Annotated in this window: 58 protein-coding genes (2 of these 58 only partly in view); 54 read left to right on the top strand and 4 right to left on the bottom strand. The window is 67.8% G+C overall.

Translation table 11 applies throughout. The features are described from left to right. The 4 genes from K5L94_RS11200 to flgA all read right to left on the bottom strand — a co-directional run. Positions 1–1050, bottom strand: the 5' portion of a protein-coding gene (locus K5L94_RS11200; RefSeq protein WP_006444180.1) for an ATP-binding protein. 171 nt of this gene lie to the left of the window's left edge; 1050 of the gene's 1221 nt are visible here — the first part of the coding sequence; it begins with the start codon at positions 1048–1050; its stop codon lies off the left edge, out of view. 91 nt (positions 1051–1141) lie between these two features. After that, on the bottom strand, positions 1142–1480 hold the full coding sequence (locus K5L94_RS11195) for a flagellar protein FlgN (RefSeq protein WP_006366325.1): 339 nt from the start codon (positions 1478–1480) through the stop codon (positions 1142–1144). After that, positions 1477–1782 carry a flagellar biosynthesis anti-sigma factor FlgM gene (gene flgM, locus K5L94_RS11190; RefSeq protein WP_053449686.1) on the bottom strand — a complete coding sequence of 102 codons (306 nt, stop codon included), beginning with the start codon at positions 1780–1782 and terminating at the stop codon, positions 1477–1479. Before flgM ends, K5L94_RS11195 begins: the two co-directional genes overlap by 4 nt. A 75-nt stretch (positions 1783–1857) precedes the next feature. Further along, the gene (gene flgA / locus K5L94_RS11185; protein ID WP_053449685.1) at positions 1858–2514 is read right to left on the bottom strand and encodes a flagellar basal body P-ring formation chaperone FlgA; all 657 of its coding nucleotides are present in this window, start codon (positions 2512–2514) and stop codon (positions 1858–1860) included. A gap of 210 nt (positions 2515–2724) precedes the next feature. Between flgA and K5L94_RS11180 the strand changes: the two genes are divergently transcribed. The 54 genes from K5L94_RS11180 to K5L94_RS10915 form a co-directional block, all read left to right on the top strand. Further along, the gene (locus K5L94_RS11180) at positions 2725–3669 is read left to right on the top strand and encodes a chemotaxis protein (RefSeq protein WP_053449684.1); all 945 of its coding nucleotides are present in this window, start codon (positions 2725–2727) and stop codon (positions 3667–3669) included. Positions 3670–3808: 139 nt separating this feature from the next. After that, complete coding sequence (gene flgB / locus K5L94_RS11175) at positions 3809–4204, top strand: flagellar basal body rod protein FlgB (RefSeq protein WP_005409576.1); 396 nt, start codon at positions 3809–3811, stop codon at positions 4202–4204. 3 nt (positions 4205–4207) lie between these two features. Beyond that, on the top strand, positions 4208–4615 hold the full coding sequence (gene flgC / locus K5L94_RS11170) for a flagellar basal body rod protein FlgC (protein WP_005416461.1): 408 nt from the start codon (positions 4208–4210) through the stop codon (positions 4613–4615). A 23-nt stretch (positions 4616–4638) separates the two neighbouring features. After that, positions 4639–5322, top strand: coding sequence for a flagellar hook assembly protein FlgD (locus K5L94_RS11165; protein ID WP_274512600.1), 684 nt, complete (start codon positions 4639–4641; stop codon positions 5320–5322). A 32-nt stretch (positions 5323–5354) separates the two neighbouring features. Beyond that, on the top strand, positions 5355–6578 hold the full coding sequence (gene flgE, locus K5L94_RS11160; RefSeq protein ID WP_053449682.1) for a flagellar hook protein FlgE: 1224 nt from the start codon (positions 5355–5357) through the stop codon (positions 6576–6578). A 32-nt stretch (positions 6579–6610) separates the two neighbouring features. Beyond that, positions 6611–7360, top strand: a complete 750-nt coding sequence (locus K5L94_RS11155; protein ID WP_006443951.1) for a flagellar basal body rod protein FlgF — start codon at positions 6611–6613, stop codon at positions 7358–7360. A gap of 102 nt (positions 7361–7462) precedes the next feature. Further along, the gene (gene flgG, locus K5L94_RS11150; RefSeq protein WP_005409571.1) at positions 7463–8248 is read left to right on the top strand and encodes a flagellar basal-body rod protein FlgG; all 786 of its coding nucleotides are present in this window, start codon (positions 7463–7465) and stop codon (positions 8246–8248) included. Between the two features lie 22 nt (positions 8249–8270). Continuing rightward, positions 8271–8963: a flagellar basal body L-ring protein FlgH gene (gene flgH, locus K5L94_RS11145; RefSeq protein ID WP_008266280.1), complete on the top strand. Its 693-nt coding sequence runs from the start codon at positions 8271–8273 to the stop codon at positions 8961–8963. Positions 8964–8965: 2 nt separating this feature from the next. Next, positions 8966–10108 carry a flagellar basal body P-ring protein FlgI gene (locus tag K5L94_RS11140; RefSeq protein ID WP_006443848.1) on the top strand — a complete coding sequence of 381 codons (1143 nt, stop codon included), beginning with the start codon at positions 8966–8968 and terminating at the stop codon, positions 10106–10108. A 1-nt stretch (position 10109) separates the two neighbouring features. Continuing rightward, positions 10110–11309, top strand: coding sequence for a flagellar assembly peptidoglycan hydrolase FlgJ (gene flgJ, locus K5L94_RS11135; RefSeq protein WP_053449681.1), 1200 nt, complete (start codon positions 10110–10112; stop codon positions 11307–11309). An 8-nt stretch (positions 11310–11317) separates the two neighbouring features. After that, positions 11318–13198, top strand: coding sequence for a flagellar hook-associated protein FlgK (gene flgK / locus K5L94_RS11130; RefSeq protein ID WP_053449680.1), 1881 nt, complete (start codon positions 11318–11320; stop codon positions 13196–13198). Beyond that, positions 13195–14397, top strand: coding sequence for a flagellar hook-associated protein FlgL (gene flgL, locus K5L94_RS11125; RefSeq protein WP_008266080.1), 1203 nt, complete (start codon positions 13195–13197; stop codon positions 14395–14397). Before flgK ends, flgL begins: the two co-directional genes overlap by 4 nt. Before the next feature lie 385 nt (positions 14398–14782). After that, positions 14783–16000, top strand: a complete 1218-nt coding sequence (locus K5L94_RS11120) for a flagellin (protein WP_053449679.1) — start codon at positions 14783–14785, stop codon at positions 15998–16000. 72 nt (positions 16001–16072) lie between these two features. After that, entirely contained in the window at positions 16073–17248 is a 1176-nt protein-coding gene (locus tag K5L94_RS11115; RefSeq protein ID WP_053449678.1) for a flagellin, read from the top strand. Positions 17249–17333: 85 nt separating this feature from the next. Next, on the top strand, positions 17334–18512 hold the full coding sequence (locus K5L94_RS11110) for a flagellin (RefSeq protein ID WP_274512599.1): 1179 nt from the start codon (positions 17334–17336) through the stop codon (positions 18510–18512). Positions 18513–18953: 441 nt separating this feature from the next. Then, a complete protein-coding gene (fliD, locus tag K5L94_RS11105; protein WP_006443677.1) occupies positions 18954–20372 on the top strand; it encodes a flagellar filament capping protein FliD in 1419 nt (472 codons plus the stop codon). A gap of 128 nt (positions 20373–20500) precedes the next feature. Continuing rightward, positions 20501–20917 carry a flagellar export chaperone FliS gene (gene fliS, locus K5L94_RS11100; RefSeq protein ID WP_053449676.1) on the top strand — a complete coding sequence of 139 codons (417 nt, stop codon included), beginning with the start codon at positions 20501–20503 and terminating at the stop codon, positions 20915–20917. Further along, positions 20914–21207 (top strand): hypothetical protein, encoded by a 294-nt coding sequence (locus K5L94_RS11095; protein ID WP_006443673.1) that lies wholly within the window; start codon positions 20914–20916, stop codon positions 21205–21207. The genes fliS and K5L94_RS11095 overlap by 4 nt, the downstream gene beginning before the upstream one ends. Then, complete coding sequence (locus tag K5L94_RS11090) at positions 21204–21782, top strand: PilZ domain-containing protein (RefSeq protein WP_053449675.1); 579 nt, start codon at positions 21204–21206, stop codon at positions 21780–21782. The genes K5L94_RS11095 and K5L94_RS11090 overlap by 4 nt, the downstream gene beginning before the upstream one ends. A 92-nt stretch (positions 21783–21874) precedes the next feature. Further along, the gene (locus K5L94_RS11085; RefSeq protein ID WP_005413261.1) at positions 21875–22507 is read left to right on the top strand and encodes a response regulator; all 633 of its coding nucleotides are present in this window, start codon (positions 21875–21877) and stop codon (positions 22505–22507) included. Positions 22508–22924: 417 nt separating this feature from the next. Then, positions 22925–24334 (top strand): RNA polymerase factor sigma-54, encoded by a 1410-nt coding sequence (rpoN, locus tag K5L94_RS11080; protein ID WP_133934595.1) that lies wholly within the window; start codon positions 22925–22927, stop codon positions 24332–24334. Between the two features lie 14 nt (positions 24335–24348). Beyond that, positions 24349–24726, top strand: a complete 378-nt coding sequence (locus K5L94_RS11075; protein WP_010485922.1) for a response regulator — start codon at positions 24349–24351, stop codon at positions 24724–24726. Further along, positions 24723–26228 (top strand): sigma-54 dependent transcriptional regulator, encoded by a 1506-nt coding sequence (locus K5L94_RS11070; protein WP_053449673.1) that lies wholly within the window; start codon positions 24723–24725, stop codon positions 26226–26228. Before K5L94_RS11075 ends, K5L94_RS11070 begins: the two co-directional genes overlap by 4 nt. Positions 26229–26853: 625 nt before the next feature. Then, entirely contained in the window at positions 26854–27222 is a 369-nt protein-coding gene (fliE, locus tag K5L94_RS11065; RefSeq protein WP_006443488.1) for a flagellar hook-basal body complex protein FliE, read from the top strand. Between the two features lie 13 nt (positions 27223–27235). Further along, positions 27236–28879: a flagellar basal-body MS-ring/collar protein FliF gene (gene fliF / locus K5L94_RS11060; protein ID WP_008266228.1), complete on the top strand. Its 1644-nt coding sequence runs from the start codon at positions 27236–27238 to the stop codon at positions 28877–28879. Positions 28880–28886: 7 nt separating this feature from the next. After that, complete coding sequence (gene fliG / locus K5L94_RS11055; RefSeq protein ID WP_024958226.1) at positions 28887–29873, top strand: flagellar motor switch protein FliG; 987 nt, start codon at positions 28887–28889, stop codon at positions 29871–29873. Continuing rightward, on the top strand, positions 29870–30511 hold the full coding sequence (locus K5L94_RS11050; protein WP_274512598.1) for a FliH/SctL family protein: 642 nt from the start codon (positions 29870–29872) through the stop codon (positions 30509–30511). Before fliG ends, K5L94_RS11050 begins: the two co-directional genes overlap by 4 nt. Beyond that, complete coding sequence (locus K5L94_RS11045; RefSeq protein WP_049456083.1) at positions 30508–31905, top strand: FliI/YscN family ATPase; 1398 nt, start codon at positions 30508–30510, stop codon at positions 31903–31905. Before K5L94_RS11050 ends, K5L94_RS11045 begins: the two co-directional genes overlap by 4 nt. A gap of 3 nt (positions 31906–31908) precedes the next feature. Continuing rightward, positions 31909–32376, top strand: a complete 468-nt coding sequence (gene fliJ / locus K5L94_RS11040) for a flagellar export protein FliJ (protein WP_006443420.1) — start codon at positions 31909–31911, stop codon at positions 32374–32376. Further along, positions 32376–33533 carry a flagellar hook-length control protein FliK gene (locus tag K5L94_RS11035; protein WP_274512597.1) on the top strand — a complete coding sequence of 386 codons (1158 nt, stop codon included), beginning with the start codon at positions 32376–32378 and terminating at the stop codon, positions 33531–33533. The genes fliJ and K5L94_RS11035 overlap by 1 nt, the downstream gene beginning before the upstream one ends. Positions 33534–33661: 128 nt before the next feature. Then, positions 33662–34177, top strand: a complete 516-nt coding sequence (locus tag K5L94_RS11030) for a flagellar basal body-associated FliL family protein (RefSeq protein ID WP_133934588.1) — start codon at positions 33662–33664, stop codon at positions 34175–34177. Positions 34178–34187: 10 nt separating this feature from the next. Further along, positions 34188–35192: a flagellar motor switch protein FliM gene (fliM, locus tag K5L94_RS11025; protein ID WP_008267348.1), complete on the top strand. Its 1005-nt coding sequence runs from the start codon at positions 34188–34190 to the stop codon at positions 35190–35192. Next, positions 35189–35524, top strand: a complete 336-nt coding sequence (gene fliN, locus K5L94_RS11020) for a flagellar motor switch protein FliN (protein ID WP_005409543.1) — start codon at positions 35189–35191, stop codon at positions 35522–35524. Before fliM ends, fliN begins: the two co-directional genes overlap by 4 nt. Next, a complete protein-coding gene (gene fliO, locus K5L94_RS11015; protein WP_008266130.1) occupies positions 35521–35940 on the top strand; it encodes a flagellar biosynthetic protein FliO in 420 nt (139 codons plus the stop codon). The genes fliN and fliO overlap by 4 nt, the downstream gene beginning before the upstream one ends. 1 nt (position 35941) lies before the next feature. Beyond that, positions 35942–36721, top strand: coding sequence for a flagellar type III secretion system pore protein FliP (gene fliP / locus K5L94_RS11010; RefSeq protein ID WP_049456087.1), 780 nt, complete (start codon positions 35942–35944; stop codon positions 36719–36721). Between the two features lie 59 nt (positions 36722–36780). Beyond that, a complete protein-coding gene (locus tag K5L94_RS11005) occupies positions 36781–37050 on the top strand; it encodes a flagellar biosynthetic protein FliQ (protein WP_005413254.1) in 270 nt (89 codons plus the stop codon). 13 nt (positions 37051–37063) lie between these two features. Beyond that, a complete protein-coding gene (gene fliR, locus K5L94_RS11000; RefSeq protein ID WP_008267295.1) occupies positions 37064–37855 on the top strand; it encodes a flagellar biosynthetic protein FliR in 792 nt (263 codons plus the stop codon). Between the two features lie 165 nt (positions 37856–38020). Continuing rightward, a complete protein-coding gene (locus K5L94_RS10995) occupies positions 38021–40153 on the top strand; it encodes a putative bifunctional diguanylate cyclase/phosphodiesterase (protein WP_008268399.1) in 2133 nt (710 codons plus the stop codon). A 138-nt stretch (positions 40154–40291) separates the two neighbouring features. Further along, positions 40292–41422 (top strand): flagellar biosynthesis protein FlhB, encoded by a 1131-nt coding sequence (gene flhB, locus K5L94_RS10990; protein ID WP_006443036.1) that lies wholly within the window; start codon positions 40292–40294, stop codon positions 41420–41422. A 44-nt stretch (positions 41423–41466) separates the two neighbouring features. Beyond that, positions 41467–43527: a flagellar biosynthesis protein FlhA gene (gene flhA / locus K5L94_RS10985; RefSeq protein ID WP_274512628.1), complete on the top strand. Its 2061-nt coding sequence runs from the start codon at positions 41467–41469 to the stop codon at positions 43525–43527. Positions 43528–43672: 145 nt separating this feature from the next. Beyond that, positions 43673–45274 (top strand): flagellar biosynthesis GTPase FlhF, encoded by a 1602-nt coding sequence (gene flhF / locus K5L94_RS10980; RefSeq protein WP_274512596.1) that lies wholly within the window; start codon positions 43673–43675, stop codon positions 45272–45274. Beyond that, positions 45261–46148: a MinD/ParA family ATP-binding protein gene (locus K5L94_RS10975; RefSeq protein ID WP_008267550.1), complete on the top strand. Its 888-nt coding sequence runs from the start codon at positions 45261–45263 to the stop codon at positions 46146–46148. The genes flhF and K5L94_RS10975 overlap by 14 nt, the downstream gene beginning before the upstream one ends. Continuing rightward, entirely contained in the window at positions 46145–46888 is a 744-nt protein-coding gene (locus K5L94_RS10970; protein WP_005413248.1) for an RNA polymerase sigma factor FliA, read from the top strand. The genes K5L94_RS10975 and K5L94_RS10970 overlap by 4 nt, the downstream gene beginning before the upstream one ends. Positions 46889–46945: 57 nt before the next feature. Continuing rightward, the gene (gene cheY / locus K5L94_RS10965; protein ID WP_006365466.1) at positions 46946–47338 is read left to right on the top strand and encodes a chemotaxis response regulator CheY; all 393 of its coding nucleotides are present in this window, start codon (positions 46946–46948) and stop codon (positions 47336–47338) included. Then, positions 47338–47943 carry a protein phosphatase CheZ gene (locus tag K5L94_RS10960; RefSeq protein ID WP_006442968.1) on the top strand — a complete coding sequence of 202 codons (606 nt, stop codon included), beginning with the start codon at positions 47338–47340 and terminating at the stop codon, positions 47941–47943. The genes cheY and K5L94_RS10960 overlap by 1 nt, the downstream gene beginning before the upstream one ends. A gap of 2 nt (positions 47944–47945) precedes the next feature. Continuing rightward, positions 47946–49772, top strand: coding sequence for a chemotaxis protein CheA (locus tag K5L94_RS10955; protein ID WP_274512595.1), 1827 nt, complete (start codon positions 47946–47948; stop codon positions 49770–49772). Positions 49773–49873: 101 nt separating this feature from the next. Further along, entirely contained in the window at positions 49874–50614 is a 741-nt protein-coding gene (locus K5L94_RS10950) for a flagellar motor protein (protein ID WP_006442919.1), read from the top strand. Position 50615: 1 nt separating this feature from the next. Next, the gene (gene motD, locus K5L94_RS10945; RefSeq protein WP_053449667.1) at positions 50616–51632 is read left to right on the top strand and encodes a flagellar motor protein MotD; all 1017 of its coding nucleotides are present in this window, start codon (positions 50616–50618) and stop codon (positions 51630–51632) included. Positions 51633–51636: 4 nt separating this feature from the next. Beyond that, the gene (locus tag K5L94_RS10940; RefSeq protein ID WP_053449666.1) at positions 51637–52419 is read left to right on the top strand and encodes a ParA family protein; all 783 of its coding nucleotides are present in this window, start codon (positions 51637–51639) and stop codon (positions 52417–52419) included. Further along, positions 52416–53633: a chemotaxis protein CheW gene (locus K5L94_RS10935; protein ID WP_274512594.1), complete on the top strand. Its 1218-nt coding sequence runs from the start codon at positions 52416–52418 to the stop codon at positions 53631–53633. Before K5L94_RS10940 ends, K5L94_RS10935 begins: the two co-directional genes overlap by 4 nt. Positions 53634–53714: 81 nt before the next feature. Beyond that, a complete protein-coding gene (locus K5L94_RS10930) occupies positions 53715–54023 on the top strand; it encodes an STAS domain-containing protein (RefSeq protein WP_040007804.1) in 309 nt (102 codons plus the stop codon). Continuing rightward, entirely contained in the window at positions 54020–54385 is a 366-nt protein-coding gene (locus tag K5L94_RS10925; RefSeq protein ID WP_005409521.1) for a response regulator, read from the top strand. Before K5L94_RS10930 ends, K5L94_RS10925 begins: the two co-directional genes overlap by 4 nt. 45 nt (positions 54386–54430) lie before the next feature. After that, positions 54431–56419 carry a chemotaxis protein CheA gene (locus tag K5L94_RS10920; RefSeq protein ID WP_180878085.1) on the top strand — a complete coding sequence of 663 codons (1989 nt, stop codon included), beginning with the start codon at positions 54431–54433 and terminating at the stop codon, positions 56417–56419. A 339-nt stretch (positions 56420–56758) separates the two neighbouring features. After that, positions 56759–57054, top strand: partial view of a methyl-accepting chemotaxis protein gene (locus tag K5L94_RS10915; RefSeq protein WP_274512593.1) — the beginning only. It continues 1954 nt past the right edge of the window; only the first 296 of its 2250 coding nucleotides appear in the window; it begins with the start codon at positions 56759–56761; its stop codon lies beyond the right edge, outside the window.

Genomic DNA, 57054 nt, shown 5'->3' with positions numbered 1-57054 from the left:
CTGGCGCAGTTCCGGCGAGATACCGCCGCCGGTGTCTTCGAACTCGACCCACACATGATCGCCATCGACGCCGGTACGCACGGTGATGGTGCCGCGCTCGGCGATGGCATGGCCGGCGTTGAGCAGCAGGTTCATGTAGACCTGGTTCAGTTCCGACGGCAGGCACTCCACCAGCGGCAGCTGGCCGAACTCGCGCACCAGGGTGACCTTGTACTTGAGCTCGTTCCAGATGATGTTGATGGTCGATTCCAGGCCCGCGTGCAGGTCGACCAGCTTCCACGACTCATCGCGACCGGAGTACGAGAAGTCCTTCAGGTCGCGCACGATGCGGGTGACCCGCTCGATGCCCTCGCGTGATTCGGCCATCAGCTGCGGCAGGTCGCGGCTGATGAAGTCGATGTCGAGGCGGTCACGGATATCGTCGATCTCCGGAATCAACGCCTTCGGGTCCGGCGCACGCAGGGCGCGCTCGTAGGCCTCGATCACGGTGAACAGGCTGCGCAGGTATTCCTGCAGGCTGCCCAGGTTGGAGTGCACGTAACCGATCGGGTTGTTGATCTCGTGCGCCACACCGGCGGCGAGCTGGCCGATCGAGGCCATCTTCTCCGATTGCAGCAGCTTTTCCTGGGTGCCGTTGAGGCGCAGGTAGGCCTGGCGCAGTTCGGCGTGGCGCTGCTGCAGCTCGCGTTCGTAGTCTTCCTGCCCTTCGATGTGGCGGAACAGGGCCAGGAAGTGCCCTTCGCCGACCGGGCCGTGGTGGTACAGGTGGGCGATGACCACGCCCTCGCCCAGCGGCAGGCTGCCGTTCCAGTGACCATGCTGGCGCGCCTGCTCCAGCGCATCGGGCGGCAACAGTTCACGCAGGCGCTGCGGCGGCGGCAATGCGCCGTCTTCGCCGTTGGCCAGCAGGTTCTGCGCGGCCGGATTGGCCAGGGCCACCTGCCCGTCTTCGGTGAACAGCAGCAGGCCTTCGCGCAGGCGCTCAAGCAGCGCCTGCAGCACCGGCTGCGGCGGAAGGGGGGCGGTAACCAGGGCGTTGGCAGCGGACACGGCAACTCGGGGCGTTCGAACAGGCGCCCAATATACGCGGTCACGCGGCGGGCTTCAGCCCGCGGAGAGGGGGTGTGCGATCGCCGTCGCGTCAGGCGACGGCGAGGGGGCGGCGGGCGGTGACCGTGTGCGACTGGCCCTTGGCGTCGTAGGCCGAGGCGTCTTCGGTACGGCCCAGCTGGCGCAGCGCCCAGTTGACCTCACGGCGGCGGCGCGACAGCAGCACACCGTTGGCCCGGTTGCGTTCGGCCAGTTCCTGCAGCTGTTCGCCCTCGCCGACCGGCGGTGCGCCTTCCAGCGCACGCAGTGCTTCCAGCTTGGCGCCGGTGGCACGGATCAGGGCGTGCACGTCGTGCTCGACCAGGGCCTGGCGCTCAACGTCCAGGGCCTGGGCGAGACGCTGCAGCGGCTCGCTCATCGCTGCGGTCATCCCTGCAGCTGCTGGTCCAGATTGAGCATGCGCGAAGCGATCGCGTCCGGATTGATCTTGTAGGTGCCGTTCTGCAGCGACTCGCGCACGGCGGCCACGCGCTGGGCGTCGATCGCCGGGGCGGTGGTCAGCTCACGCTCGATGGCCTGCAGATTGGTGGCCTCGCCGGTCAGGCGCAGGCTGTCGGCGGCCTCGACCGGGCGCGCCGGCGAATCGCTGCTGACGCCGGGCTTGCTGGCCGGGGTCGTCACGCTGCGCAGTGCCTGGGGGACCTGCAGGTTGCCGTCGATTTTCTGGCTCATGGGGTGTCCTGGAGTTGCCGTTCACAAGGGATAACGGCCGCTGGGCCGTGATCTTTAGGGATATTCTGCGGTAATTCAACGCGCCACGATTACGTCACCTGCGGCATCGACCGTGCCCTGCACGATCCTCCGCGAGGACAGGTTCTCCACCGAGACCCGTTCATTCTCGCCCGCGTCACCCATCGCACGGCCGGCAATGCGCACCTCGACCGAGCCGCGACGCGACACCAGGGCCACATTGTCTCCTCGCTTGATGAGACGCTGCACCACCAGGTCGTTGTTCGACAGCAGGGCCCCGGCCTGCAGCGGACGGCGGGCGATGCGGCCGATCGCCGCGTTGGGATCGGCCAGCACCGCACCGGCAATCCGGGCAGCATCACGCTGGGCAGTGGTGATATCGGCGGCGGTAAGGGTTTCTCCAGTGCCGATTCCACGATTGAGTACCAGCACGGTCTGGTTGCGCCGTACCTTCACCGGCACGAACAGGCGCCAACCGCCCGCATCGGGACAGCTGACCTCCACCGTGGTGTTGGCAGTGGGCTGCACCTGCAACGGGCCACCACACTTCGGCAGGCGCAGCGCGTCGGCCACCTGGGCCTCGCCCTCGCTGCCGGCCGGCAGCGTCGTCAGCGCTGCTGCGCGGATGCTGGCCACGGGCTGCCAGTCAGCGGCGCCCGCCCAGGGCGTGGCCAGGGCCAGGGCGATGGCATACAGAAATGTGACCCGGCGCATGGCGCCTCCTGTCGAGGGGATCTGGCCGAGATGCGTGCAAGGGATGTGCCAGATCGACGGGGCCGCCTTCTGTAGAGTCGAGCCATGCTCGACTGCTTTTCTCCGAACAGCCAGTCGAGCATGGCTCGACTCTACAAGAGACTCGGCCGAGCATGGCTCGACGCTACGAAAGCGCTCAAGTTCGGTGCCGAGCGCGCCGATACAGCAGCCATGTCCCATGACCTGCTCAACCGGATCGACCAGCGGACCCGACTGGCCGGCCACAACCGCCTGGCGCTGCTGCTGTTCCGTCTCGGCGGACGTCAGCTTTTTGGCGTCAATGTCTTCAAGGTGCAGGAAGTCCTGCGCCGCCCGGAGCTGTTCCAGGTGCCCGGTCTGCCCAGCCAGTTCTCCGGCGTGGCCGACGTGCGCGGCCGCTCGGTGCCGGTGCTGGACCTGGGCCTGGCGATCGGCCACCCCGAGCGTGAACCCGATGCGGACACCTCGCCCGGCTACCTGGTCGTCACTGAATTCAACCGCTCGATCCAGGGCTTCCTGGTCAGTGGCGTGGAGCGCATCGTCAACATCGCGGTGGAAGACATCCACCCACCGCCGGAGCTGGGCGCTGAATCGAGCTACCTGACCGCCGTGACCCGCTTCCAGGGCGAGCTGATCCAGGTGATCGACGTCGAAAGCGTGCTGGCCGACATTGCCCAGGTCCGCGGTGAAGCCGTGCTCGACCCGGCGATGGCGATGCCCGCCGATGGCCCGCAGCTGCAGGTGCTGGTGGTGGACGACTCGCGCGTGGCCCGCCAGCAGATCCGCAGCGTGCTTGACCAGCTGGGCGTGGGGGCGACCCTGCTGTCCGATGGCAAGCAGGCGCTGGACCACCTGCTGCAGATCCACGCCTCGGGCGAGAACCCGGCCGAACGCTACGCGATGGTGATCTCGGACATCGAGATGCCGGCCATGGACGGCTATACGCTGACGACGGAAATCCGGCGGCACCCGGGCCTGGCCGGCCTGTACGTGCTGCTGCACACCTCGCTGTCGGGCGTATTCAACAATGCGATGGTCGAGCGCGTGGGCGCCAACGCCTTCGTCGCCAAGTACTCGCCGCACGAGCTGGCCGACTTCGTGCTGGACCGCCTGCGCAAGGTCGCACTGGCGGCCTGACGGCCCGCCGATCCGGTAGTGCCGGCCGCTGGCCGGCAACCGCAGCCACATCTCAGAGCCGGCCAGCGGCCGGCACTACCCTCCCCTATTTGGCACACCGCTTGCAGCTTCCCGGGCAACGTTCCCGTGGGAGTGCACCGTGCGCAACCTGATTACCGACTACCTGGGCGTCCATGCCCAGGCCATGCCGTTGCGCGAACAGCGGATGAAGCTGATCGCCAGCAACCTCGGCAATGCCGACACGCCCGGCTACAAGGCCCAGGACCTGGACTTCGACGCCGCCCTGCGCCACGCCCAGGGGCAGGATGCCAATGGCCTGATGGCCACCACCCACGAGCAGCACTACGAAATCAGTAGTGGCCTGAATCCGTTCCAGATCGCGCGCGAAGGCGTGCAGCCCAGCCTGGACGGCAACACCGTCGATCCCGATGCCGAGCGCGCTGCCTATGGCCGCGCTGCGCTCGAGTACCGCGCCTCGCTCAGCTTCGTCGAGAGCAAGGTGCGTTCCATGCTGACCGCGATCACGGGGCAATAAGCCATGAGCAACCTGCCGATCTTCGACATCGCCGGCTCCGCGCTGCAGGCGCAGTCGGTGCGCATGAGCACCATCGCCTCCAACCTCTCCAACGCCGACACCGTCGCCGGTTCCGCCGACGCCGTGTACAAGCCGCTGGAACCGATCTTCCAGGCCGTCACCAGCAAGAACGATCCGAACATCACGTCGGTGAAGGTGAAGGAGATCACCCAGAGCGAGGCCGCGCCGATCAAGCGCTACGAGCCCGGCCATCCGCTGGCCGATGCCGACGGCTACATCTACCAGCCTGATGTCGATCCGGTGGCGCAGATGGTCAACCTGATCTCGACCTCGCGCAATTACCAGGCCGGCGTGGAGATGTTGACCACGGCCAAGGAACTGGCGCTGGCCACCCTGACCATGGGCCGCTGAGGCCCGCAGTACCGGATACCGCCATGACCACCTCCGTCAACAACCAGACCAACCAGGACGTCTACGCCGCGCTCGGCCTGAACGCTCCGAACAGCAACGCCACGAAAAAGAAGAACACGCTGGACCAGGCCGATTTCCTGCGGCTGATGACCGAACAGCTGCAGCACCAGGATCCGCTGAAGCCGATGGACAACACGCAGATGGTCGCGCAGATGGCGCAGATGTCGACCGTGCAGGGCATCACCGATCTGAACAAGACGGTGAAGGGCTTCCAGGAGTCGATGACCAGCGACCAGGTGCTGCGTGGTGCGGCGCTGGTCGGCCACCAGGTGCTGGTGCCGTCGGAAAAGCTGGTGCTGGAGAAGGAAGGCAGTGTTGAAGGCACGGTCGCCGCACCCTCGGCCGGCATCATCACCGTGGACATCACCGATGCCAATGGCACCAACGTCACCTCGCTGAGCGTGGAGGCCAAGGCTGCCGGCGAAACCGCCTTCAAGTGGGACGGCAAGGACGCCAACGGCAAGCGCATGGAACCCGGCAAGTACAGCGTGGTGGCCAACCACGTCGACACCGCCGGCAAGAGCACCAAGCTGTCCACCTACGTGCAGGCCCCGGTGGAAAGCGTGACCGTCGGTTCCGACGGCCTGTACCTGAATCTCAAGGGCCTGGGCACGGCCCCGATCGACTACGTGCTCCGCGTCAGCTGAGCCGCACACCCCGCACTTACCAGGAGCATCCCATGGGCTTCAATGTCTCGCTGTCCGGCATCAATGCCGCCAACTCCGACCTGAGCGTCACTGCCAACAACGTCGCCAACGTCAACACCACCGGCTTCAAGGAGTCGCGCGCCGAATTCGCCGACCTGTTCTCGGCCACCGGCTACGGCCTGTCGAAGAACGCCGTGGGTTCGGGCGTGCGCGTCTCCAACGTTGCCCAGCAGTTCAAGCAGGGCCACAACGAACAGACCGGCCGCAGCCTGGACATGGCCATTTCCGGTGAGGGCTTCTTCACCATGAACATGAACGGCACCCGCGTGTATTCGCGTGCCGGCAACTTCCAGACCGATGCCTCCGGCTTCGTGGTCAATCCGCAGGGCGCGCGCCTGCAGGTGTTCGCACCGAATGCCGATGGCACCAACTTCGATTCCGGCCGCATCGTCGACCTGCAGCTGCTGACCACCGACAGCGCGCCGAAGCAGACCAGCGAAGTGAAGGTCGGCTTCACCCTGCCGGCCAACGCCAAGCCGCCGACCGTCACCACCTTCGACCCGACCGACTCCAACACCTACAACCACTCCAGTGGTGGCATCACCGTGTACGACTCGCTGGGCGTGAGCCACATCCAGGTCTCGTACTTCGTCAAGGGGGCCAACCCCAATGAGTGGACCGTGCGCAACTACGTGGACGGCCAGCCGGCCGGCACGCCGACCCCGGTCACCTTCGACAACAGCGGCAAGCTGACCGCACCGACGGACGGCAAGGTCAGCCTCGGCACCTTCACCCCCAACACCGGCGCCGGCCAGTTGAACATGACGCTGGATATCACCGGCTCGACCCAGTACGGCGAGAAGTTCGCCCTGCGCAACACCCAGCAGGACGGCTATGCCGCCGGCAAGCTCAACGAGATCACCGTGTCGGAGACCGGCGTGGTCTACGCCCGCTACTCCAACGGTGCCGACAAGCCGCTGGGCCAGGTCGCGCTGACCACCTTCAACAACCCGCAGGGGCTGGAGTCGAAGGGCAACAACCTGTGGGTGGATACCTTCAGCTCGGGCACGCCGCGTACCGGCATGCCGGACACCTCCAACCTCGGCAAGATCCAGGCCGGCTCGCTGGAAGCGTCCACCGTCGACCTCACCGAGCAGCTGGTCAACATGATCACCGCGCAGCGCAACTTCCAGGCCAACGCGCAGATGATCACCACCCAGGACCAGATCACCCAGACCGTCATCAACATCCGTTGATGAGCTGCTGACCCTGCTACGGAACTCCCCGCATGGATAAAGCCCTTTACGTGGCGATGACCGGTGCCCGCGCCTCCCTGCAGGCGCAGGGTACGCTCAGCCACAACCTCGCCAACTCGGACACCCCCGGCTTCAAGGAAGCGCTGGCCAACACCGAAGCCTTCCCGATCCGCGGCCCGGGCTTTGCCTCGCGGGTGGATGCGCTGCACGTCGACGCCGGCTTCAACCGCCGGCCCGGCGCGCAGCACATCACCGGCAAGCCGCTGGACCTTGCACTGCAGACCGGCACCTGGCTGGCCGTGCAGTCCAGCGATGGCAGCGAAGCCTATACGCGCGGCGCTGCACTGTCGGTCACCCCGAACGGCCAGCTGGTGACCTCCAGCGGCCGCCCGGTGCTGGATGACAACAACAATCCGATCGCCATTCCGCCCTACCAGGCGATGGAGATCGGCGCCGACGGCACGATCTCGATCATCCCGCAGGGCGAAGGCCCGCAGACCATGGCCCAGGTCGGCCGGATCAAGGTCGTGCAGGCCCCGGACGAGCGCCTCGAGCGCGGCCTCGATGGCCTGTTCCGCAACACCGATCCGCAGCAGCCGTTCGCACCCGCGCAGGGCACCGCCGTGCACAGCGGCCAGTTGGAAGGCAGCAACGTCGATGCCGCCGGTGCACTGGTGCAGATGATCCAGCTGCAGCGCCAGTACGAAATGCAGGTGCAGGTGATCAAGCACGGCGACGACAACGCGCGCAGCGCCAACAGCCTGCTGCGCCTGGGCAGCTGACGGAATTCCGGCGCCGCCCGAGCGCGGCGCTGGCACACCGCTTGCAGACCCGCTACCAAGGGCCGCATCGCGCGGCCGGTTCCACCAGACAGGACACCGAAGATGAACCAGGCATTGTGGATCGCGAAAACCGGACTGGATGCGCAGCAGATGCGCATGTCGGTGGTTTCCAACAACCTCGCCAACACCAACACCACCGGCTTCAAGCAGGACCGTGCCAGTTTCGAAGACCTGCTGTACCAGCAGGTGCGCCAGCCCGGCGGTTCCTCGTCGGCGCAGACGCAGCTGCCGACCGGCCTGCAGCTGGGTACCGGCGTGCGCGTGGTGGCCACCGCCAAGAACTTCGAACAGGGTGGCCAGCAGCAGACCGGCCGCGCCCTGGACGTGATGGTCAACGGCCGTGGTTTCTTCGAGGTGCAGATGCCCGACGGCAGCTCGGCCTACACCCGTGATGGCTCGTTCAAGATCAACCAGGACAGCGAGCTGGTCACCAACAGCGGCTATCCGGTGCAGCCGGGCATCCAGATTCCCGAAGGCGCGCAGTCGGTGACCATCGGTACCGACGGCACCATCAGCGTGAAGATGGCCGACGGCGCCGCCTCGGTGGAAGTGGGCGCGTTGACCCTGACCGACTTCGTCAATCCGGCCGGCCTGCAGGCCCGCGGCGAGAACCTGTTCCTGGAGACCACCGCCTCCGGCCCGGCACAGAACGGCAACCCCGGCCTCAACGGCCTGGGCACCGTGGTGCAGGGCGCGCTGGAAGGCAGCAACGTCAACGTGGTGGAAGAGCTGGTGTCGATGATCGAAACCCAGCGCGCCTACGAAATGAACGCCAAGGCGATCTCCACCACCGATTCGATGCTCGGCTATCTCAACAACAAGCTCTGACCGGCCCAACCGGGAAACCGCCATGTCGCCCATTTCCACCTTCGCCCGCACTGCCCTCGCCTGCGCCGTGGCCGCCCTGCTCGGTGGCTGCGTGATCGCCGGCGACGTGCGCCCCTACGCGGCGATGGCGCCGATCCAGCCGATCATGCCGCCGCAGGCCGCGCCGACCGCCGGTGCGATCTACGCTGCCGGCCCGACCCTGCAGCTGTATTCGGACCGTCGCGCACGCGACGTCGGCGACCTGTTGACCATCACCCTGCTGGAAAACACCACCGCGCAGACCAGTGCCAACACCGCCACCAACAAGGAGTCGAACCTCAACCTGGGGACGCCCTCGATCCTCGGTGCGCCGGTCACCCTGGGCGGCAAGGACATCCTCAGCGCGTCGGCCACCGGCAAGCGTGATTTCACCGGCAAGGGCAACAGCGCGCAGAGCAACCGGCTGCAGGGCAGCGTCACGGTCACCGTGGTGCAGCGCCTGCCCAACGGCAACCTGGTCGTGCAGGGGCAGAAGAACCTGCGGCTGAACCAGGGCGACGAACTGGTGCAGGTGCAGGGCATCGTGCGCCCCGGCGACATCAGCCAGGACAACACCATCCCCTCCAGCCGCGTGGCCGAAGCCCGCATTGTCTACGGCGGACGCGGCCCGGTCGCGCAGTCCAACGCGATGGGCTGGTTGAGCCGCTTCTTCAACTCCGGCCTGACGCCGTTCTGAGTATGGCCATGAAAGCTCTCTTCTCTTCTACGTGGCAGCGACGCATCGCGTCGCTCTACGGATCATTCTTCCTCCTGCTGGCAATGGCTGCGCCGGCCAGCGCCGAGCGCATCAAGGACCTGGCCCAGGTCGGTGGCGTGCGCGGCAATGCGCTGGTGGGCTACGGCCTGGTGGTGGGCCTGGATGGCAGCGGTGACCGCACCAGCCAGGCACCGTTCACCGTGCAGAGCCTGAAGAACCTGCTCGGCGAGCTGGGCGTCAATGTGCCGCCGAACGTCAACCCGCAGCTGAAGAACGTGGCGGCGGTGGCGATCCATGCCGAACTGCCGCCGTTCGCCAAGCCGGGCCAGCCGATCGACATCACCGTGTCCTCGATCGGCAATGCGGTGTCGCTGCGTGGCGGCTCGCTGCTGATGGCTCCGCTGCGCGGTGCCGATGGCCAGATCTACGCGATCGCCCAGGGCAACCTGATCGTCGGCGGCTTCGGTGCGCAGGGCAAGGACGGTTCCCGCGTCTCGGTGAACGTGCCCAGCGTCGGCCGCATTCCCAACGGCGCCACCGTTGAACGTGCCCTGCCCGATCCGCTCGCCAATGGCGGCGACATCACCCTGAACCTGCACAACAACGATTTCACCACCGTCTCGCGCATGGTCGCTGCACTCAACAACGCCTTCGGCGAGGGCGCGGCGCGTGCCGTCGATGGTGTAACCGTGGCGGTCACCGCACCCACCGATCCCGGCGCGCGCATCGGCCTGCTGGCACGCATCGAGAACCTGGAGCTGACCCCGGGCAGCGCGCCGGCCAAGGTGGTGGTCAATTCGCGCACCGGCACCGTGGTCATCGGCCAGCAGGTACGGGTCGGCCCGGCCGCGATCTCGCATGGTTCGCTGACCGTGACGATCCAGGAAAACACCAACGTCAGCCAGCCCAACGCCCTGTCCGGCGGCCGCACCGTGGCCAGCCCACAGTCGACCATCACCGCCACCAACGACGGCAGCCGCATGTTCAAGTTCAGCGGCGGCACCACCCTGGACGAAATCGTGCACGCGGTGAACGCCGTGGGCGCGGCGCCGGGCGATCTCATCGCGATCCTGGAAGCCCTGAAGCAGGCCGGCGCATTGAGTGCCGAACTCGAGGTGATCTGACATGCGCATCAACCCCGCATTCGATCTGCACCCGGCGCAACAGAACGATCCGGCCAAGATCGACAAGGTCGCGCGCCAGCTGGAAGGCCAGTTCGCGCAGATGCTGGTCAAGAGCATGCGTGACGCCAGCTTCGGCGACTCGCTGTTTCCCGGCGAGAACAAGATGTTCCGCGACATGTACGACCAGAAGATTGCCGAGGCGATGACACGCGGCAAGGGCCTGGGCCTGTCGGGCATGATCAGCCGCCAGCTGTCCGGCCAGGCCACCGATGGCCCGGCACTGGATACCCGCGTGGACCCGGCCAAGGCCAGCCGCGCGTACCAGCTGAACGCACCGGCCAGGCCGGCACCGTCGCTGCCATTGGAAGACGGCAGCCAGGCCGTGCGCCTGCTGCAGCAGATGGCGGCCGGCGCACAGTCGGGCGCACAGGCCGCGGTGGCACCGATGGAGCAGGCACTGGACCTGATTGCCGGCCGCGAGAGCAGCAGCATGCACCGCGCGCTCGGCACAGACGATCCCTACATCGGCAGCCTGCAGGGCGATGACTGGGCGGCTGGCAGCGACCAGTGGTCGGCCACTGCCAGCAATCGCGGTACCGCGATCAGCCCGGCCGATGCCCTGGCCACCCGCACTGCCGTGGCGCAACTGGGCGAGCACACCCCGGAGGGCTTCGTGGCCAGCATCTGGCAGCACGCGCAGAGCGCGGCCAAGGAGCTCGGCGTGGATGCCCGCGCCCTGGTCGCGCAGGCCGCGCTGGAAACCGGCTGGGGCAAGCGCCACATCAAGCATGCCGACGGCAGCACCTCGCACAACCTGTTCGGCATCAAGGCCAATGGCTGGAGCGGCCAGCGTGCCGTGGCCGGCACCCATGAGTATGTCGATGGCGTGCGCCGCAACGAGACCGCCAGCTTCCGTGCCTACAGTTCGCCGGCCGAAAGCTTCGCCGACTACGTGCGCCTGTTGAAGACCAGCCCGCGCTACCAGCAGGCGCTGCAGGCCGGCACCGACGTGCAGGGCTTCGCGCGCGGCCTGCAGCGTGCCGGTTATGCCACCGATCCACGCTACGCCGCCAAGATCGCCGCGATCGCCGGGGGGCCGACCATCGAGCGCGCCGTAAGCGCCGTGGCCGACGCCGGCACGCGCCTTGGCCAGACCTTCGCCAGCACCGCAACCGCGGCGCTGGGTATCACTCGTCGTTGAGGAACCCCATGTCCAGCGTACTTTCCACCGGTACCGGTGCCCTGCTCGCCTTCCAGCGTGCGTTGGCGACCACCAGCCACAACGTGGCCAACCTCAATACTCCCGGTTACAGCCGGCAGAAGGTCAACTTCGCCACCGCTGATCCGCAGAACTACGGCTATGGAACGGTCGGCAACGGCACCCGCATCACCGACATCCGCCGCACCGCCGACCAGCTGGCGATCTCGCGCCTGCTCGACAGCAGCGGCGAGCTGGCGCGCCTGAAGCAGCTTTCCGGCATGGCCGACCGGGTCAACTCGCTGTTCTCGGAAGGCGCGACCAACATTGCCGGCGTCTGGTCGAACTTCTTCGACTCGGTTAGCGGCCTGTCCTCCAACGCCTCCGGCACCGCCGACCGGCAGAACATGCTCGACGGCGGCAAGGCCCTGGCCAACCGCTTCGTGCAGCTCAACACGCACCTGAACAACCTCAACGGCGAGGTCAACAACGGCCTGCTGGCCGGTGCCACCGAGGTCAACCGCCTGGCGCAGGAGATCGCGCAGATCAACGGCGCCATCGGCACCAACATCGCCAATGCCGCGCCGGACCTGCTCGATCGCCGCGACCAGCTGATCACCCAGCTGATCGGCTATACCGGCGGCACGGCGGTGATCCAGGACGGCGGCATCATGAATGTCTACACCGCCGGCGGCAACGCATTGGTGGTGGGCACCACGGCGACCAAGGTCACCACGGTGGCCGACCCCTACCAGCCCGAGCGCCTGCAGCTGGCGCTGGAGACCCAGGGCAACACGATCCGGCTTGACGCAAAGGCCGTCGGTGGCCAGATCGGCGGCCTGCTGGAATTCCGCGACACGGTGCTGACCCCGGCCCAGGCCGAACTGGGCAAGCTGGCCGTCGGCCTGGCCGAGACCTTCAACCAGACCCATCACCAGGGTGTGGACATGTATGGCCAGCTGGGCGGTGATTTCTTCAACATCGGCAATCCGCGCGTCACCGCCAACAATGCCAACACCGGCACGGCCAGCCTCAGCGCCACCTATGGCGACCTGGGCAAGCTGGACGCACAGAACGTGGTGCTGCAGTTCGATGGCACCCAGTGGAAGGCCAGCCGCGCCGACACCGGCGCCAACGTGCCGCTGACCGGTACCGGCACCGCCGCCGATCCGCTGGTGATCAATGGCGTCAAGCTGGTGGTCGGCGGGACCCCGGCTGCCAATGATCGATTCCTGCTGCAGCCCACCGCAGGCGTGGCCGGCAGCATGGAAGTGGCGATTACCGATCCCTCGCGCATCGCCGCCGCTGCGGCGGTGAAGGGCGCTGCCGCCACGTCCAACACCGGCACCGGCAAGCTGAGCGGGGTCACCGTCAGCGATTCGACCAACGCCAACCTGCGCAATCCGGCTGCGATCGTGTTCACCTCGGCCACCACCTACACCATCGATGGTGGCCCGCCGCAGACCTACACCCCGGGCCAGACCATCAGCGCCAATGGCTGGAGCTTCGTGCTGGACGGTGCGCCGAAGGTCGGCGACACCTTCAACATCACCCCCACCCCGGCCGGCTCGTCGGACAACAGCAATGCCTCCCGGCTGGCCAAGGTGGAGAGCGCGAAGGCGTTCAACAGCGGCACGGTCACCCTCAACGGTGCGCTGGGCGGCCTGACCACCCAGGTCGGCGCTGCCGCACGTTCGGCCGAGTATTCGCTGGAAGCGCAGCTGGTGATCAACGACAAGGCGCAGGAAGCGCGCGACGAAGTGTCCGGCGTCAACCTGGACGAGGAAGCGGCCGACATGCTGCGCCTGCAACAGGCCTACCAGGCCGCCTCGCAGCTGATTTCCACCGCCGACAGCATGTTCCAGACCATCCTGGGAGCCGTCCGCCGATGAGCAGCCGCATCTCCACCAGCATGATGTTCAACCAGTCCGTGTCGCTGATGATGGCCAAGCAGGCCAAGCTCAGCCACCTGGAGCAGCAGATCGCCACCGGCAGCAAGATCGTCAGCGCCAAGGACGATCCGGTCGCCGCCGGTGCCGCAGTCGGTCTTGACCGCAGCCTGGCCGCGCTTGACCGCATGAAGCTCAATGCCGGCAACGTGCAGAACCGGCTGGGCGTGCAGGAAAACACCCTGGCCCAGGTCAACGACCTGATGGCGCGCGTCAATGATCTGACCATCCAGGCCAGCAACCCGGCGCTGAGTGCACCGGACAAGAAGACCCTGATCACCGAGCTGAACCAGATCCGCGATGGCCTGCTGTCACTGGCCAACGCCGACGATGGTACCGGCCGCTACGTGTTCGGCGGCACCAACGACGGCGACCCGCCGTTTGCCAAGATCAACGGCAAGGTGGTCTACCGGGGCGACCAGACCCAGCGCCAGATCGAAGTCGGCCCCGATACCTACGTGCGCGATGCGCTGCCCGGCAGCGAGATCTTCATGCGCATCCCCACCGGCGATGGCTTTGTCGATGGCGGCGCGGCGGCCGGCAACACCGGCAACGGCGTGCTGACCAACATCACGCGCGACGGCAGTGACAGCTGGAACGGACAGGCCTTCAGCATCCGCTTCACCGCTGCCGACCAGTACCAGGTGCTGGACGGCGCGGGCAACGTCACCGGTACCGGCACCTACAAGGCCGGTGACAACGTGGAAGTGAACGGGGTGCGCCTGCAGATCACCGGTGCACCCGCTGCGGGTGACAGCTTCAACGTCACGCCCGCGAGCAGCCGCGACATCTTCGACACCATGGACAAGCTGATCGCCGCGCTGGATGCCGACACCGGAACCACCGCGAAGATGTCCGCGCAGCAGAACGAGCTGCAGAGTGCCCTGCGCGACGTGGCACGCGCCTCCGAACGCATGATCGATTCACGTGCCGCAGGCGGCGCACAGCTGAAGGCATTGGATAACGCCGCGGACATGCGCGAGGCCAACGGCGTGACCCTGAAGACCACGCTGTCGCAGATGCGTGACCTGGACTATGCCGATGCATTGAGCCAGTACCAGCTGCAGAGCACCGCGCTGCAGGCGGCACAGACGATCTTCTCGCAGATGCAGTCGATGTCGTTGTTCAACAAGATCCGCTGACGCTTCCCTCGCGTCACCCCTGAAAGGCCGCGATGCCCTGCATCGCGGCCTTTTTCGTTTCCGTGCCCGGCGCCATGCCCGCTGCGGCGGAATACCCGTGATTGCCCATCAAGGCCGGCGCTGCCCCGCCGATACCTTCATCAGCGCTGGTCGGGCCTGCCCCGACCGCCCCTTTCCGGGATTGCCTTCACGCCCTTCCAGGGCTGAAAAGCCCGGTAAAAACAGCCTCCAGCAGCGAATTACGGCTCCAGCGGAATTCACGGCTAAAGGTTGTTGACAAAGCGCCGTTATTCATTTGGCAACAGCGAAGCACACAGCCACACAAAAAAACCGGCGGCGCTTCGTTTCATTCACCAACGGGTTCCATATAAGAGGAGACGACCCCATGGCACAGGTAATCAACACCAATACGATGTCGCTCAACGCTCAGCGCAACCTGAGCACCAGCGGCAGCTCGCTCGCTACCACCATCCAGCGCCTCTCGTCCGGCCTGCGCATCAACAGCGCGAAGGACGACGCGGCCGGCCTGGCCATCAGCGAGCGCTTCACCACCCAGATCCGTGGTCTGGACGTGGCCATCCGCAACGCCAACGACGGTATCTCGCTGGCCCAGGTCGCCGAGGGTTCGCTGAGCGAAGTCGGCAACAACCTGCAGCGCATCCGCGAACTGGCCGTCCAGTCCTCCAACGCCACCAACTCGGCCAGCGACCGCAAGGCGCTGCAGGCCGAAGTAACCCAGCTGGTCTCCGAAGTGGACCGCGTCGCCAAGCAGGCCGATTTCAACGGCACCAAGCTGCTGGACGGCTCTTTCACCAGCCAGCTGTTCCAGGTCGGTGCCAACGCCGGCCAGGCCATCGCCATCAACAGCGTGGTCAACGCCAAGGCCGATTCGCTGGGTGCCGCCTCCTTCGCCAACGGCTACACCGGCACCGCGCTGGCGACCGACAAGGCCACCGCCGACACCACCTACTCCGGCCTGCAGATCTCGGTCACCCCGCCGGGCGGCACCGCCACCACGATCACCGTCAACGACTTCACCGTGAAGGCGGGCGAGTCGATCACTTCGGCCACCTCCGCCGCGATCAACAACAAGCTGGGCGAAACCGGCGTCATGGCCTCGGTCAATGCCGGCGTGATCAGCCTGGCTTCGGTCAAGGACGGCCAGACCTTCACCCTGGGCGTCAGCGCCGCGACCCCGCCGACCGGCGCCACCGCCGCGACGATCGCCGGCCTCGGCCTGACCGAGACCAGCACCAATGGCGGCACGCTCACCGGCACCTCGGCCAGCTTCGTCAAGGACCTGAACGTCACCACGGCCGAAGGCGCGCAGAAGGCGCTGTCGATCGTCGACAAGGCCCTGGAATCGGTCAACAGCGTCCGCGCCGACCTCGGCGCGATCCAGAACCGCTTCACCTCGGTGGTGGCCAACCTGCAGACCTCCTCGGAGAACCTGTCGGCCTCGCGCAGCCGCATCCGCGATACCGACTTCGCCAAGGAAACCGCCGAGCTGACCCGCACCCAGATCCTGCAGCAGGCCGGTACGGCCATGCTGGCCCAGGCCAACCAGGTACCGCAGAACGTGCTCAGCCTGTTGCAGCGCTGACATGAGCCGCCCCCGGGGCACGTCGGGGGCGTCTAACCCAACTCACGTGCAACCGCTCAAGGACCTCTCCTCATGGCACAAGTCATCAACACCAATACGATGTCGTTGAATGCTCAGCGTAACCTGAGCACCAGCGGCAGCTCGCTGGCCACCACCATCCAGCGCCTGTCCTCCGGTTCGCGCATCAACAGCGCCAAGGACGACGCCGCCGGTCTGGCGATCTCCGAGCGCTTCGGCACTCAGATCCGCGGCACCGACGTCGCCATCCGCAATGCCAACGACGGCATCTCGCTGGCCCAGGTCGCCGAAGGTTCGCTGACCGAAATCGGCAACAACCTGCAGCGCGTCCGCGAGCTGTCGGTGCAGGCGTCCAACGCCACCAACTCGGCCAGCGACCGCAAGGCGCTGCAGGCTGAAGTGACCCAGCTGGTCTCGGAAATCGACCGCGTCGCCAAGCAGTCGGACTTCAACGGCACCAAGCTGCTGGACGGCACGTTCTCCAGCCAGCTGTTCCAGGTCGGCGCCAATGCCGGCCAGGCCATCGCCATCGACAAGACCATCGATGCCAAGGCCAACGCCCTGGGTGGTGCACAGTTCTCCAGCGGTACCGCAACCGCAATCGCCGGTACCGCTGACACTGACACCGCAGTGGGTGCGTTCACCATCACCGACAGCAAGGGCACCGTCTTCAACTTCGGCGCCATGACGGTCAAGAGCGTCGGTGACGCTGCCGCCAACACCGCTGCAAACGGCAAGGCCGTCGTTGCCGCCATCAATGCGAAGATCGGCGAAACCGGCGTGCTGGCCGAAACCGATGCCGCCGGCGCACTGACCCTGACCTCGGTCAAGGACAGCGTGAACAACGCGGGCGCTTTCACTGCCATCGGCAGCTCGCTGGCCGGCTTCGCCGCAGCAACCCCGGTCCCGGGCAAGCAGTTCGCCGACAAGATCGACGTGTCCACCGTGAAGGGTGCGCAGCAGGCGATGGAAGTGGTCGACAAGGCCCTGGGCGCGATCAACAGCACCCGTGCCGACCTCGGTGCGATCCAGAACCGCTTCACCTCGGTGGTGGCCAACCTGCAGACCTCGTCGGAAAACCTGTCGGCATCGCGCAGCCGCATCAAGGACACCGACTTCGCCAAGGAAACCGCCGAGCTGACCCGCACCCAGATCCTGCAGCAGGCCGGTACGGCCATGCTGGCCCAGGCCAACCAGGTGCCGCAGGGCGTGCTCAGCCTGCTGCGCTGATCCGCTCCCTGATCGACCGCCGGGCGGCATCTGAACCGCCGCCCGGCGCCTGAAACACGTTCCACCTTCGCCAAAGGAAAGCACCATGGCACAAGTCATCAACACCAACACCATGTCCCTGAATGCTCAGCGTAACCTGAGCACCAGCGGCAGCTCGCTGGCCACCACCATCCAGCGCCTGTCCTCCGGTTCGCGCATCAACAGCGCCAAGGACGACGCCGCCGGTCTGGCGATCTCCGAGCGCTTCGGCACTCAGATCCGCGGCACTGACGTCGCCATCCGCAATGCCAACGACGGCATCTCGCTGGCCCAGGTCGCCGAAGGTTCGCTGACCGAAATCGGCAACAACCTGCAGCGCGTCCGCGAGCTGTCGGTGCAGGCCTCCAACGCCACCAACTCGGCCAGCGACCGCAAGGCGCTGCAGGCTGAAGTGACCCAGCTGGTCTCGGAAATCGACCGCGTCGCCAAGCAGTCGGACTTCAACGGCACCAAGCTGCTGGACGGCACGTTCTCCAGCCAGCTGTTCCAGGTCGGCGCCAATGCCGGCCAGGCCATCGCCATCGACAAGACCATCGATGCGAAAGCGGGTTCGCTGGGCACCTCGACCTTCGCAAGCGGCGCAACTGACGTACTGGCCGCCAGTACCGACGGCTCGCGCATTACCGGCAAGGTAATGGGCGTGGACATCGGCACCGTCGAGATCAAGGCCGGCGCCTCCACTGCCGATGCGTCCAAGGCTGTCGCCACGGCGATCAATGCCAAGATCGGCGAAGCCGGCCTCTATGCCGAGGCGAATGCCGATGGCTCGATGAAACTGACCTCGGTGAAGGAAGGCAAGGCGGTCGTCGCTGCCGACATCGCGCTTGAGCGCAGCGACCTGAACGCCGGCACCGGCGTGTGGGGCACGAAGAATGCAGCCGCTGGTTACACCGCTGGCACCGCCACCGCTGCCAACGTGCAGAAGCTGGACGTGAGCACGGTGCTTGGTGCACAGCAGGCAATGGAAGTGGTCGACAAGGCCCTGGGCGCGATCAACAGCACCCGCGCCGACCTCGGTGCGATCCAGAACCGCTTCACCTCGGTCGTGGCCAACCTGCAGACCTCGTCGGAAAACCTGTCGGCGTCGCGCAGCCGCATCAAGGACACCGACTTCGCCAAGGAAACCGCCGAGCTGACCCGCACCCAGATCCTGCAGCAGGCCGGTACGGCCATGCTGGCCCAGGCCAACCAGGTGCCGCAGGGCGTGCTCAGCCTGCTGCGCTGATCCACGGCAAGAAGGCGCCGCTGCCGTCGGATTGAACCGACGGCAGCGGCAACCCGGAAGCCACGGTGCACGAAGGCGCGGGCCATGCCCGGCCCGGGAACCCTCCCGAACCGGCTTGGCATCGCCCGCTCCTGCGGACCTCTCTTTCAGCGCTGTACCTTTGACTGTACGTACCGGGCGGCTTCGTCTCCCCCCGATTGTCAGTAGCCTGATCCCTCCCCTGCATTGGGGGAGGGTTTTTTGCAGACTCCCGGCAGCCCGCGGTGAACCTCCCCGCACCCTGCCCCAACCCTCCTGCAACCTGCGTGCCAGAACCCGCGCCAGAGCATTGGCACGGCGCATGCATCAACGAAGTCCTCAAGACCCAGCGGCACAGGCCGCTATTTTCGTTGACGACGGGCCACCGCACGACGGCCAGGCCCGTATACCAGGAGAAACGACGTGGCAGACTTTGGATACGGTGGCATTGGCTCGGGACTGGATATCTCCAGCATCGTCAACCAGCTGGTCGCAGCCGACCGCAAGCCGGCCGACAATGCACTGAACCTGCAGCAGTCCAAAGCCAAGATGCAGCTGTCGTCGATCGGCACCGTCACCTCGGCCTTCGACAAGCTGAAGACTGCACTGACCGCGCTGAAGGCCACCACCGCCTTCGATACCCGCACGGTGACCGCCAGCGGCAAGGCGCAGCCCGCCAATACCGAGGATGTGCTGACCGCATCGGTGGCGCTGTACGACCTGGGCACGACCAAGGCGGCCGCGTCCAACGGCACGCACCAGGTGGAGGTGACATCCCTCGCCACGGCACACAAGCTGATTGCCGACACCTCGTTCCCGAAGACCGACACCTTCGGCGCCGGAACCTTGACGCTGACCGTCGGCGTGGGCGACAAGGCCAAGACCATGAACGTGGCGGTGGAGGACGGCGACACGCTGACCACCATCCGCAACAAGATCGATGCCGCCGGCCGCAAGGAAGGCGTGCAGGCCACACTGATCACCTCCGGCGACAACCAGTACCTGTCGATCGCCCAGGAGAAGACCGGTGCCGCCAATGCGATCAAGCTGGAGTACGGCGGCAGTGATCCCAAGCTGGGCGCACTGGTCGGCAGCCTGAAACAGAACACCGCTGCAGCGGACGCCGAACTGACCATCGATGGCGTCAAGGTGGTCAGCGCCAGCAATACGGTGGCAGATGCGGTGCCTGGCCTGACCCTGAACCTGAAGGTTCCCGGCAAGAGCACGGTCGTGATCAGTACCGACACGGCCGCCGCCACCAAGGTGATGCAGGAATTCGTGACCGCCTACAACGCGGCCATCGCAGCGATCAACACCGAAACCAAGTACGACGCCAAGACCAAGGAAGCGGCCACGCTGACCGGCGACGCGCAGATGCGTGGTGCTGCCAGCCAGCTGCGTTCCATGATGTCGGGCGTGCTGAAGGAGCTTTCCGCCGACGGCCTGGACCCGAAGGTACTAGGCCTGCAGACACGCGGTTATCCAAACGCCGACGGCAGCCTGGTGCTCGACACCACCAAGTTTGCCGCCGCACTGGCCAGCCAGCCTGAAAAGATCCGCTCGGCCATCACCGGCGACACCGGCGGTGCCGGCACGCTCTACACCATGGTCGACGGCTATGTCAGCACCACGGTCGGCAAGGAAGGCGCCTTCGTCGCCCGCACCAAAGGCCTCAACACCACGCTGGACAACATCGACAAGCGCCGCAAGGACCTGGACACGCGCATGAAGGGCGTGGAAGAGCGCTACAAGAAGCAGTTCATCGCGCTGGACAGCCTGATGGGCAAGCTGCAGCAGAGCAATACGTCGCTGCAGCAGCAGCTGGCACAGCTGAACCGCTGAAGGTCTACGCGCAACGCTCAAGTTTGGCGTGCAACGCACCGATAACGGACGCAACAGCAATCATCGCCGCGCCGCCGGCAACGATCCCCTCGATCGCCCGGCGGCACCCCGCGCAAGGAGAATCACGAATGTACGGTTCCAGCCGTCAATATGCCGAACAGTATCGCCAGGTGGGAGTGACCAGTGCGGTCGCCGACGCCGATCCGCACAAGCTGGTGGCGATGCTGCTGGCTGGCGCGCTGGAGCGCGTGCGCCGTGCCCTGGCCAGCCTCGAGCGTGGCGACCAGGCCGGCAAGGGCAAGGCGATCGGCGAAGTCTGCGCGATCGTCGGCCACCTCAACGGCTCGCTGGACCATGAGGCCGGTGGCGAGATCGCCGGCAACCTGTCGGCACTCTACGACTATGTGCTGCAGCGCCTGACCGAGGCCAACCTGCACAATGATCGTGCAGCGCTGGACGAAGCCCTGCAGCTGCTGGGCGAAATCGACAGCGCCTGGAACGCGATCCCGCACGAACAACGCCGCCCGGCCGCGGTGGCGCCATGAGCCTGCACGAACTGCACGCGCAGCTGGACGCGTTCGAGAAGGCACTAGGCGAAGAAGCCCTCGACCAGGCCGACAGCCTGCTCGACGGCCACGACAGCGCCCTGCATGCCCTGCTCAGCCAGCCGCTCACTGCGGCCGACCACGCGCCACTGAGCGCACTGTTCGAACGCCAGCAGAACCTGCTTGGCCTGCTGCGCCAGCGCCGCGACGCAGTCGCTGCCCTGATGAACGATGGACAGCGTTCTCTTCGCGCGGCGCATGCCTACCTGCAGGCAGAATCGCTGGCATGACCCAACTGCCGACAACGTCGCTGCACCACCCCGCCGAAAGCGAGCTGTTCGACGAAACGCTCAGCTGCGAACTGGCCCTGCCCGCCGAGTTCCAGCCCGGCAGTGCCGCCGGCCGCACCAGCAGCGCCGAAGGCCTGCTGCGCAGCCTGGCGCTGGTGGAAGACAGCCGCGTTGACGAGCATGACGACCGCAACGAGGCCAGCCTGCAGCTGCAGCGGCTCGAAGCCAAGCTGGACCTGGCGATGGTGCTGCTCGGCCGGCTGGTTCGCCAGCAGGGCCAGGAACTGACCCTGCGCCCGGTGCGCTGGTCACGCCGTGGCATCCGCCTGCAACTGGGCCCGCGCAGCGGCGCCATGCCTGGCCAGGCCGGGCTGGTGCGGCTGCAACCCAGCGACTGGCTGCCCGACCACATCGACCTGCCGGTGGAAGTGATCGCCGAAGCCGCCGACGGCGGTGGTGGCCATTACCTCTGGCTGCGCTTCCAGCGCCTCGGCGACGGCCTGGAAATGGCCATGGAGCGGCACCTGTTCCGCCTGCACCGCCGCCAGGTGGCCGAGGCTCGCCGGGCCCGCTGAAACCCACCATTGCGATGCAGGACAGGCAACGCTTGGCGCGCCCGTTCAGCTAAGTTAAGGTGGACTCCCCTACACGGACCAGTTGCGTGCCTGTGCGAGTTCTCATCGTCGACGATCACACCCTGGTCCGCGCCGGCCTGGCGCGGCTGCTGCAGGGGTTTGCCGACGTGCAGCTGGTTGCCGAGGCCAGCAATGCCGAACAGGCGTTGCAGCTGGCCCTGCAGCATGCGCCGGATGTGGTGCTGATGGATCTGTCGTTGCCCGGCCGCACCGGCCTGGAAGCGCTCAGTGACATCCGCCTGCGCGCGCCCGGTACCCGGGTGGTGATGATGACCATGCACGACGATGCCGCGCATGTGCGCGATGCACTCGATCGCGGCGCGGTGGGCTTCGTGGTCAAAGATGCCGCGCCGCAGGAGCTGGAACTGGCCCTGCGCGCCGCGCACGCCGGCCAGGTGTTCCTCAGCCCGCAGATCTCGGCCAAGATGCTGGCGCCCATGCTGGGCCGCGAGAAGCCCACCGGCATCGCCGCGCTGTCGCCGCGCCAGCGCGAGATCCTGCGCCGCATCGGCAAGGGCGAGAGCAACAAGGAAATCGCCGCTGACCTCGGCATCAGCGTCAAGACGGTGGAGACCCACCGCGCACGCATGATGGAGTCGCTGGGCTGCCGCCGCGCCAATGATCTGTTGTTGCTGGCCGCCCGCCACCAGCACGAGCTGGAGTGAATCGGCCTCACCGTGATCGTCGGACAATGCCGGGGTGGAGTCGATTGTCGGTAGAGTCGACTGTTAGTCGATTTGCGCGCGGAGCGCGGGACTTTTCCAGAGCCTGATCTGAGAGCAGTCGACTAACAGTCGACTCTACCAACCCGCGACATCCCCGCATCGGCGACGAAATCCCGTCACCCTGACAGGCCCTGACAGGAATCCGTACATGGCGCCCCGCGAACACGGCCGGTTCGGCACCACGAATCAATGACTTGGCGGCGGCCTTCGTCAACATCCCGCGTCAATGTAGGGGAAATCCTTACATCCTGTCGGGAGATCCACGAAAGCCCTCAGGAACCCCCCGATTCCGCACCCGTCGGATCAAAAGCAAGATGCGTTCCACAAGGCGCCGGGGAGCGGTGCCGGGGAACCACGATGAAGGCTGCACTCTCGACCCAGCTGGGCCAACAACTTCACCTCACCCCGCAGCTGCTGCAGTCGATCCGGCTGCTGCAGCTTGATGGCCTGCACCTGGAACAGGAAATCCAGCGCCTGCTGGACTCCAACCCGCTGCTGGAGATCGAAGAGGCCGAAGCCCCCGCCGCCGAGGCCACCGAGGCCAGCACCACCACGCTGGAGACGGCCGCGTTCGACGAGCTGCCGGAATCCTCGATGTGGGACGTAGCCGGCACCAGCTGGCAGGACGGCGACGACGACCGCATGGCGCGCATCGCCGCCGGTGAATCGACCGATCCGCAGCTGCGCGTGCTGCAGCGCCTGTCGCTGGACATGGACGACCGCGGGCTGGCCGTCGCTGCCTTCTGGCTGGACCACTGCGATGACGCCGGCTACCTGCAGGCACCGCTGGGCCAGCTGCAGCTGCTGGCCAGCGCCCAGTTCGACATCGACGCCGATGGCGTGGAAGCGATCCGCCAGCAGCTGCTGCACGGCGAACCGGCCGGCATGGCCGCGCAGGACCTGCGCGAAGGCCTGCAGGCGCAGCTGCGCAGCCTGCACGGCGTGGTGGCTGCCCGTCACCTGGCCGCACGCATCCTGGACGGCGCGCTCGATGCGCTGGCCGCGCACGACTACCCCGCCCTCGCCCGCCAGCACGACGCCGAGATCGACGACGTGCGCGAAGCCGTCCGCCTGATCCTCTCGTTGCAGCCGCGCCCGGGCGACAGCCTGCTGCCCGAGCGCAACGCCGTGGTGGTGCCGGACGTGGTCGCCTGGCACGCCGACGCGCAGTGGAAGGTGGCGCTGAACCCGGCCACCAGCCGCCGCGTCTCGATCAACAGCCAGTACGAACAGGCGCTGGCCGACAGCAACGACGCCGCCCCGGCCCTGCGCGAGATGCTGCAGGAAGCGCGCTGGTTCAGCCGTGGCCTGTCGATGCGCTACGACACCCTGCTGCGGACCGCGCGGGTGATCGTCGAGCGCCAGGCCGCTTTCCTGGTGCGTGGCGAGGAGGCCATGGCGCCGCTGACCCTGAAGGAAGTGGCCGAGGAAATCGGCATGCACGAGTCCACCGTCTCGCGCATCACCACCGGCAAATTCCTGCAGACCCCGCGCGGCACCTTCGAACTGAAGCACTTCTTCGCCGTGCGCCTGGAAGGCGCCAGCGTCTCCGGCCAGGCGGTCAAGGCCATGGTCCGCCGCCTGATCGACGCCGAACCGGCCGGCCGGCCGCTGGCCGATGAAGCGATCGCCGGGCTGTTGTCGCGCCAGGGGGTGAACATTGCCCGCCGAACCGTCGCAAAATACCGGGAACAACTGGACATCGCCCCGGCCCGTGAACGGCGCCGGCTCGGCGCCAGGCAACCGCAGCTGGCCCGGGTGGGCTGAAAAGGATGTTGGACATGAACAAGCTTACGGTCCTGCTGGTCGATGACCACGAGGGCTTCATCAACGCGGCGATGCGCCATTTCCGCAAGATCGACTGGCTGCAGATCGTCGGCAGCGCCGGCAACGGCCTGGAAGCGATCGAGCGCTCGGAAACGCTGCGCCCGCAGGTGGTACTGATGGACCTGGCCATGCCGGAAATGGGCGGCCTGCAGGCCACCCGCCTGATCAAGTCGCAGGACGACGCACCGTACATCGTGATCGCCAGCCACTTCGACGACGCCGAGCACCGCGAACACGCGCTGCGCGCCGGCGCCGACAATTTCGTCAGCAAGCTGTCCTACATCCAGGAAGTCATGCCGATCCTGGAAGGCCTCAGGGAGGATCGATCGTGAGCGAATCGCGCATCCTTGTACTGGACAACGACGCCGTGCGTGCCGAGCGCACCGTTGCCCTGCTGGAATTCATGGACTTCAACCCGCGCTGGGTCTCCGACGCGGCCGATTTCGACCTGGGCCGCCAGCGCCAGAACGACTGGATGGCGGTGATCGTCGGCAGCCTGGATGACAGTGCCGCCAGCACTGCGCTGTACCACTGGCTCGGCGGCAGCAGCCTGCCGCCGCCGGTGCTGCTGGCCGACGGCGATGCCGCTGCCTTCGCGCAGCAGCATGGCCTGCACGAGGCCAACATCTGGCCGCTGGAGACCCCGCTGCGCCACGCGCAGATGGAAGCCCTGCTGCGTCGCGCCAGCCTCAAGCGCCTGGATGCCGAGCACCAGGCCGGTGCCGTGCAGGAGCAGGGACCGACCGGCAACGGCCCGGCCGTCACCGAACTGCGCACCATGATCGAGCAGGTCGCCGCGTTCGATACCACCGTGCTGGTGCTGGGCGAATCGGGTACCGGCAAGGAAGTGGTGTCGCGCGCCATCCACCAGCGCTCGCCGCGCCGTGACGGCCCGTTCGTGGCGATCAACTGCGGCGCCATTCCGGCCGACCTGCTGGAAAGCGAACTGTTCGGTCACGAAAAGGGCGCCTTCACCGGTGCGCTCACCGCGCGCAAGGGCCGTTTCGAAATGGCCGAGGGCGGCACCCTGCTGCTCGATGAAATCGGCGACATGAGCCTACCGATGCAGGTCAAGCTGCTGCGCGTGCTGCAGGAGCGCAGCTTCGAACGCGTGGGTGGCAACCAGACCATCCGCTGCAACGTGCGCGTCGTCGCCGCGACCCACCGCGACCTGGAAACGCGCATTGCCGAAGGCAAGTTCCGCGAGGATCTGTTCTACCGCCTCAACGTGTTCCCGATCGACGTGCCGGCCCTGCGCGAACGCCGCGAGGACCTGCCGGCGCTGGTGGAAACCATCGCCGCGCAGCTGGCGCGTACCGGCCGTGGCGAAGTGCGCTTCACCGCAGAAGCCCTGCAGGCCCTGGCCGGCTACGAATGGCCGGGCAACGTGCGCGAACTGACCAACCTGGTCGAGCGCCTGGCGGTGCTGCACCCGGGTGGCTCGGTGCGCGTGCAGGACCTGCCGGCCCGCTACCGGGGCGACGCCGCGCTGGCAGCAGTGGCCGCGCCGGCACCGGTGCAGTCCGTCGCCAGCGAAGAACGCCTGGACCTGCGCAGCTTCTCGTTCCATACCCCGGGCAGCGGCAACCAGCCGGCGCTGGAGCATGGCATCGCCGTCAATCGTGTAGCAGCACCGGCCGCCCTGCCCGACGAAGGCATGGACCTGCGCAACCACATGGCCAACATCGAACTGGGCCTGATCAACGAAGCACTGGAACGCACCCAGGGCGTGGTCGCCCACGCCGCCCAGTTGCTTGGCCTGCGCCGCACCACCCTGGTGGAAAAGCTGCGCAAGTACGGCATCGAACGCGAGCAGGCCGAACTGGCCGGCTGAACTTCGCGACCAGCATGAAGGTGGCACGAACGCCTGGGCTTGCCCGGGCGTTGGTGTTTGTGGGCCTCCGAACCCCGGCAGCGCCAGAATTCCGGCCACTGGACCCTGCAGCCCCAGGCCAGAAAACCGACGCCGGTTAAATGGCGCCTCCATTGGGGTCGGAGCCCGTTGCGTTGCAACGGGATCTGACCCCATCCGATCAGTGCCGGCCAACGGTCGGCACCCACCATCAGATCGCAGAGAACTGTCAAAGGCGGGTTGGGTCCGGTTGCGGGGGCGTGAGCGCCATGGATGGCGCGACCGAGCCTCCATGGGTGAGGGCGCTTTGCTTGCGAAGCACTGCTTCGCAAGCGCCCGAACGCACAGCCGCCAGCGGCTGGGCCGGACCCCGGAGGGGGATTTACGGCGTCCCCCGCAACCGGACCCACCCCGCCACCCCTCAGCACACCCGCTTTTGACGTTGAGGTTGCCGGCCAGCGGCCGGCACTACCGCGGGTGCAGGGCGCAGCCCTGCCAGCACACCCTCACCCACACCCTCACGACACTGAATCGAAAACCGGTTTCGGCACGGCACTTGCACAAGCTCCAGCAGACAACCCCATCCCTGTTTCTGGAACCGTTGCAGATGTCCCACTCCGTCACTTCGATCCTCTCCCAGATCCGCTCCTACCAGACCCAGGTGGGACAGTCCGCGGCGCTCAACCCGCTGGCCGAAGCGCCGCGTAGCAATGCCCTGCCGGGCACGGTGCTGGATGCGCCGCAGGTCCAGCCCGCCAGCTTCACCGAAACCCTGCGCGGAGCGATTGCCGGCGTCAACGATGCGCAACAGAAGTCCGGCGCCCTGGCCAAGGCCTTCGAAATGGGTGACCCCAGTGCCGACCTGGCCAAGGTGATGGTCGCCTCGCAGCAGTCCCAGATCGCCTTCCGCGCCACCGTGGAAGTCCGCAACCGTCTCGTCCAGGCTTACCAGGACGTGATGAACATGCCGCTGTAAGGAACGTTGACGCATGGCACTGACGCTCTCCAAGGACAGCCTGAACGCCGAGAAGGCCGGGCAATGGTTCGACCGCCTGCAGAGTCTGCAGATCACCCGTCGGCTGGGCCTGATGGCGATGATCGCGGTGGCGGTGGCGGCAGGCCTGTCCGTGTTCTTCTGGTCGCAGAAGCCGGGCATGGTCCCGCTGTATACCGGCCTGGACCAGAAGGCGACCGCTGAAGCGACCGACCTGCTGCGCGCCGCGCAGATTCCGTTCGCGCTCGACCCGGCCACCGGTGGCATCACCGTGCCGGAAAAGAACCTGCACGACGCCCGCCTGAAGCTGGCCGGATCGGGCCTGACCGACAGCGGCAAGCTCGGCTTCGAGCTGATGGAACGCGACCCCGGCTTCGGCGTCAGCCAGTTCGTGGAAAGCGCGCGCTACCAGCACGCGCTGGAAACCGAACTGTCGCGCACCATCAACACGCTGCGGCCGGTGCGCGATTCACGCGTGCACCTGGCCATTCCCAAGCCCAGCGCCTTTACCCGCCAGCGTGACGTGGCCAGCGCCTCGGTGACGCTGGAACTGCGCGGCGGCCAGCAGCTGGAACGCAGCCAGGTCGACGCCATCGTGCACATGGTCGCGGCCAGCATTCCGGACCTCGCGCCGGAACGGGTGACCGTGGTCGACCAGAGCGGGCGCATGCTCAGCGTCAGCGATCCGAACAGCGAGGCTGCGGTCAACGCCGCCCAGTTCGAGCAGGTGCGCCGCCAGGAAACCTCGTTCAACCAGCGCATCCGCGAACTGCTGGAGCCGATGACCGGCCCGGGCCGGGTCAATCCGGAAGTGAGCGTGGACATGGATTTCTCGGTGACCGAGGAAGCCCGTGAGCTTTACAACGGTGAGCCGCAGAAGCTGCGCAGCGAGCAGATGAGCGAGAACAGCACCACCACGCCGGGCCCGCAGGGCGTGCCGGGTGCGACCAGCAACAGCCCGCCGGGCCAGCAGGCCGCACCGGCCACCGCGCAGGCGCCGACCGAAAGCAGCAAGAACGCGACCCGCAACTACGAGCTGGACCGCACCCTGCAGCACACCCGCCAGCCGGCCGGCCGCATCAAGCGCGTCTCGGTGGCGGTGCTGGTGGACAACGTGCCGCGCGCCGGTGCCAACGGCAAGGTTGCGCCGCAGCCGCTGTCGGCCGCCGAACTGACCCGCGTCGAAGCGCTGGTCAAGCAGGCGGTCGGTTTCAACGCCGAGCGCGGCGACACCGTGTCGGTGATGAACGCCCCGTTCGTGCGTGACACCACGCCGGTCGAAGGCCCGGCCTGGTGGGAGCTGCCGTGGGTGCACGATGCCGGCCGCATGCTGCTGGGTGCGGTGGTGGTGCTGGCCCTGCTGTTCGGCGTGCTGCGCCCGGCGCTGCGCGCGATCACCGGCCAGAAGAAGAACGACGAGCAGGCACTGGAGCCGCATACCGCGGACGTGCAGCTGGTGGATGACGATGGCATGCCGCTGCCGGCGCTGGGCGCCGACCGCGCCAGCCTGGGCGGGCCGGATGCACTGGCCCTGCCGGTGGATTCATATGAGGAACGACTGCGGATGGCGCGTGAAGCCGTGAAGACCGACTCCAAGCGCGTGGCCCAGGTGGTCAAGGGCTGGGTGGCCAATGACTGAGGCACAACTGACCGGTGTGCAGCGCGCGGCGGTACTGCTGCTGTCCCTGGGTGAGCTGGACGCGGCCGAGGTGCTGCGCCACATGGAACCCAAGGAAGTGCAGAAGATCGGCATCGCCATGGCCACCATGACCGATATCACCCGCGAGCAGGTGGAACGGGTGATGGACCAGTTCGGCCAGGAGCTGGGCTCGAAGACCTCGCTGGGCGTGGGCTCGGACGACTACATCCGCAACATGCTGGTGCAGGCGCTGGGCAGCGAAAAGGCCGGCAACCTGATCGACCGCATCCTGCTCGGCCGCAACACCACCGGCCTGGATGCGCTGAAGTGGATGGACCCGCGTGCGGTGGCCGACCTGGTGCGCAACGAGCACCCGCAGATCATCGCCATCGTGATGGCCCACCTGGAAACCGACCAGGCTGCCGATGCGCTGAAGCTGCTGCCCGACCGTACCCGCGTGGACGTGCTGCTGCGCATTGCCACCCTCGACGGTATTCCGCCGAACGCGCTGAATGAACTCAACGAGATCATGGAGCGCCAGTTCGCCGGCAACCAGAACCTGAAGTCGTCCAACATCGGCGGCGTGCAGTGCGCGGCCAACATCCTGAACTTCATGGACAGCGGCCAGGACCAGGCGATCCTGGGCGAGATCGCCCGTATCGACGCGCCGCTGAGCAACCGCATCCAGGACCTGATGTTCGTGTTCGACGACCTGGTCGACCTGGACGATCGCGAAATGCAGCTGGTGCTGCGCGAAGTGAGCGGCGAGCGCCTGGGCCTGGCCCTGCGCGGTGCCGACATCAAGGTGCGCGACAAGATCACCCGCAACATGTCGCAGCGCGCGGCGGAAATCCTGCTGGAAGACATGGAGGCCCGTGGCCCGGTGCGCCTGTCCGACGTGGAAGGCGCGCAGCGCGAGATCCTGGCCATCGTCAAGCGCATGGCCGATGAAGGCACTGTCACCATCGGTGGCAGCGCGGAGGCCATGCTGTGAGCAACGTCGTGCGCTGGCTTGCCCCGGACCTGCTGGCCCAGCCCGAACCGGCGCGGGCCCAGGAGGATGTGTTCGAACTCACCGAGCCGGACCCGGAACACGAACCGGAACCGCCGCTGCAGCTGCCGACCCTGGAGGAAATCCAGGCGATCCAGGACAGCGCCGAGAAGGAAGGCTTCCAGCACGGCCATACCGAAGGCTATGGCCAGGGCCAGGCCGAGGTGCGTCGCCTCGCCGCGCAGATCGAGGGCATCCTCGACAACTTCAGCCGGCCGCTGGTGCGGCTGGAGAACGAAGTGGTCGGCGCGCTGGGCGAGCTGGCGGTGCGTATCGCCGGTGCGCTGGTCGGTCGTGCCTACGAGGCCGAGCCGGCGCTGCTCGCGCAGCTGGTCGGTGAAGCGATCGATGCCGTGGGTGGAAGCACCCGCGAGGTGGAAGTCCGCCTGCACCCGGACGACATCGCCGCCCTCGCCCCGCTGTTGAACCTGTCGCCGCAGCAGCGCCTGGTACCGGATACCAGCCTCAGTCGTGGCGACCTGCGCGTGCACGCCGAAGCCGTGCGCATCGACGGCACCCTGGAAGCGCGCCTGCGCGGTGCGCTGGATGCGGTGATCCGCCAGACCGGAGCAACCACATGAGCCCGGAATCGCAAGCCGCGCCACAACCGGCAGCGCAGCCGGCCGACTGGGCCGTGGCCCGCAACCTGCGCCTGGCCAGCCGTCTCGACGGCCTGCGCGTGGACACCGCGCATGGTCGCGGGCTGATCCGCGAAGGCGTGCTGCGCCGCGCGGTCGGGCTGACCCTGGAAGCGGTCGGCTGCGAGGCGCCACTGGGCGCCAGCTGCAAGGTCGAAGTGGTCGATGGCGGCTGGGTCGATGCCGAAGTGGTCGGCTTTGCCGGCGAACGTACCTACCTGATGCCCAGTGCCGAACTGCACGGCCTGCTGCCCAACGCGCGGGTGGTGCCCTCGGCGCGCCGTGGCGGCGTGGAAGTGGGCGAAGGCCTGCTCGGCCGCGTGATCGACAGCGACGGCGTACCGCTGGACGGCAAGGGCCCGATCCGCGCCGAAGGGCATGTCGGCATGGCCGGCGTGTCGATCAATCCGCTGGCGCGCGAACCGATCACCCAGCCGTTGGACGTCGGCGTGCGTGCGATCAACGCACTGCTGCCGATCGGCCGCGGCCAGCGTGTCGGCCTGTTCGCTGGCTCCGGCGTCGGCAAGTCGACGCTGCTGGGCATGATGACCCGCTACACCGCCGCCGACGTGATCGTGGTTGGCCTGATCGGCGAGCGCGGCCGCGAAGTGCGCGATTTCGTCGAGACCACGCTGGGCGAGGAAGGCCTGCGCCGCGCGGTGGTGGTCGCCAGCCCCGCCGATCGGCCGCCGCTGGCACGCCTGCACGGCGCCTACCGCGCCACCGCCATCGCCGAGTGGTTCCGCGACCAGGGCTTGAACGTGCTGCTGCTGATGGACTCGCTGACCCGCTTCGCGCAGGCGCAGCGCGAGATCGGCCTGTCGGTGGGCGAACCACCAACCACCCGCGGCTACCCGCCGTCGGTGTTCGCCAAGCTGCCGGCACTGGTCGAACGCGCGGGCAACGGTGCCAAGGGCCGCGGCTCGATCACCGCGTTCTACACGGTGCTGACCGAGGGCGACGATCCGCAGGATCCGATCGCCGATGCGGCGCGCGCGATCCTCGACGGCCACATCCTGCTGTCGCGCCGCGTCGCCGACAGTGGCCTGTACCCGGCCATCGACGTCGAATCGTCGGTCAGCCGCGTGGTCACGGAAATCGCCGACGAGCCGTGGCGCCTGCGCATCCGCAAGCTGAAGCGGCTGGTGTCGGCCTACTCGGCCAACCGCGACCTGATCGCCATCGGTGCCTATCAGCGCGGCAACGACGCCGCGACCGACGAAGCCCTGGAACGTTGGCCGGAAATCATGGAGTTCCTCGGCCAGGACGTTGCCAAGGCCGCAGATCTCCCGCACAGCCAGGCGGCGCTGCAGCGCCTGGTGGAACAAGAGAGCTAAGCCATGAACCAGTCCAAGCGCATCGATCCCCTGCTCAAGCGGGCCCAGGAACACGAGGACGCGGTGGCCCGCGATCTCGCCGAACGCCAGCGCGTGCTCGATACCCATCTATCGCGACTGGACGAACTGCGCCGTTATGCCGAGGAGTACGCCAACGCCCAGATGGCGGCGACCAGCCCGGCGCAACTGCTCAACCGTCGCGCCTTCCTCGACCGCCTCGACAGCGCGGTGGAGCAGCAGCAGCGCACCGTCGACGGCAACCGCGAGAAAGTGGAAGCCGAGCGGGCACGACTGATCCTGGCCAGCCGCGACAAGGCCGTACTGGAGCAGCTGGCCGCCAGCTACCGCGCGCAGGAGAAAGTGGTGACCGACCGCCGCGACCAGCGCGAAATGGATGACATCGGCGCGCGCCGGGCGCGGCTGGTGCAGGCCGAAGACCAGGACGGTGCCGAGCAGGGAGGCCGCGCGTGATGCCCGCTCCACTCAGCGGCAGCGCCAGCGCCCAGCCGCAGGGCTCCGGCAATGGTGCCGCGCGTACCCCGCGCAGCGACAGCAACAAGGAATTCAGCCAGCTGCTGCACGGAGGCGCGCCGGCTGCCGATGCGCCCGCCCGGGCGTCGAGCACGCCGACACCCACCACCCCGCAGGGTCCAGCGTCGGACAGCAGGGATCAGGCCGGCAGCGAGCGCAACCCGGACACCGCCGCCGCACCCGAGGACACCGCGGCCGTGGTGCCTGCAGTACCGGCCAAGCCCCTTGCCGAGAAGGACGCACCGGCTGCAACCGAGGAGGCGCCCTGGCCGCCGCTGGGCCTGGCCGGGCTGGTGCTGGCGGTACCGCTTCCCGCCGATCCTGCCGCTGCCCTGCCCGCCGCTGCGGTTGTGCCGGCCACCGACACTGACGGCGTTGCCCTGCCTGCCACAGCTGCACAATCGGCCGCTGCGGTTGTGCCGGCCGCTACCACGCCGGCTGCCGCCGCCACCGAGGGCAAGGCCAACGCCGCGTCCGGCACCGAGCAGGCGACCACGCTGCCACTGCCTGAGATGCTGCTGCCCGGGAAACGCAGCGAGCGTAGCGAAGACGGCGACGCGCCCCTGATCGGCGAGCGCACCGCGGCGCCCCTGCTGCACGCCCCGGCCAACGCCGCGGTGCAGGACCTGAAGGCCGCGCTCGCTGCTGGCAACGCGATCTTCAACGGCGAGCCGACGCCGAAGCCGGTGCTCGGTGATGATGGCTTCGACCAGGCCATCGGGGCGCGGCTGGGCTGGCTGGCTGACCAGAAGATCGGCCACGCCCACATCCGGCTGAGCCCGGATGACATGGGCCCGGTCGATGTGCGCCTGCAGTTGAATGGCGACAAGGTGCATGCCAGCTTCAGCAGCCCGCATGTGGACGTGCGCCAGGCCCTGGAAAACAGCCTGCCGCGCCTGCGCGAGCTGCTCGGCGAGCAGGGCTTCCAGCTGGCCCACGCCGATGTCGGCCACCAGGCCCCCGGTGGTGACGGCAATGCGTCGGGACCATCCAGTGGCGGCGGGCTGGCCGGTGACGGAGAATCGACGCCGGGCGACGCCAGCGTCTCCCCCGCCCAGTTGATCCGCCAGCGCGGGTTGCTGGACGCCTACGCCTGACAGGCGTGCCAACCAAGGTTGGCACCCACCGACACAGGTATCCGACGGAATTCCGTCGCACCCCTCCACCCGCCCTTCGGCACGCCCCTTGCATATCCCGGTGAAGCAACCCTCAGGAGCTTCACCCCGTGGCCGCAGCCGCTGAAAAAACCAAGAAGACCGCCGAGAAGGACAAGACCGCCAAGCCGCGTAGTCCGATCCTGATCACCGCACTGGTGGCCGTACTGGCCGCCGCAGCCGCCGGTGGTGGCGTCTGGTTCTTCACCCAGTCCAAGCACGAAGAGAAGGCCGCGCAGGCGCCGAAGAAGACCGCCACGCCCGCCCCCGCCCAGTACTTCGCGCTGGACCCGGCCTTCGTGGTCAACCTCAACGGCCCGGTCGACGGCCCGCGCTACCTGCAGCTGGAAGTGCAGCTGATGACCCGCGACCCGGCCGCGCTGGAGGCGATCAAGACCCACGCCCCGGCCATCCGGGCGCGCCTGCTGATGCTGTTCTCGCAGGTCAGCCCCGACCAGATCGCCGATATCGCCGGCAAGCAGAAGCTGCAGGCCGCCTCGCTCGCCGAAGTGCAGAAGGTGCTCAAGGCCGAGACCGGCAGCAACGGCGCCGATGATCTGCTGTTCACCAGCTTCGTGACCCAGTAAGGGCCCACCGATGAATGACCTGCTGTCCCAGGACGAGATCGATGCCCTGCTCCACGGCGTGGACAGTGGCGCGGTCGAGACCGATCCGGAACCGCCGTCAGGCGAGGCGCGTTCGTACGACTTCGCCAGCCAGGACCGCATCATCCGCGGTCGCATGCCGACCCTGGAAATGGTCCACGAGCGCTTCGCGCGCCTGTGGCGGATCGGCCTGTTCAACCTGATCCGCCGCTCAGCCGAGCTGTCGGTGCGCGGCATCGAGCTGATCAAGTTCAACGACTACATGCACTCGCTGTATGTGCCGACCAACCTGAACCTGATCCGCTTCAAGCCGCTGCGCGGTACCGGCCTGATCGTGTTCGAGCCGACCCTGGTGTTCGCCATCGTCGACAACTTCTTCGGCGGCGACGGGCGCTACCCGACGCGCATCGAGGGCCGCGAGTTCACCGCCACCGAAATGCGGGTGATCCACCTGCTGCTGAAGCAGACCTTCGCCGACCTGCGCGAGGCCTGGGCACCGGTGATGGACGTCGACTTCGAGTACATCAATTCGGAGATCAACCCGCACTTCGCCAACATCGTGACCCCGCGCGAATACGTGGTGGTGTGCCGCCTGCACGTGGAACTGGACGGCGGCGGCGGCGACATCCACGTCACCCTGCCGTACTCGATGCTGGAGCCGATCCGCGAACTGCTCGACGCGGGCATCCAGAGCGACCGCAACGACCGCGACGAGAGCTGGGGCCAGACCCTGCGCGAGCAGCTCAACATCGCCGAGGTGACGCTGTCCAGCGTGCTGGCCAGCAAGCGCATGACCCTGCGCGACCTGACCCGGCTGAAGGTTGGTGATGTGCTGCCGATCGAGCTGAATCCGCAGGTGCCGCTGTGCGTGGAGAACATCCCGGTGTTCACCGGCGAGTTCGGCATCGCCAACGGCATGAACGCCGTGAAGATCACCGCTACCCATCCGCCGGGCACCCGTCCGCGCGTACCCGTCATCCAGGAAGACCCGCAATGAACGATATCGACGCCCTCGAACCGACCCCGGCCCAGTTCAGCAGCCTGCAGGCCGATGAGGCGAACGGTCCCGACCTGAACCTGGACGTGATCCTCGACGTGCCGGTGACCCTGTCGCTGGAAGTCGGTCGCGCCCGCCTGCCGATCCGCAACCTGCTGCAGCTCAACCAGGGCTCGGTGGTGGAACTGGAACGCGGCGCCGGCGAATCACTGGATGTATTCGTCAACGGCACCCTGATCGCCCACGGCGAAGTGGTGGTGATCAATGACCGCTTCGGCGTGCGCTTGACCGACGTGGTCAGCCCGAGCGAGCGGATCCGGAGACTGCGTTGAGCCTGCTGGCCTCCACCCTGCTGGCGGTCGGCAAGACCGCCGCGCCGATTGGCCCGCAGGTCGGCCAGCACGCGGCCGCCGCACCGAGCCTGTTCGGTGCGGTGCTGGCGCTGCTGGCGGTGCTGGCCCTGGTCATCGGCCTGGGCTGGCTGCTCAAGCGCCTGCCCGGCAGCGGCTTCCGCCCGGCCGAAGGCATGAAGCTGGTGGCCAGCCTGAGCGTCGGTGCCAAGGAACGCGTGGTGGTGGTGGAAGTCAACGGCCAGCAGCTGCTGCTGGGCGTGACCGCCGGCGGCATCAATACCCTGCACACCCTGCCCGAACCGCTGCCGCCGCCGGCACCGGTGCGCGTGCCGGATTTCAAGAACCTGCCGAATTTCGCCCAGCTGCTGCAGCAGCGGCTGCGCAAGGACCCCTGACATGCGTGTCACCCGTACCCGTGTTGCCACCCTGATGCCGTGGCTGCTGTTGCTTGCCCTGTGCCTGTTGCCGGCACTGGCGTTCGCCGCGCCCGGCGCGCCGACCACGCCGCTGCCGGACATCAACGTCGGCAAGATCGGCGGTGCGCCGGTCAGCCTGCCGCTGCAGACCCTGCTGCTGATGACGGCGATCACCCTGATCCCGTCGATGCTGCTGGTGCTGACCTCGTTCACCCGCATCATCATCGTGCTGGGCCTGCTGCGCCAGGCACTGGGCACCGGGCAGACGCCGTCCAACCAGGTGCTGCTGGGGCTGGCCCTGTTCCTCACCGCGATGGTGATGATGCCGACCTGGGACAAGGCCTGGAGTGCCGGCATGGCGCCCTACCTCAACGGCGAGATCGACTTCCAGACCGCGTGGACGCTGACCACCACGCCACTGCGTGGCTTCATGCTGGCGCAGATCCGCGAGACCGACCTGATGACCTTCGCCGGCATCGCCGGGCACGGCACCTATGCCAGCCCCGACGCGATCCCGTTCCCGGTGCTGGTTGCCTCGTTCGTCACCAGCGAGCTGAAGACCGCCTTCGAGATCGGCTTCCTGATCTTCATTCCGTTCGTGATCATCGACCTGGTCGTGGCCAGCGTGCTGATGTCGATGGGCATGATGATGCTGTCGCCGATGCTGGTGTCGGCCCCGTTCAAGATCCTGCTGTTCGTGCTGGTCGATGGCTGGGTGCTGACCGTGGGCACCTTGGCGGCCAGCTTCAATCCGGCCTGATATCCCTCGTAAAGCGCAGTCGAGCATGGCTCGACTCTACATAAGCAGATGGAACCCGAATGTCTCCCGAACTTGCCTTGACCGAACTGCGTGGCGGCCTGATCACCGTGTTGTGGGTGGCCGGCCCGTTGCTGCTCACCGTGCTGGTGGTGGGCGTGGTGGTCGGTGTCGTGCAGGCCGCGACCCAGTTGAACGAACCGACCATCGCCTTCGTCGCCAAGGCGGCGGCACTGACTGCCGTGCTGTTCGCACTGGGCAGCCTGCTGATCGGCCACCTGGTTGAATTCACCACGCTGCTGTTCCAGCGCATTCCGCACCTGATCGGCTAGGACGCGCAACTCGATGGATGCCGCCACCCAGATGGCCGCCGACGGCCTGCAGGCCTTCGGCATGATCGGCACCGTGCTGTGGACCATGCTGCGCATCGGTGCGGTGGCCATGGCCATGCCAATGGTCGGTACCCGCGCAGTACCGGCGCGGGTCCGCGTGGTGCTGGCCGGCACCCTGGCCATCGCGTTGGCGCCACTGTTGCCGCCCGTACCCGAGTGGACCGGATTCGATGCCGCTACCGTGCTGACCATCGCCCGTGAGCTGGCGATCGGCGTGGCCATCGGCTTCCTGCTGCGGCTGGTGTTCGAGGCCGGCGCGATGGCCGGCGAACTGATCGCCCAGGGCACCGGCCTGGCCTTCGCGCAGATGAGCGACCCATTGCGCGGCGGCACCTCGGGCGTGATCGGCCAGTGGTTCTACCTGCTGTTCGGCCTGCTGTTCTTCACTGCCAACGGCCACCTGGCCTTGATCTCGCTGGTGGTGGACAGCTACCGGGCGCTGCCGATCGGCGCTCCGCTGCCGGACCCGCACGCGTTCTTCAGCATCGCCCCGACCTTCCTGCTGACCGTGCTGCGTGGCGCGCTGACCCTGGCGATTCCGTTGACAGTGGCGATGCTGGCGGTGAACCTGGCCTTCGGCGTGCTGGCCCGCGCCGCGCCGGCGCTGAACCCGATCCAGCTCGGCCTGCCGGTCTCGCTGCTGCTGGGCCTGTTCCTGCTGGCCCTGCTGGCCGGGGAAATGGGCCCGCCGGTACAGCGCCTGTTCGACGCCGCCTTCCAGGCTGCGGACGCGGTCACACGCTGACCCGATCATCACGTTTTGCCGCTTGCCCTTCCCCCGGGTCTGCGCGTTAGAGTGAATGCGTGGCGTCCAGGGGGGACGCCACGATCGGCCAGCGTTCCGCGCCGGCCCGCCTCATGCATGCCCCACCGTGGTTTCCGTCGACAGGCAGGTCCGGGAGACTGACGAATGCTGGTAGGCACGTACAACCCGTGGCTGGTGGCGATCTCGTTGCTGGTTGCCGTGATGGCCTCGTACACCGCGCTGGCGATGGCCGGGCGCACGGTCACCGCTCCCGGCAAGGGCGCCGCCTGGTGGTGGCGGCTCGGCGGCGGCTTCGCCATGGGCCTGGGCATCTGGTCGATGCACTTCATCGGCATGCTCGCCTTCAACCTGCCCATTCCACTCGGCTACGACCTGCCGATCACCCTGCTTTCCCTTGCACTGGCCATCGCCTCGTCGGTGTTCGCGCTGTGGCTGGTCTCGCTGCGCACCCTGCCGCACCCGCGGCTGGCCGGTGGTGCATTGCTGATGGGCACCGGCATCGCCGGCATGCATTACGTCGGCATGGCCGCCATGCGCATGCGCCCGGGCATCGAATACGACCCCGGTTGGCTGCTGTTCTCGCTGATGGTGGCGGTCGCCGCCTCTTGGACCGCGCTGTATGTGGCATTCCGCCTGCGCGCGCAGCGCACGCGGGTGGGTGATCGGCTGGCCGCGGCCGGGCTGCTCGGGCTGGCCATCGTCGGCATGCACTACACCGGCATGGCCGCCGCACGCTTCCCGGAAGGCAGCATCTGCGGCGCGGCGGTGGGCGACGGGCTGCAGAGCGAATGGCTGGCGATGCTGGTGGTGGTGCTGACCGTGGCCATCCTGGCCGTGGTGCTGGTGGTGTCGTGGCTGGATCAGCGCGTGGAAGCGCAACTGCTGCGCCTGCGCAATTCACTGCTGAGCACCTCGCTGACCGACGCCCAGCAGGAACTGACCCAGGCCGCGCTGCACGACCCGCTGACCCGCCTGCCCAACCGCCTGCTGCTGCAACGGCGCATCGTGCAGGCACTGGCCGAGGCCGAACAGGGCGGCAACCGCTTCGCGGTGATGTTCATGGACCTGGACGGGTTCAAGCAGGTCAACGATGCCTATGGCCACCAGGCCGGCGATGCCCTGCTGGTGGCGGTGGCCGAGCGCACGCGCCAGCTGTTGCGGCCGCACGACATGCTGGCACGGCTGGGCGGCGACGAATTCGTGCTGGTGGTGCGCATCGAGCACGACGAGGACCTGCCGACCCTGGCCCGTCGCATCCTGCAGGCGGTGGGCAGCGGCCCGCTGTTGCCCGACAACGAACTGCAGGTGACCGCCAGCATCGGCGTGGCGATCTGCCCCGACCACGCCGCCAGCGAGCGGCAGCTGATGGCCTTTGCCGATGCGGCGATGTACCAGGCCAAGGAGTCCGGGCGCAACGCCTTCGTGCTGTTCGCCGACTGGATGAACGACAGCGCCGAGCAGCAGTTCCGCCTGCTGGCCGACCTGCGCCGGGCGATCGGCAGCGATCAGCTGTTCCTGAACTACCAGCCGAAGATCCGCGTGGCCACGCAGAAGGTGGCCGGCGCCGAGGCGCTGATCCGCTGGCGCCATCCCGAGCATGGCCTGATTCCGCCGGATCGCTTCATCCGCCTGGCCGAACGCAGCGGCGCGATCAACGACATCGGTCGCTGGGCGCTGGACCAGGCCTGCCAGCAGCTGCGGCGCTGGCACGACGCCGGCCACGAAGGCTGGTCGATGTCGGTGAACCTGTCGCCGGTACAGTTCAGTTCGCCGCATCTGCTGCAGGACGTGCGCACGGTGATCGAACGCCACGCCATCGCGCCACGCCATCTGGTGCTGGAGATCACCGAAAGCACGGTGATGCGCGATACCGACACCAGCCTGCGCCTGCTGCAGGCGCTGTCGGCGCTCGGCGTCGGCATTTCCATTGACGACTTCGGCACCGGCTATTCCAGCCTGCTGTACCTGAAGCGGCTGCCGGCCACCGAGATCAAGATCGACCATGCCTTCGTGCGCGATCTGGAGCACAGCGCCGAGGACGTGGTGATCGTCTCGGCGATCGTGGCGCTGGGCCACGCGCTGGACATGGATATCGTGGCCGAAGGCGTGGAAACCGCGGCACAGCGCGCCTACCTGGAACGATTGGGCTGCGACTACCTGCAGGGCTACCTGCTCGGCCGCCCGGTCGATGCCGCCCGCTTCATGCAGCTGCACGATCTGCCCCGGCCACGGGTGGAACTGGCGCAGAGCCCGCCGACCCAGCATCCACCCGGGTAACTCCGGGCTGCACGCCTGCGGGGTACGGCCTGGTGCTGCCCGCACCTGCCCTGGCAGGTGCCCATCCTGGTTGGCACCTGAACCCGTCACGGAACAGTTCTTGCACGCACCCCGGCATCCCCTGCCGCAGTGCCCGTGATGTCCGAGAACGAATCCGCCGGCGAAAAGACCGAACAACCCACCGAAAAACGCCTGCGCGACGCCCGTGAACAGGGCAACCTGCCGCGCTCGCGCGAACTCGGCACGGCCGCCGTGTTCGGCGCCGGCGTGCTGGCGGTGATGGCCATGAGCGGCTCGATCGGCCGCGGCGCGACCGCCTGGATGAAGCATGCGCTCAGCCCGGAACAGAGCCTGCGGCAGAACCCGAAGGAACTGTTCGGCCACTTCGGCGACCTGCTGCTGCAGTTCCTGCTGGTGATCGCGCCGCTGGTGCTGGTCTGCCTGCTGGCCAGCTTCGTCGCACCGCTGGTGATGGGCGGCCTGCGCTGGTCGCAGAAGGCGTTGCTGCCCGACATCAACCGGCTGAACCCGATGAGCGGGCTCAAGCGCCTGTACGGCCCGGAGGCCATCGCCGAGTTCACCAAATCACTGCTGCGCGTGGCCTTTGTCGGCGTGGCCGCCGGGCTGGTGGTGTGGACCGGCTTCGACACCCTGCGCGGGCTGATCCACCACCCGTTGGAGACTGCCATCACCGACGGCCTCGGCTTCACCCTGCGGCTGCTGCTGGCCACCGCCGGCGCGATGCTGGTGCTGGCCGCCATCGATGCCCCGTACCAGCGCTGGAACTGGATGCGCAAGCTGAAGATGACCCGTGAAGAGCTGCGCCGGGAAATGAAGGAAAGCGAGGGCAGCCCGGAGGTGAAGGGGCGCATCCGCCAGCTGCAGCAGCAGATGGCCAACCGCCGGATGATGGAAGCGGTTCCCACCGCCGATGTGGTGGTGGTCAACCCGACCCATTACGCGGTGGCCCTGAAGTACGAAGGCGGCGCCATGAACGCCCCCACCGTGGTCGCCCTGGGCGTGGACGAGACCGCCCTGCGCATCCGTGAAGTGGCCGACGGCAACAAGGTCGCGATCGTCTCTGCCCCGCCTTTGGCACGCGCCTTGTATCGGGAAGGCCAACTCGGAAAGGAAATCCCCGTGAGACTGTATTCGGCCGTCGCCCAGGTCCTGTCCTACGTCTACCAGCTGCGCTCCTGGCGCACTGGGCCGATGCCGGACGCCCCGCACATCCAGGTGGATGAATTCGGCAAGGGAGGGCGCCCGTGAGCGCCCAGCCTTCCTCCGGCTTCAACACCCGCCGCGCCCTGGAAATGATCCGCCAGGGACTTGGCGCGCCGCTGATCGTGCTGGCCCTGCTGGCCATGGTCGTGGTGCCGCTGGCCGCGCCGGTGCTCGATGCACTGTTCACCTTCAACATCGCCATCTCGCTGATGGTGCTGCTGGCGGTGGTCTACGTGAAGCGCCCGCTGGACTTCACCATCTTCCCGATCGTGCTGCTGATCACCACCATGCTGCGGCTGGCGCTGAACGTGGCCTCCACCCGCGTGATCCTGCTCAACGGCCAGAACGGCCATGACGCCGCGGGCAAGGTCATTGCCGCGTTCGGCGAGTTCGTGATCGGCGGCAACTACGCGGTCGGCATCGTGGTGTTCGCGATCCTGACCATCATCAACTTCGTGGTCATCACCAAGGGCGCCGGCCGCGTCTCGGAAGTGACCGCGCGCTTCATCCTGGACGCGATGCCCGGCAAGCAGATGGCCATCGACGCCGACCTCAACGCCGGATTGCTGACGCGTGAAGAGGCCAAGGCGCGCCGCGAGGAAGTCCGCGAGGAAGCCGACTTCTACGGCGCGATGGACGGTGCCAGCAAGTTCATCCGCGGCGACGCCATCGCCGGCATCCTGATCCTGTTCATCAACATGCTCGGCGGCCTGGCCGTGGGCGTGATGCAGCACGGCATGCCGTTCGGCCAGGCGGCCGCCACCTATACCCTGCTGTCGATCGGTGACGGCCTGGTGGCGCAGCTGCCGGCGCTGCTGGTGTCCAGTGCGGTGGCGATGCTGGTCACCCGCGCCTCGCGTTCGCAGGACATGGCCCAGGCCATGAGCGGCCAGGTGTTCGGCCAGTACCGCGCGCTGGCGATCACCGCCGGCATCCTCGGCCTGGTCGGGCTGGTGCCGGGCATGCCCAACGTCGCTTTCCTGACGCTGGCGGCGATCCTCGGCTTCATCGCCTGGAAGCTGTACCGCAAGGAGAAGGCACCGGCAGCCAACGCCGCGGCCGCAGGCGGCGACGCGGCCGCGCTCAATGCACTGGGCCGCCCGGCCGCACCGGCGCCGACCGCCGAACTGAGCTGGGACGAGCTGCGCCCGGTCGATCCGCTGGGCCTGGAAGTGGGCTACCGGCTGATTCCGCTGGTGGACGCCAACCAGGGCGGCGAGCTGATGGCGCGGATCAAGGGCGTGCGCCGCAAGCTGACCCAGGATGTCGGCTTCCTGATCCCCTCGGTACACATCCGCGACAACCTGGAACTGCCGGCCAACGGCTACCGCGTGCTGGTGCATGGCGTGCCGGTGGCCACCGCCGAAATCCATCCCGACCGCGAGCTGGCGCTGGACCCTGGCAGCGCGCTGGGGGCACTGGAGGGCATTGCCGGCAAGGACCCCGCGTTCGGCCTGGATGCCACCTGGATCCAGCCGCACCAGCGTGCCCAGGCCGAAACGCTGGGCTATACCGTGGTCGATCCGGCCACGGTGGTTGCCACCCATCTGTCGCACCTGATCCGCGAGCACGCGCCGGAACTGCTCGGCCACGAGGAGGTGCAGCACCTGCTGGCCAACCTGGCCAAGAGCGCGCCCAAGCTCGTCGAAGATCTGACGCCGAAGGCGCTGCCGCTGTCGGCGGTGGTGCGCGTGCTGCAGAACCTGCTGGTGGAACGTATTCCGATCCGCCAGCTGCGCAAGATCGCCGAAGCGCTGGTCGAGCATGCGCCCAGCAGCCAGGACCCGGCCGTGCTGACCGCCGCGGTGCGCACTGCGCTGGGCCGTTTCATCGTGCAGGAGATCGCCGGAATGTCGGCGGAGCTGCCGGTGTTCACCCTCAACCCGCAATTGGAACGTGTCTTGCAGGAGTCCACGCAGGGCAACGGCGCCGCGCTGGAACCCGGACTCGCTGAGCGACTGCACCAGAGCCTGGCCGAATGTGTCAGCAAGCAGGAAGCCCGCAACGAGCCCGCGGTCGTGCTGGTACCCGGCCCGGTGCGCGCCGCGCTGGCCCGCCTGGTCCGCCACAGCGTTCCGTCGCTGTCGGTCCTGGCCTACAGCGAGGTGCCGGAAGACAAGCGCCTGAAGCTGGTCGGCACGATCAGCTGACGCCGCCCTTCGATGCGCCAGAAAACAGACACCACCTTCGAACCAACGCAACAGACAGACACCAAGGGGAACCCGCACCGTGCAGACCACCGACCACCCGAGTTCCCCGACCGCCACTCCGCCGTCTTCGTCCCGTGACCACAGCATGAAAATCAAACGATTCGTCGCCGCCGACATGCGCTCGGCCATGAACCTGGTGCGCAAGGAACATGGTCCTGACGCCGTGATCCTGTCCAACCGCCGGATCGAGGAAGGCATCGAGATCGTCGCCGCCGCCAACTACGACGAGAGCGCCGTGCAGCGTGCACTGGAAGCCTCGCGCCGCGACGTGGCCCCGCCGCCGGCGCCCAAGCCGCGTACCGCCGCCGATGCGGTGATCGCCGCCGTCACCCGCCGCCGCAGCAGCACCCCGGCACCGGAACCGGTGGCCGCCACCACCTCGGCCGTCGCCGCCCTCGCCCGTGCGGCGGTCGGCGCCACCGGCCGCACCCTGGACAGCGCCGACGAGATCGTACCGACCCGCGGCAGCACCGGCTTCGCCGCCACGCTGGCACGCGCCGCCGTCAATGAACCGGCGCTGCCGGAACAGATCTTCGCCCCGTTCGCCGAAGCCATCGTCGCGCCGGCCAACCGCGCCCGCTTCCTGATCGACCCGCCGCACGAGGCGCATCACGAAAGCCCGGCGCCGGCCGTACAGCCACCGCCGCTGCCGACCGCTGCCGTGGCCGACATGCAGCCTGGCATCGCCGCCAGCGAACCGGCAGCGGTGGACGCCGACGCCGAAGCCAGCCCGGCCCCGGTGCTGGCCCCGGCGCCGACGCTGACGGTGGTCGCCCCGGACGACGCCGAGATCCGCCAGCTGCGCCAGGAAGTGGCCGGCATGCGCCAGGTGATCGAGCGCGAGATGAACCGCTTCACCGACGAGCGCCTGCGCGGCTGCCCGGTACGTGCCACCGCGCTGGACCTGATGGACGAATACGGCTTCGACGCCGGCCTGGCCCGCGACGTGGCCATGCAGATCCCGCTGGAGACCGAAGCGCACCGTGGCCGCGGCCTGATGCTGGGGCTGATCTCGCGCAAGCTGCCGATCGCTCCGGTCGACCCGCTGGAAGAAGGCGGCGTGATCGCCCTGGTCGGCCCGACCGGCGCCGGCAAGACCACCACCATCGCCAAGCTCGCCTCGCGCTTCGCCGAGAAGCACGCCCCGCGTGACGTCGCCCTGGTGACCACCGACACCACCCGCATCGGCGCCCGCGAGCAGTTGTACGGCTACGGCCGCCAGCTCGGCATCGCCGTGCACGAGGCCAACAGCGGCACCGACCTGGACCAGCTGCTGGAACGCCTGAAGGACTACAAGCTGGTGCTGATCGACACCGCAGGCCTGGGCCCGCGCGACCGTGCACTGGCCGCCCAGCTGCAGTGGCTGCGCGCCGCCCGCCAGGTCCGCACCCTGCTGGTGCTGCCAGCCAACACCAGCTTCGGCGACATGGACGAGGTGGTCCGGCGCTTCGGCGCCGCCAACCTGCAGGGGCTGGTACTGAGCAAGCTGGACGAGACCGGCCGCTTCGGCAACGCCCTGTCGGTGGCCGTCGACCACGCCCTGCCGATCACCTGGGTGACCGATGGCCAGGACGTTCCGGAGGACCTGCACCGGGCCAGCGCAGCCAATCTTGTACTTCGCCTTGAAGATTTGCGCCGAGCGGCCGATATGCCCTGCAACCCGGAGTTGAACCATGCCGTCGCGTGAGTACGCCAAGCTGACCAAGACCTTCCCGCTGTCGGCCACCCGCAGCGAGCCGCTCGGCCCTGTGCGCACCATTGCCGTCACCGGCGGCAAGGGCGGCGTGGGCAAGACCAACGTCTCGGCCAACCTGGCCGTGGCACTGGCCGGCATGGGCAAGCGCACGCTGCTGCTGGACGCCGACCTCGGCCTGGCCAACATCGACGTGATCCTGGGGCTGAACCCCACCTTCACGCTGGCCGACCTGGTCGCCGGCCGCTGCTCGCTGGAAGACGTCATCGTCGAAGGCCCGAACGGCGTGCTGGTGGTCCCGGCCGCGTCCGGCCGCCGCCACATGGCCGAGCTGGCCCCGGCCGAGCATGTCGGCCTGGTCAACGTGTTCTCCGAACTGGAACGCGAGCTGGACATCATGGTGGTGGACACCGCCGCCGGCATCACCGACGGCGTGCTGACCTTCTGCCAGGCCGCGCAGGACACCGTGGTGGTGGTCTGCGACGAGCCGGCCTCGATCACCGACGCCTACGCACTGATCAAGGTGCTGTCGCGCGAACGCGGCGTGGACCGCATCCAGGTGGTGGCCAACATGGTGCGCGACCCCAACGAAGGCCGCGTGCTGTACGAGAAGCTGACCCGCGTCTGCGAGAAATTCCTCGCCGATGTCTCGCTGAACTACCTGGGCTGCGTGCCGCAGGATGACTGGCTGCGCCTGTCGGTGCAGCGCCAGCAGCCGGTGGTGAAGGCCTACCCGTCCAGCCCGGCGGCGCTGGCGATCACCGAGATCGCCCGCCGCACCGCACGCTGGCAGGCGCCGACCGAACCGCGCGGCGGCGTCGAGTTCTTCCTCGAACGCATCCTCAAGCAACGTGGGGTGGCGGCATGAAAGGCGCAGCCCAGTACCGGGAGGTCCAGCGCTCGGCCGCCAACGAGGTGATCGCCCAGCACTCGGACCTGGTGCGGCGCATCGCCCACCACCTTGCCGCGCGCCTGCCGGCCAGCGTCGAAGTCGACGACCTGATCCAGGCCGGCATGATGGGCCTGATCGAGGCCTCGCGCAGCTACGACGCCGACCAGGGCGCCTCGTTCGAGACCTACGCCTCGATCCGCATCCGCGGTTCGATGATCGATGAGATCCGGCGGGGCGACTGGGTGCCGCGCTCGGTGCACCGCCGCGCCCGCGACGCCGCCGCCACCATCCGCCGGCTCGAACAGAGCAGTGGCCGTGCCGCCAGCGCCACCGAAGTGGCCGCCGCAATGGAGATGCCGCTGCCCGAGTACCTGCGGCTGATGGAAGATGCCGCACGCGGCCAGGTGCTGAGCCTGGAGTCGCGCATCGAGGACCAGGGCGAGCTGGACACCGTAGCGCAGGGCGGCCCGACCCCCCAGCAGGTGCTGGAGCGCGGCGAGTTCGGCCGCGAGCTGGGCAAGGCCATCGGCCATCTGCCCGAGCGCGAACAGCTGGTGCTCTCGCTCTATTACGAGCAGGAACTGAACCTGAAGGAGATCGGCGCGGTGCTCGGCGTGAGCGAGTCGCGGGTCTGCCAGATCCACGGCCAGGCCGTGCTGCGGCTGCGTGGCCGGCTGAAAATCTTCGAGGCGGCGGACGCCGGCCTGGAAGAATGAACATCCCCGAGGCGGCTGCCCCCGGCCGCCCGGAATGAACAACAAAGGAACTCTGCTTTGAACAAGAACATGCGCATCCTGATCGTCGACGACTTCTCGACCATGCGTCGAATCGTCAAGAACCTGCTGGGCGATCTGGGCTTCACCAATACCGCCGAAGCCGAGGACGGGCATGCTGCGCTGTCGCTGCTGCAGAGCCAGCCGTTCGATTTCGTGGTCACCGACTGGAACATGCCGGTGATGACCGGCATCGAGCTGCTCAAGGCGATCCGTGCCGATGCCAAGCTGAAGACCCTGCCGGTGCTGATGGTCACCGCCGAAGCCAAGCGCGAGCAGATCATCGAAGCCGCCCAGAGCGGCGTGAACGGCTACATCATCAAGCCGTTCACCGCGCAGACCCTGGAAGAAAAGCTGGGCAAGATCTTCGAACGCCTGGCGGCCAGCGCCTGATGGACACCACGGTCGACAAGAACGCCCTCGCCCTGCGCCTGCAGGAAGCCCTGGACGCACTGGAGTCCGGTGACGAGGCCGCCTGGCGGCAGCGCATCGACGGACTGGTCGCGCTGCGCACGCAGCCGATGATGAGCGGCCTTTCGCGGCTGGCCCGCGAACTGGGACAGGCGCTGGGTGAACTGCCGACCGTACCCAGCGAAGCCGGTGAGCTGGATGACGCCTGCGCGCGCCTGGACCACGTGGTGGCAATGACCGAACAGGCCACGCACCGCACCCTCGACCTGGCCGAGGAATGCCGCAGCCTGACCGAACAACTACGCGCCGAAGGCCTGCAGCCGGGCCAGGACGCGCAGCTTGAGCGCATCCGCCACAACCTCACCGAGATCGCCCTGACCCAGAGCTACCAGGACCTGACCGGGCAGATCATCCGTCGCGTGGTCGGCATCGTTCGCCGCGTGCACGAAGGCTTCGGCGCGCTCGGCCTGCCGCCGGAACAGCATCGCACCGACCCGGAACTGGCCGGGCCGGCACTGAAGGGACTGGACCGCCACGCGGTCTCGCAGAACGACGCCGACGACCTGTTGTCGGATCTGGGGCTGTAAGCATGAGCGCGGTATCCGACGACATCACTGCCGATTTCATCATCGAGGCCCAGGAAATCCTGGATCGGCTGGGCGAACAGCTGGTGTCGCTGGAGCAGGCACCGCAGGACAGCGAGCAGCTCAATGCGGTGTTCCGCGGCTACCACACGCTCAAGGGCGGCGCCGGCTTCCTCGGCGTCACCGCCATGGTCGAGCTGTGCCACGCTGCCGAAGAAGCCCTCGGCATCGCGCGCGCTGGCCAGGCCGTGTTGCAGGCCCATCACTTCGACGCGGCCCAGCAATCGCTGGATTACCTGCAGTCGATGCTCGATGCAGTGTCTTCCGGCACCGAACCGGGCTACGCCCCGCCGGAGCTGATCGCACAATTCGACATGCACGGCGGCGGAACCGCGGCCCCCACCGCCTCGGCACCCGCTGCCGGCGGCGGCGACCTGATCACCGAAGACGAATTCGAGGCCCTGCTCGACCAGCTGCACGGCGGCAACGCGCCCACTGCGGTGGCGCCAGCGAAGAAAGCCGACGACGGCCTGATCAGCGAGGACGAGTTCGAAGCCCTGCTCGACCAGCTGCACGGTGGTGCGGCCCCCGGCAGCAAAGCGGTCGCCGCCGCACCGATTGCTCCGCCGCCGGCACCCCGCCCTGCTGCACCCACCCCGCCCGCCAAGCCGGCCGCTAAGCCGCTGGCCGAGGCCGAACACACCGTGCGCGTGGACACCAAGCGCCTGGATGCGATCGTCAACCTGATCGGCGAACTGGTGCTGTCACGCAACCGGCTGAAGACGCTGCGCGCACGCCTGCGCGACGAAGAGCTGGACCGCGCGGTCTCCACCCTGGACATCGCCACCGCGCGCCTGCAGTCGGCAGTGATGCGTACCCGCATGCAGCCGGTCGGCAAAGTGTTCTCGCGCTTCCCCAAGGTGGCCCGCGACGTCGCCCGATCACTGAAGAAGGAAGTGGATCTGGAGCTGATCGGCGCCGAGACCGAGCTCGACCGCAACCTGGTCGAGGCCTTGGCCGACCCGCTGGTGCACCTGGTCCGCAACGCCATCGACCACGGCGTGGAAATGCCCGACCTGCGCGAAGCGCAGGGCAAGCCGCGGATGGGCCATGTGCGGCTGTCGGCCCAGCAGGAAGGCGACTATGTCAGCATCGAAGTGCAGGACGATGGCGCCGGCATCGACCCGGAAAAGCTGCGTGCGAAGGCACGCGAGAAGGGCCTGATCGATCCGGAAGCCGCCGCCCGCCTGAGCAGTGAGGAATGCCTGCACCTGGTGTTCCTGCCCGGCTTCTCGACCAAGCAGCAGGTCACCGATATCTCCGGCCGTGGCGTCGGCATGGACGTGGTGCAGTCGCGCATCCGCGAACTGAGCGGCCAGATCCAGATCCAGTCGGAACTGGGCCGTGGCAGCCGCTTCCTGATCCGCGTGCCGCTGACCCTGGCGATCCTGCCGACCCTGCTGGTGCAGGCCGGCGAGGACGTCTACGCGCTGCCGCTGGCGCGCGTGATGGAAGTGCTGCATGCGCCGCGCACCTCGCTGGGCTGGTTCGATGGCCGTGCCGTGCTCGACCGGCGCTCGCACACCCTGCCGCTGGTCGATCTGCGCCAGTGGCTGGATGTGACGCCAGCCGCCTCGACCCTGCTGACCATCGTGGTGCTGCAGGCCGGCGAGGCCCGCTTCGGCCTGGTCGTTGACCAGGTGCGCGGGCGCGAGGAAGTGGTGATCAAGCCGCTGCCCAAAGCCCTGCGCGGGCTGCGCGGTTACGCCGGTGCAACCTTGATCGGCGATGGTCGCATGGCGCTGATCCTGGACGTGGACGGCCTGCGATGAACCCCGCCGGGCCCTGCCCGGCGGCCCGAAAACTGTGACTACCGTCTGTACGCGATCTCCCGGTGTCTCAAGTCCCATTCATACACGCCGATACCGGAACCATGGATAGACTCAGCCTCATTGGACTCTTTCTCGCCCTGGCCTCGCTGGTCGGTGGCAGCATCCTCAAGGGCGCCGGCCTGGCGTCGTTGTGGTCGCCTGCGGCGTTCGTGATCGTCATCGTCGGCACCATCGCCGCGATCCTGCTGCACACCTCGCCGGCAGTGTTCAAGCACGCGTTCAAGATCGTGCGCTGGGTCGTGCGCCCGCCGCACAGCGACCGCCGTGAGCTGATCCAGCAGATCGTCGAGTGGAGCAACATCGCCCGCCGCCAGGGCCTGCTGGGCCTGGAATCGCAGGTGGAAGCGCAGCAGGACCCGTTCCTGCGCAAGGGCCTGCAGCTGCTGGTGGACGGCGTCGAACCGGAGTCGATGCGGCACATGCTGGAAATCGAACTGGGCAGCCAGGAACACCAGGACCAGGCCGGCGCCAAGGTGTTCGAGGCGATGGGCATCTATGCGCCGACGCTCGGCATCATCGGTGCCGTGCTGGGCCTGATCGCGGTGATGAAGAACCTGGCCGATCCGAGCAAGCTCGGCCACGGCATCGCCGCCGCGTTCACCGCCACCATCTACGGCATCGCCTCGGCCAACCTGCTGTTCCTGCCGATCGCCGCCAAGCTCAAGAGTGTGATCTCGCACAACACCCGCGACCGCGAAATGGTCATCGAAGGCCTGATCTCGATCGCACAGGGCGAGAACCCGCGCAACATCGAAACCAACCTCTCCGGCTTCCTGCACTGACATGGCCCGCCGCAAGCACCACGAAGAGCACGCCAACCATGAAGCATGGGCGATCCCCTATGCCGACCTGATGACGCTGCTGCTCGCCTTCTTCGTGGTCATGTATGCGATTTCCTCGGTCAACGAGGGCAAGTACCGGATCATGGCCGATGCGCTCACCGATGCCTTCGGCGGTGCGCCGCGCACCATCAACCCGGTGCAGGTCGGCAACAAGCAGGTGCAGGGCGGCGGCTGGGACAGCCCGTCGGTGATCAAGTCCGGCACCAAGATCGGTCCATCCGCACCCGCCCCGTCGCATGACCCGACGCTGCTGCCATCGATGGCCTCGCAGATGCGCATGCCGGTATCGGTGCACAACCAGGAACAGATCGCGCGCGCCGAGCGCCAGCTCAACAGCATCGCCGACCGCCTGACCGCCGCGCTGGCGCCACTGATCGACCGCGGCATGATCAGCGTGCGCCGCACCGAACTGTGGATCGAGGTCGAGATCAACAGTGACATCCTGTTCCCCACCGGCTCGGCCGCGCTGGACGTGCACGCACGGCAGACCCTGGCCAGCCTGGCCGACGTGCTGCGCGATGTGCCCAACAGCGTGCGCGTGGAAGGCCACACCGACAACGTGCCGATCGCCACCGCCACCTTCCCGTCCAACTGGGAACTGTCGGCCGGGCGCGCGGCCAGCGTGGTGCACCTGTTCGCCGACCAGGGCGTGCAGCCGTCACGACTGGCGATGGTCGGCTACGGCCAGTTCCGCCCGCGCGAAGAGAACGACAGCGCGCAGGGCCGCAACCGCAACCGCCGGGTGATGGTCATCATCCTGGCAGACACCTCGCACTCGGTCGATCCGCTCGGGCAGCGCCTGAACGCTGCCACCGGCGCCGTCGACAACAGCGCCACCGAACAAGCCGCCGCAACTCCGGCTACCGCCCCCACCTCCCCCATCGCACCGGTGAAGTTGCCGCCGGTGCCGGCTGGCAGCCGCGTCGGCGCCGCCGTTCCCCCGGCAATGAAGGAGTAAACCGATGCGCATCTGGGCAGTCGCCAACCAGAAGGGCGGAGTCGGCAAGACCACCACCACCCTCGCCCTCGGCCGCGGCCTGGCCGCGCTCGGCCACCGCGTGCTGCTGATCGACCTCGATCCGCATGCCTCGCTCAGCCGCGCCTTCGGCGTGCCGGTGGATCCGCCGCCGGCCGGCGTGCTGGAACTGTTCGGCGCACCACCGGCCGACCTGTCCAACCTGTGCCATGCCAGCAGCATCCACGGCCTGGACTACGTCTGCGCGCAGTCGGCACTGGCCACGCTGGAGCGTCGCAGCGCCAACCAGCCCGGCCTCGGACTGGCCCTGCAGAATGCACTGGCGCGCCACCAGGCCCAGCACGACTACATCCTGCTGGACTGCGCGCCGACCCTCGGCCTGCTGATGATCAATGCGCTGGCGGCTGCCGATCGCCTGATCATCCCGACCCAGGCCGAACCGCTGGCCCTGCACGGCCTGGATGGCATGGTCCGCACCGGCGAGATGGTCGAGCGCTCGCGCCGCCGTCCGCTGCCGATCTCGATCCTGCCCACCCTGTTCGACCGCCGTACCCGCGCCGGCAACGAGTCGCTGCGCACCATGCAGGACCGTCATGGTGCGCGCGTATGGGAAGACGCGATTCCGATCGACACCCGCATCAGCAATGCCGCCGGCCTTACCCTGCCCAGCGTCGGTGAGGACTACCCGGGCCGCGGCCTGGCCGCGTATCGCCGCGCCCTGAACTGGATTCTCGGCGAGGACGCACGCGCCCTGGAGCAGGCCGCATGAACAGCACCGGCGTACTGGACGACTACCTGGACGAACTGCTGGGCGAAGCCATTGTCGCCGCGCCACTCGCTGCGCCGCCAGCAAGCGCTGGGCCGAGCGAAGCGGCCACCGAGCGCGAGCCGACCTGGGATGACCTGCCGGCCGAAGTGATCTACGAAACCGAAAGTGCGACCACTGCCCCGTGCACCGACAACGCCGCGCTCGAGGCCGCGTTCGAGGCGGCGGCGACGATCGAGCGCGAGCCGACCTGGGACGACCTGCCGGCTGAAGTGATCTACGAAACCGACACCGTGGCCGCTGCCCCGGCCGCGGACGACGCAGCGCTGGAGGCCGCATTCGAGGCCGCCGCAACGCCGGCCGCCATTGAAGGCGAGCCGACCTGGGATGACCTGCCAGACGAGGTGCTGCACGAGACAGCCCCGGCGCCGGCCACCGCAGGCACCGGCCCGGAACCCACCTGGGACGACCTTCCGGACGAAGTGATCTACGAGACCGATACGGCTGACAGCCATCGCCTCGCCCATACCGACAGCCCGGGCCTGCAGGCGGCATTCGAAGCCGCCGCGGGTGGCGAGGACGTCGCCACGCCGGCGCCGGCCGTGGTTGCGGCGCCGGTACCACCGGCAGCACCGCGGGCAGCCGCTGAACCCACCGCACGCACCGCAGCCGTACCGCCACCGCGGGTCGCCGTGGACGCCCCCGCAGCCAGCCGCCCCAGCAGCTGGCAGGAACTGCAGGCGCAGGCGCACCACCCGGCCAGCAGTCCGCACCCGCAGAACCGCCGCGCCGGCGAGCGCACCTCGCGCTGGCTGCGCCTGCGCTGCGGCACCCAGGCCTATGCGCTGGAGCTGCTGAAGGTGCAGGAAGTGGTGCTGCCGGTGCCGCTGCTGCCGTTGCGCGGCACCGCACCGGCCATGCTCGGCATCATGAACCTGCGCGGCCAGGTGGTGCCGGTGATGGACCTCGGCCTGCACCTCGGTGCCGCTGCCGCCGAGGACGACGCGCAGACCCGCATCGTGGTGCTGGAGGAAGACGGCGAGACCATCGGCCTGCGCGTGTCGGCGGTGGAAGACGTCGCCAACCTCACCGACTCGCAGATCGAGCCACCCGATACCGCGCGCATCTGCCAGATCTCCAACGATCTGTTCCGCGGCGTGGCCCGGGTCAGCCAGCGCCCGATGATCCTGCTCGACGCCACGCAACTGTTGAGCTGAGTCGGCGCATCGCGCCGATTCTTCTAAAGAACCCCGCCGGGGTGCCGTTATGGATCACGGAACCGTTTGTCCGGAGCAACGATGAGCACTGTCGAACTGGGTGAGGATCTCGGCATCGAGAGCAGCACCGAGCTCAAGAACCGCCTCGCCCCGCTGGTGGCGCAGGCCGGCGAGCTGACCCTGGATGCAAGCCAGGTCGCCCGCATCCACACCGCCGCCATACAGGTGCTGTGTGCGTTCGTGCAGGCCCGCCGCGAGGCAGGCCTGGGCACCGGCTTCCACGGTTGCACTGCAACCTTCCGTGACGCCGCGCGCCTGCTGGGCGTCACCCAGGCCCTGGGCCTGGACGCAACCCATGACAACCTGAAATCTGTGGAGAACGCTGCATGAGCGCACGTATCTTGGTGGTGGACGATTCGGCGTCGATGCGCCAGATGGTTTCCTTCGCCCTCACCTCGGCCGGTTTTGCCGTCGAAGAAGCTGAAGACGGCGCGGTCGCGCTCGGTCGCGCCAAGGGCCAGCGCTTCAATGCGGTGGTCACCGACGTCAACATGCCGAACATGGACGGCATCGCGCTGATCCGCGAACTGCGCCAGCTGCCGGACTACAAGTTCACCCCGCTGCTGATGCTGACCACCGAGTCGGCCGCCGACAAGAAGTCCGAAGGCAAGGCCGCCGGTGCCACCGGCTGGCTGGTCAAGCCGTTCAATCCGGAACAGCTGGTCGCCACCGTGCAGAAAGTGCTGGGCTGATCGCCCGGCACCGCTCCCCTTCTTCGCTTCCGGACCACCACTGCCATGAGCATGGACCTGCAACGCTTCCACGCCACCTTCTTCGAGGAGAGCCGCGAAGGCCTCGACGCGATGGAGGCTGGCCTGCTGGCCCTGGAATCGGGGCAGCAGGACGCGGAGATCATCAATTCGGTGTTCCGCGCCGCCCACTCCATCAAGGGCGGCGCCGGCACCTTCGGCTTCGATGCGATCGCCGGCCTGACCCACGTGCTGGAAACGCTGCTCGATGAGCTGCGTGCCGGCAAGCGGGCACTGGAAGGCCACGCCGTCGACGCCATGCTGTCCTCGGTGGACGTGCTGCGCGCCCTGTTGCGCGAAGCCGAACACGGCCAGGCCGCCGATCCCGCGGCCGTCGCCGCGGTGAAGGCACGCCTGGAAGCGGTGCTCTCCGGCCAGGCCGCGCCGAGCGCCCCGGCCGCCGCGGCCGCCAAGGTGGACGACACGCCGGAAGCCTGGCAGATCGGCTTCACCCCGGCACCGTCGCTGTTCATGAGCGGCAACGATCCGCTGCGCATCATCCGCGAACTGGAACACCTCGGGTCGCTGCAGGTCGCCGCGCGCATCGAGCGCCTGCCCGGCTTCGCCCAGCTCGACCCGCTCGAGGCCCACCTGGCGTGGGACCTGGGCCTGGTCGGCAAGGTGCCGCGCAGCAAGATCGAAGACACCTTCGCCTGGGTGCTGGACGACTGCGAACTGGACATCCGTCCGGCGGCGCCGCCGAGCCTGGCCACCCAGGCCCCGTCCGCAACAGCCCCTTCCACACCGGCTCCTGCGGCACCTGCCGCACCCGCGCCCGCGGCCAGCGGCGGCGCACCCCAGGAAGCCGAAACCTCGATCCGGGTCAGCGTCGACAAGGTCGATGCACTGATCAACCTGGTCGGCGAACTGGTCATCACCCAGGCCATGCTCAAGCAGGTCTCGCACGCGCTGGACCCGGTTCTTGCCGAGAGCCTGTTCGCCGGCCTGGACCAGCTTGAGCGCAACACCCGCGACCTGCAGGAAGCGGTGATCGGCGTGCGCATGCTGCCGGTCGACGCGGTGTTCCGCCGCTTCCCGCGCCTGGTCCGCGATCTGTCCAGCCGCCTCGGCAAGCAGGTGCGCCTGCGCACCGTCGGCGAAGGCACCGAGCTGGACAAGGGCCTGATCGAAAAGATCGCCGATCCGCTGGTGCACCTGGTACGCAACTCGATCGACCACGGCCTGGAAATGCCCGACGTGCGTCGCGGTGCGGGCAAGGACGAGACCGGCACGATCACCCTGGCCGCTTCGCACCAGGGCGGCCACATCGTCATCGAAGTCAGTGACGATGGTCGCGGCCTGGACCGCGCCAAGATCCTGGCCAAGGCGCACGAGCGTGGCCTGGCCGTACCGGACAACCCGACCGATTCGCAGGTCTGGGACCTGATCTTCCAGCCCGGCTTCTCCACTGCCGATGCGGTGACCGATCTGTCCGGGCGTGGCGTCGGCATGGACGTGGTCCGCCGCAACATCCAGGCGCTGGGCGGCGAGGTGCAGATTGAAAGCAGCCTCGGCGCCGGTACCCGCACCCTGATCCGCCTGCCGCTGACCCTGGCCATCCTTGATGGCATGACCGTGGCGGTGGCCGGTGAAACCCTGATCCTGCCACTGGCCTATGTGCTGGAAGCCCTGCAGCCGCAGGCCGAGGACATCCGCAGCATGGCCGGCGAAGGCCGCGTGCTGCGCGTGCGTGGCGAGTACCTGCCGATCCTGTCGCTCAGCGAGTACTACGGCTACGGCAACCGTGCGCCGGGCAGCGAATCGCTGGTGGTGGTGGTCGAGGGCGATGGCCAGAAGATCGCGCTGGAAGTGGACGAGCTGGTCGGCCAGCAGCAGGTAGTGGTGAAGAACATCGAGAACAACTACCGCCGCATCGGCGGGGTATCCGGTGCCACCATCCTCGGCGACGGCCGCGTCGCCCTGATCGTCGACATCGGCGGCCTGGTGCGCTCGCTGCGGATGCCGCAGGCCGCCTGATTCCCATTGCAGGCTGTCCAGAACCGCCGCCCTTCGGGGCGGCGGTTTTTGTTTGCGCGCCCCATTCCACCCGGGGTCAGATCCCTTCTGTGAACTCCGTCGGCGCCGTGCTTTCGCATGCAACTACGCCACCCAAGCGAAAGTCCCATCACAGCAGCACTTTCGCACCCGCGCCCCTACGCAACCGAATGTGATCTGCGTCCATAAAGTCCGCGCAGCCCGCGCCGTTATCCCGCAATGACGGCCGTCACCGAACCCCACCGGGCACCTCCGTTTGCTCTGCAACCACCCCCAGCCGCCGCGACTGCGCCGGCACCCTGCCCACCTGGAGCACCCTGCATGAAGTGGTTCCAAGATCTGCCCATCGCCCGCAAGCTGGCCGTGGGGTTCACCCTCACCACGTTGATGACCCTGGTCCTCGGCGCCTTCGCACTGTTGCGCCTCAGCGAGGCCAACACGCAGCTGGGCGAGATGGCCGGCAACGATATTCCGTCGGTCCAGCACCTGGGCGAGGCGCGCTCGCAGCTGGGTGAATTCCGCACCTACGAACTGGCGCTGCTGAGCATGCTCGACCAGCCGGACAAGGTGGCCGACTACAACAAGCGCATGGACGACACCGCCAAGACCGTACGCGG

The organism is Stenotrophomonas forensis (genome assembly GCF_028752115.1).
Classification (GTDB): domain Bacteria; phylum Pseudomonadota; class Gammaproteobacteria; order Xanthomonadales; family Xanthomonadaceae; genus Stenotrophomonas; species Stenotrophomonas forensis.
This window is presented reverse-complemented; position numbering and strand designations above follow the sequence as displayed.

Bases quoted from the DNA above. Each gene is read 5' to 3' on its own strand.
- flgA (WP_053449685.1), bottom strand. From the start codon at position 2,514: ATGCGCCGGGTCACATTTCTGTATGCCATCGCCCTGGCCCTGGCCACG.
- K5L94_RS11180 (WP_053449684.1), top strand. From the start codon at position 2,725: ATGTCCCATGACCTGCTCAACCGGATCGACCAGCGGACCCGACTGGCC.
- K5L94_RS10955 (WP_274512595.1), top strand. From the start codon at position 47,946: ATGAGCGCGGTATCCGACGACATCACTGCCGATTTCATCATCGAGGCC.
- fliE (WP_006443488.1), top strand. From the start codon at position 26,854: ATGTCCCACTCCGTCACTTCGATCCTCTCCCAGATCCGCTCCTACCAG.
- K5L94_RS11045 (WP_049456083.1), top strand. From the start codon at position 30,508: ATGAGCCCGGAATCGCAAGCCGCGCCACAACCGGCAGCGCAGCCGGCC.
- fliR (WP_008267295.1), top strand. From the start codon at position 37,064: ATGGATGCCGCCACCCAGATGGCCGCCGACGGCCTGCAGGCCTTCGGC.
- flhA (WP_274512628.1), top strand. From the start codon at position 41,467: ATGATCCGCCAGGGACTTGGCGCGCCGCTGATCGTGCTGGCCCTGCTG.
- fliM (WP_008267348.1), top strand. From the start codon at position 34,188: ATGAATGACCTGCTGTCCCAGGACGAGATCGATGCCCTGCTCCACGGC.
- K5L94_RS11005 (WP_005413254.1), top strand. From the start codon at position 36,781: ATGTCTCCCGAACTTGCCTTGACCGAACTGCGTGGCGGCCTGATCACC.
- fliJ (WP_006443420.1), top strand. From the start codon at position 31,909: ATGAACCAGTCCAAGCGCATCGATCCCCTGCTCAAGCGGGCCCAGGAA.
- K5L94_RS11035 (WP_274512597.1), top strand. From the start codon at position 32,376: ATGCCCGCTCCACTCAGCGGCAGCGCCAGCGCCCAGCCGCAGGGCTCC.
- K5L94_RS10975 (WP_008267550.1), top strand. From the start codon at position 45,261: ATGCCGTCGCGTGAGTACGCCAAGCTGACCAAGACCTTCCCGCTGTCG.
- flhB (WP_006443036.1), top strand. From the start codon at position 40,292: ATGTCCGAGAACGAATCCGCCGGCGAAAAGACCGAACAACCCACCGAA.
- K5L94_RS10995 (WP_008268399.1), top strand. From the start codon at position 38,021: ATGCTGGTAGGCACGTACAACCCGTGGCTGGTGGCGATCTCGTTGCTG.
- K5L94_RS11120 (WP_053449679.1), top strand. From the start codon at position 14,783: ATGGCACAGGTAATCAACACCAATACGATGTCGCTCAACGCTCAGCGC.
- flgL (WP_008266080.1), top strand. From the start codon at position 13,195: ATGAGCAGCCGCATCTCCACCAGCATGATGTTCAACCAGTCCGTGTCG.
- K5L94_RS10950 (WP_006442919.1), top strand. From the start codon at position 49,874: ATGGATAGACTCAGCCTCATTGGACTCTTTCTCGCCCTGGCCTCGCTG.
- K5L94_RS11165 (WP_274512600.1), top strand. From the start codon at position 4,639: ATGACCACCTCCGTCAACAACCAGACCAACCAGGACGTCTACGCCGCG.
- K5L94_RS10930 (WP_040007804.1), top strand. From the start codon at position 53,715: ATGAGCACTGTCGAACTGGGTGAGGATCTCGGCATCGAGAGCAGCACC.
- K5L94_RS10940 (WP_053449666.1), top strand. From the start codon at position 51,637: ATGCGCATCTGGGCAGTCGCCAACCAGAAGGGCGGAGTCGGCAAGACC.
- K5L94_RS10925 (WP_005409521.1), top strand. From the start codon at position 54,020: ATGAGCGCACGTATCTTGGTGGTGGACGATTCGGCGTCGATGCGCCAG.
- flgE (WP_053449682.1), top strand. From the start codon at position 5,355: ATGGGCTTCAATGTCTCGCTGTCCGGCATCAATGCCGCCAACTCCGAC.
- fliS (WP_053449676.1), top strand. From the start codon at position 20,501: ATGTACGGTTCCAGCCGTCAATATGCCGAACAGTATCGCCAGGTGGGA.
- flgH (WP_008266280.1), top strand. From the start codon at position 8,271: ATGTCGCCCATTTCCACCTTCGCCCGCACTGCCCTCGCCTGCGCCGTG.
- K5L94_RS11075 (WP_010485922.1), top strand. From the start codon at position 24,349: ATGAACAAGCTTACGGTCCTGCTGGTCGATGACCACGAGGGCTTCATC.
- rpoN (WP_133934595.1), top strand. From the start codon at position 22,925: ATGAAGGCTGCACTCTCGACCCAGCTGGGCCAACAACTTCACCTCACC.
- K5L94_RS11195 (WP_006366325.1), bottom strand. From the start codon at position 1,480: ATGACCGCAGCGATGAGCGAGCCGCTGCAGCGTCTCGCCCAGGCCCTG.
- K5L94_RS10960 (WP_006442968.1), top strand. From the start codon at position 47,338: ATGGACACCACGGTCGACAAGAACGCCCTCGCCCTGCGCCTGCAGGAA.
- flgK (WP_053449680.1), top strand. From the start codon at position 11,318: ATGTCCAGCGTACTTTCCACCGGTACCGGTGCCCTGCTCGCCTTCCAG.
- flgC (WP_005416461.1), top strand. From the start codon at position 4,208: ATGAGCAACCTGCCGATCTTCGACATCGCCGGCTCCGCGCTGCAGGCG.
- K5L94_RS11155 (WP_006443951.1), top strand. From the start codon at position 6,611: ATGGATAAAGCCCTTTACGTGGCGATGACCGGTGCCCGCGCCTCCCTG.
- flhF (WP_274512596.1), top strand. From the start codon at position 43,673: ATGAAAATCAAACGATTCGTCGCCGCCGACATGCGCTCGGCCATGAAC.
- K5L94_RS10970 (WP_005413248.1), top strand. From the start codon at position 46,145: ATGAAAGGCGCAGCCCAGTACCGGGAGGTCCAGCGCTCGGCCGCCAAC.
- K5L94_RS11095 (WP_006443673.1), top strand. From the start codon at position 20,914: ATGAGCCTGCACGAACTGCACGCGCAGCTGGACGCGTTCGAGAAGGCA.
- K5L94_RS10920 (WP_180878085.1), top strand. From the start codon at position 54,431: ATGAGCATGGACCTGCAACGCTTCCACGCCACCTTCTTCGAGGAGAGC.
- flgM (WP_053449686.1), bottom strand. From the start codon at position 1,782: ATGAGCCAGAAAATCGACGGCAACCTGCAGGTCCCCCAGGCACTGCGC.
- flgG (WP_005409571.1), top strand. From the start codon at position 7,463: ATGAACCAGGCATTGTGGATCGCGAAAACCGGACTGGATGCGCAGCAG.
- fliP (WP_049456087.1), top strand. From the start codon at position 35,942: ATGCGTGTCACCCGTACCCGTGTTGCCACCCTGATGCCGTGGCTGCTG.
- fliF (WP_008266228.1), top strand. From the start codon at position 27,236: ATGGCACTGACGCTCTCCAAGGACAGCCTGAACGCCGAGAAGGCCGGG.
- flgJ (WP_053449681.1), top strand. From the start codon at position 10,110: ATGCGCATCAACCCCGCATTCGATCTGCACCCGGCGCAACAGAACGAT.
- K5L94_RS11090 (WP_053449675.1), top strand. From the start codon at position 21,204: ATGACCCAACTGCCGACAACGTCGCTGCACCACCCCGCCGAAAGCGAG.
- K5L94_RS11140 (WP_006443848.1), top strand. From the start codon at position 8,966: ATGGCCATGAAAGCTCTCTTCTCTTCTACGTGGCAGCGACGCATCGCG.
- fliN (WP_005409543.1), top strand. From the start codon at position 35,189: ATGAACGATATCGACGCCCTCGAACCGACCCCGGCCCAGTTCAGCAGC.
- K5L94_RS10935 (WP_274512594.1), top strand. From the start codon at position 52,416: ATGAACAGCACCGGCGTACTGGACGACTACCTGGACGAACTGCTGGGC.
- K5L94_RS11115 (WP_053449678.1), top strand. From the start codon at position 16,073: ATGGCACAAGTCATCAACACCAATACGATGTCGTTGAATGCTCAGCGT.
- K5L94_RS11110 (WP_274512599.1), top strand. From the start codon at position 17,334: ATGGCACAAGTCATCAACACCAACACCATGTCCCTGAATGCTCAGCGT.
- motD (WP_053449667.1), top strand. From the start codon at position 50,616: ATGGCCCGCCGCAAGCACCACGAAGAGCACGCCAACCATGAAGCATGG.